Origin of the sequence: Leptotrichia trevisanii DSM 22070, assembly GCF_000482505.1 — a bacterium.
GTDB lineage: Bacteria > Fusobacteriota > Fusobacteriia > Fusobacteriales > Leptotrichiaceae > Leptotrichia > Leptotrichia trevisanii.
Genome location: NZ_AXVL01000023.1, coordinates 1 through 57671, shown reverse-complemented (window position 1 = coordinate 57671; position 57671 = coordinate 1). Strand labels below are relative to the sequence as shown.

General features: G+C 31.0%; 43 protein-coding genes, 1 other RNA gene and 1 pseudogene (1 of these 45 running past the window's edge). 39 read left to right on the top strand and 6 right to left on the bottom strand.

The features are described from left to right. Positions 1-7402 carry the 3' portion of an autotransporter-associated N-terminal domain-containing protein gene (locus K324_RS0106275; protein ID WP_026748414.1) on the top strand. The gene continues 1034 nt to the left of window position 1, outside the view, so only the last 7402 of its 8436 coding nucleotides appear in the window; its start codon lies beyond the left edge, outside the window; its stop codon occupies positions 7400-7402. Between the two features lie 227 nt (positions 7403-7629). Here the strand turns inward: K324_RS0106275 and K324_RS0106270 are convergent, their stop codons facing one another. The 3 genes from K324_RS0106270 to mgtE (K324_RS0106260) all read right to left on the bottom strand — a co-directional run bounded on the left by K324_RS0106270 (position 7630) and on the right by mgtE (K324_RS0106260) (position 10939). Continuing rightward, positions 7630-8160, bottom strand: coding sequence for a hypothetical protein (locus K324_RS0106270; RefSeq protein WP_026748413.1), 531 nt, complete (start codon positions 8158-8160; stop codon positions 7630-7632). Between the two features lie 75 nt (positions 8161-8235). Next, complete coding sequence (mgtE, locus tag K324_RS0106265; protein ID WP_026748412.1) at positions 8236-9582, bottom strand: magnesium transporter; 1347 nt, start codon at positions 9580-9582, stop codon at positions 8236-8238. Positions 9583-9592: 10 nt separating this feature from the next. Continuing rightward, complete coding sequence (gene mgtE / locus K324_RS0106260; protein ID WP_026748411.1) at positions 9593-10939, bottom strand: magnesium transporter; 1347 nt, start codon at positions 10937-10939, stop codon at positions 9593-9595. A gap of 432 nt (positions 10940-11371) precedes the next feature. Here mgtE (K324_RS0106260) and K324_RS0106255 point away from each other — a divergent pair, with 432 nt between their 5' ends. The 3 genes from K324_RS0106255 (at position 11372) to K324_RS0106245 (ending at position 15236) form a co-directional block, all read left to right on the top strand. Next, entirely contained in the window at positions 11372-14014 is a 2643-nt protein-coding gene (locus K324_RS0106255) for an autotransporter domain-containing protein (RefSeq protein WP_026748410.1), read from the top strand. 41 nt (positions 14015-14055) lie between these two features. Beyond that, on the top strand, positions 14056-14655 hold the full coding sequence (locus tag K324_RS0106250) for a hypothetical protein (RefSeq protein ID WP_026748409.1): 600 nt from the start codon (positions 14056-14058) through the stop codon (positions 14653-14655). Positions 14656-14738: 83 nt separating this feature from the next. Beyond that, complete coding sequence (locus K324_RS0106245) at positions 14739-15236, top strand: GNAT family N-acetyltransferase (RefSeq protein WP_026748408.1); 498 nt, start codon at positions 14739-14741, stop codon at positions 15234-15236. 276 nt (positions 15237-15512) lie between these two features. On the opposite strand, the gene adhP is transcribed toward K324_RS0106245, so the two are convergent. Next, positions 15513-16556, bottom strand: a complete 1044-nt coding sequence (adhP, locus tag K324_RS0106240; protein WP_026748407.1) for an alcohol dehydrogenase AdhP — start codon at positions 16554-16556, stop codon at positions 15513-15515. 1081 nt (positions 16557-17637) lie between these two features. On the opposite strand from adhP, the gene K324_RS16630 reads away from it, so the two are divergent. Then, complete coding sequence (locus K324_RS16630) at positions 17638-18465, top strand: hypothetical protein (protein WP_169720568.1); 828 nt, start codon at positions 17638-17640, stop codon at positions 18463-18465. A gap of 153 nt (positions 18466-18618) precedes the next feature. Here K324_RS16630 and K324_RS0106230 read toward each other — a convergent pair whose 3' ends face one another. After that, positions 18619-19134, bottom strand: a complete 516-nt coding sequence (locus tag K324_RS0106230; RefSeq protein ID WP_026748405.1) for a hypothetical protein — start codon at positions 19132-19134, stop codon at positions 18619-18621. 302 nt (positions 19135-19436) lie between these two features. Here K324_RS0106230 and rapZ point away from each other — a divergent pair, with 302 nt between their 5' ends. The 34 genes from rapZ to K324_RS0106060 all read left to right on the top strand — a co-directional run bounded on the left by rapZ (position 19437) and on the right by K324_RS0106060 (position 57116). Continuing rightward, positions 19437-20318: an RNase adapter RapZ gene (gene rapZ, locus K324_RS0106225; protein WP_036095252.1), complete on the top strand. Its 882-nt coding sequence runs from the start codon at positions 19437-19439 to the stop codon at positions 20316-20318. A gap of 9 nt (positions 20319-20327) precedes the next feature. After that, positions 20328-22112: an excinuclease ABC subunit UvrC gene (gene uvrC / locus K324_RS0106220; RefSeq protein ID WP_036095250.1), complete on the top strand. Its 1785-nt coding sequence runs from the start codon at positions 20328-20330 to the stop codon at positions 22110-22112. Positions 22113-22268: 156 nt separating this feature from the next. After that, complete coding sequence (locus tag K324_RS0106215) at positions 22269-23285, top strand: hypothetical protein (protein WP_026748402.1); 1017 nt, start codon at positions 22269-22271, stop codon at positions 23283-23285. Between the two features lie 157 nt (positions 23286-23442). Continuing rightward, a complete protein-coding gene (locus K324_RS0106210; protein ID WP_026748401.1) occupies positions 23443-24960 on the top strand; it encodes an ABC transporter ATP-binding protein in 1518 nt (505 codons plus the stop codon). Further along, positions 24953-26020: an ABC transporter permease gene (locus K324_RS0106205; RefSeq protein ID WP_026748400.1), complete on the top strand. Its 1068-nt coding sequence runs from the start codon at positions 24953-24955 to the stop codon at positions 26018-26020. Before K324_RS0106210 ends, K324_RS0106205 begins: the two co-directional genes overlap by 8 nt. Positions 26021-26066: 46 nt before the next feature. Next, positions 26067-26936, top strand: coding sequence for an ABC transporter permease (locus K324_RS0106200; RefSeq protein WP_026748399.1), 870 nt, complete (start codon positions 26067-26069; stop codon positions 26934-26936). Between the two features lie 28 nt (positions 26937-26964). Next, entirely contained in the window at positions 26965-27720 is a 756-nt protein-coding gene (locus K324_RS0106195; RefSeq protein WP_026748398.1) for a class I SAM-dependent methyltransferase, read from the top strand. 778 nt (positions 27721-28498) lie between these two features. Next, positions 28499-31327, top strand: a complete 2829-nt coding sequence (gene uvrA, locus K324_RS0106190) for an excinuclease ABC subunit UvrA (RefSeq protein ID WP_026748397.1) — start codon at positions 28499-28501, stop codon at positions 31325-31327. Positions 31328-31474: 147 nt separating this feature from the next. Then, complete coding sequence (locus K324_RS0106185; protein ID WP_026748396.1) at positions 31475-31996, top strand: DUF1439 domain-containing protein; 522 nt, start codon at positions 31475-31477, stop codon at positions 31994-31996. 132 nt (positions 31997-32128) lie between these two features. Next, the gene (locus K324_RS0106180) at positions 32129-35452 is read left to right on the top strand and encodes a DEAD/DEAH box helicase (RefSeq protein ID WP_026748395.1); all 3324 of its coding nucleotides are present in this window, start codon (positions 32129-32131) and stop codon (positions 35450-35452) included. A gap of 115 nt (positions 35453-35567) precedes the next feature. Continuing rightward, an RNA gene (gene ffs, locus K324_RS15480) (signal recognition particle sRNA large type) lies at positions 35568-35833 on the top strand. 44 nt (positions 35834-35877) lie between these two features. Next, entirely contained in the window at positions 35878-37125 is a 1248-nt protein-coding gene (locus K324_RS0106175; RefSeq protein ID WP_026748394.1) for a GNAT family N-acetyltransferase, read from the top strand. A 63-nt stretch (positions 37126-37188) separates the two neighbouring features. Beyond that, positions 37189-38487 carry a TIGR00341 family protein gene (locus K324_RS0106170; protein WP_026748393.1) on the top strand — a complete coding sequence of 433 codons (1299 nt, stop codon included), beginning with the start codon at positions 37189-37191 and terminating at the stop codon, positions 38485-38487. A 220-nt stretch (positions 38488-38707) separates the two neighbouring features. Further along, complete coding sequence (rpmF, locus tag K324_RS0106165; protein ID WP_026748392.1) at positions 38708-38899, top strand: 50S ribosomal protein L32; 192 nt, start codon at positions 38708-38710, stop codon at positions 38897-38899. Between the two features lie 188 nt (positions 38900-39087). Continuing rightward, positions 39088-40065: a beta-ketoacyl-ACP synthase III gene (locus K324_RS0106160; RefSeq protein WP_026748391.1), complete on the top strand. Its 978-nt coding sequence runs from the start codon at positions 39088-39090 to the stop codon at positions 40063-40065. Between the two features lie 108 nt (positions 40066-40173). Then, a complete protein-coding gene (locus K324_RS0106155; RefSeq protein WP_026748390.1) occupies positions 40174-40539 on the top strand; it encodes a hypothetical protein in 366 nt (121 codons plus the stop codon). Positions 40540-40704: 165 nt separating this feature from the next. Beyond that, complete coding sequence (fabD, locus tag K324_RS0106150; protein ID WP_026748389.1) at positions 40705-41616, top strand: ACP S-malonyltransferase; 912 nt, start codon at positions 40705-40707, stop codon at positions 41614-41616. Positions 41617-41865: 249 nt separating this feature from the next. After that, on the top strand, positions 41866-42093 hold the full coding sequence (locus K324_RS14410; RefSeq protein ID WP_051354405.1) for a hypothetical protein: 228 nt from the start codon (positions 41866-41868) through the stop codon (positions 42091-42093). Positions 42094-42473: 380 nt separating this feature from the next. After that, positions 42474-42923, top strand: coding sequence for a prepilin-type N-terminal cleavage/methylation domain-containing protein (locus K324_RS0106135; RefSeq protein WP_026748388.1), 450 nt, complete (start codon positions 42474-42476; stop codon positions 42921-42923). Continuing rightward, positions 42923-43369, top strand: a complete 447-nt coding sequence (locus tag K324_RS0106130) for a prepilin peptidase (protein WP_026748387.1) — start codon at positions 42923-42925, stop codon at positions 43367-43369. Before K324_RS0106135 ends, K324_RS0106130 begins: the two co-directional genes overlap by 1 nt. 14 nt (positions 43370-43383) lie before the next feature. After that, complete coding sequence (locus K324_RS0106125) at positions 43384-43842, top strand: type IV pilus modification PilV family protein (RefSeq protein ID WP_026748386.1); 459 nt, start codon at positions 43384-43386, stop codon at positions 43840-43842. 26 nt (positions 43843-43868) lie between these two features. Continuing rightward, entirely contained in the window at positions 43869-44327 is a 459-nt protein-coding gene (locus K324_RS0106120; RefSeq protein WP_026748385.1) for a prepilin-type N-terminal cleavage/methylation domain-containing protein, read from the top strand. Between the two features lie 16 nt (positions 44328-44343). Then, the gene (locus tag K324_RS0106115; RefSeq protein ID WP_026748384.1) at positions 44344-44943 is read left to right on the top strand and encodes a hypothetical protein; all 600 of its coding nucleotides are present in this window, start codon (positions 44344-44346) and stop codon (positions 44941-44943) included. Positions 44944-44995: 52 nt separating this feature from the next. Next, positions 44996-46417: a hypothetical protein gene (locus tag K324_RS0106110; protein ID WP_026748383.1), complete on the top strand. Its 1422-nt coding sequence runs from the start codon at positions 44996-44998 to the stop codon at positions 46415-46417. A gap of 97 nt (positions 46418-46514) precedes the next feature. Further along, positions 46515-47081: a hypothetical protein gene (locus K324_RS0106105; protein WP_026748382.1), complete on the top strand. Its 567-nt coding sequence runs from the start codon at positions 46515-46517 to the stop codon at positions 47079-47081. A gap of 29 nt (positions 47082-47110) precedes the next feature. Next, positions 47111-48295: a type II secretion system protein GspD gene (locus K324_RS0106100; RefSeq protein ID WP_156906972.1), complete on the top strand. Its 1185-nt coding sequence runs from the start codon at positions 47111-47113 to the stop codon at positions 48293-48295. Between the two features lie 164 nt (positions 48296-48459). Beyond that, a complete protein-coding gene (gene rfaE1 / locus K324_RS0106095; RefSeq protein ID WP_026748380.1) occupies positions 48460-49461 on the top strand; it encodes a D-glycero-beta-D-manno-heptose-7-phosphate kinase in 1002 nt (333 codons plus the stop codon). Positions 49462-49537: 76 nt separating this feature from the next. Further along, complete coding sequence (locus K324_RS0106090; protein ID WP_026748379.1) at positions 49538-50425, top strand: ROK family protein; 888 nt, start codon at positions 49538-49540, stop codon at positions 50423-50425. A gap of 55 nt (positions 50426-50480) precedes the next feature. Then, the gene (locus K324_RS0106085; RefSeq protein WP_026748378.1) at positions 50481-51524 is read left to right on the top strand and encodes a type II secretion system F family protein; all 1044 of its coding nucleotides are present in this window, start codon (positions 50481-50483) and stop codon (positions 51522-51524) included. A gap of 455 nt (positions 51525-51979) precedes the next feature. Next, positions 51980-52624: an O-methyltransferase gene (locus tag K324_RS0106080; protein WP_026748377.1), complete on the top strand. Its 645-nt coding sequence runs from the start codon at positions 51980-51982 to the stop codon at positions 52622-52624. A gap of 150 nt (positions 52625-52774) precedes the next feature. Beyond that, positions 52775-53533 (top strand): endonuclease/exonuclease/phosphatase family protein, encoded by a 759-nt coding sequence (locus K324_RS0106075; RefSeq protein WP_026748376.1) that lies wholly within the window; start codon positions 52775-52777, stop codon positions 53531-53533. Positions 53534-53879: 346 nt separating this feature from the next. Beyond that, on the top strand, positions 53880-55115 hold the full coding sequence (locus tag K324_RS0106070) for a BaiN/RdsA family NAD(P)/FAD-dependent oxidoreductase (protein ID WP_026748375.1): 1236 nt from the start codon (positions 53880-53882) through the stop codon (positions 55113-55115). 155 nt (positions 55116-55270) lie between these two features. Further along, positions 55271-56914, top strand: coding sequence for an NAD(P)/FAD-dependent oxidoreductase (locus K324_RS0106065; RefSeq protein WP_026748374.1), 1644 nt, complete (start codon positions 55271-55273; stop codon positions 56912-56914). 16 nt (positions 56915-56930) lie between these two features. Further along, positions 56931-57116: a DNA cytosine methyltransferase gene (locus K324_RS0106060; RefSeq protein ID WP_026748373.1), complete on the top strand. Its 186-nt coding sequence runs from the start codon at positions 56931-56933 to the stop codon at positions 57114-57116. A gap of 54 nt (positions 57117-57170) precedes the next feature. Here K324_RS0106060 and K324_RS0106055 read toward each other — a convergent pair. Then, positions 57171-57671 (bottom strand): annotated as a pseudogene (locus K324_RS0106055) (ISLre2 family transposase); the annotation flags it as partial.

The following is a 57671-nucleotide window of genomic DNA, read 5'->3' as shown; positions in this document are numbered from 1 at the left end:
TTATATTTCAACTTGGGGGAGAGTAAAAGGTTTGGATGGTGTAGATACAAGTGTAAATGTAAATGGAGAAGATACTAGAGCTTTTATGATAGATGAAGGGATTAGAGATGATGATACTGAAATAAAACCATTTAGATATACAGGAACTATAAACTTAAATAAATCTAAAAATGTGGGAATAGATGTACAAGGTACACATACAGATTATAGTGTAAACAGTGCTGTAAATCCTGGATATAGCTCTGTATCAAGTGTAGCAAATATAAAAGTTATTAACCAAGGAACTATAATAGGAAATAGCGGTGCTGGAATAAAAAATCAAGTTGCATTTGGATTTAATAATTTTGATACTTCCAGTAATAATACAAGAACGCAAATGATAAACGATGGAGGAACTATCACACTAAATGCTCCTGAAAGTGCAGGTATTCAATTACGTCCTGAAGATCCAGAATCATCAGGTAATTCAAGTGAAAAACAAGGATTAAATATGATGACTGGAGAAAATAGTGGAACAATTACTTTAAATGGTTCTGGAAGTTTTGGAATTTTAACAGTTAAAAATAAAAATTTAACAGTATATGAAACAAATCCTAACTCTAAAGCCTTAGCTAATTCAAGAAATTACAGCAGTGAGTATAAAATAACTTCATTAGAAGGTGGACAGATTGCAAGTAGGGCTCAAAAAGAATATATGAGCAAAATAGAAAATAGTGGAACCATAACTATGACTGGAGATAATTCAGTTGGTGTCGGATTACTTAATTCTATTCAATCTGTTGTAGTTAATGGAAATGTAAATATTAAAAGTAAAGGTTCGGTTGGGGTTTATACGGAAGTTGCTACAAGGCCTGTGGAGGCTGGAAAATTTGATGATCACGCTTTAGAAAATACAACTGGAGGTATAGTTGGAACTAAAACAGTTGAAGTGGGAGCAAATGTAACGTTGGATAACTCTTCACAAGGAAGCTATGGATTAAGAAATGCAGCAAGTGAAATAAAATTTATAAATCCAGCAACTGGACAAAGCGAATCTCATAAAACAAGTGGTAGTATTACTTTAAAAAGTGGTGGAAAAGTAAATGTTGGTGGAAAGAACAATTACGGAGTTGTTGCTAATGGTGAAAAATATGATAAATATGTAAAGGAAAGTGCAGGAGCTTATCCGGTAGCAAAAAATAAAGAAAAAGGAACACTTGTAAATCTTGAAACTGGAGAAAAAACTGTAGGTGATGTAGATGTAGTTGGAAAAGTAGTAATTGATGAAGGGGCAGAAGTTAAAGTTACAGGTGAGCAGTCGATTGGGTATGCGTTGTTATCTGGGGAAGGTAGCAATGCAGGAACTATTTCAGTAGAAGGAAATGCAAAAAATAATGTAAATCCTGCAAATTTTGAGGGAAGTATTGGATTTTATGGAAAAAAAGGGGCTTTCTTGAATACTGGAACTATTTCTGCCAGTGGGAAAGTGGCTCATGGTGTTGTAGTAAAAACATCGGATATGACATTTAATAATGCTGGGAAAATTACAGTAGATTCTCCTGCTACAGCAACAGGAAATATTGGGATATATTCAGATGGTGATGCCACTGTAAATATTGGAAAAGGTTCTACTTTGGAAATAAAGGATAATTCAGTTGGTTTGTATTCTGCGGTTGCTGGTAGATTTAATAATACATTTGTAAATAAAGGGCGAATGAATGTAAGTTTAGGTAAAAAATCAACATTTGCGTATTTAGATGGTGATTCAACTGATGTTACAGTTAATATGGGAAGTTTCCTTAATAATGGAATAAAAGGAATAAATTTGACTGCAATGGGGGAAAGTTCGAGCTTAGTTTATGCTAGAAACAAAGCAAAAGCTGTATTGAATGAAGATTTTGACATTACAAAAGGTGGTGCGAATTCTACGATTGCATTATTAGGTTCTGATGATTCGGAAGTAAGTGTTTCGAGCGGGAAAACATTGAAAACGAATACAAATGTAGCTTTGGCGGCTGTTGGAGGTTCAACTGCAACAAATGAGGGAAATATTATATCAACTAGAGAACCAGTGGCTGCAACGGATAAAGGCGGAATTGGAATATATGCGGCTGATAACAATAGTAAGGCGATTAATGCAGGAAATGCAGCTATTACAATGAAAGGTAAAGAAGCTGTTGGAATGTTTGGAAAAAATATTTCTAATTTTGAAAATAGCGGTACTATTACAATGGAAAAAGAAAAATCGGCTGGAATGTATGGGGAAATTGATGGAACAAATACTTTGAACATTGAAAATAAAAAAGATATTAATACAAAAGGAAAAGGTTCAGTTGGAATTTTTGCTAAAAACGGAACATCAGCAGCTAGTAACTTGAAAGTTAAAAATGAAGGTGGAACGATAACATTGGAAGGAGAAGAATCGATTGGGATTTATGCTCCAAAATCGACTGTTGAAAAAGTAGGAACTGTTACAATTGGGGATTCTGTGAATAAATCTGTCGGTGTTTATGTTTCAAAAGGTGGAAAAGTGAGCGATACTTCTACTGGAACGATTAATTTGGGGACATCGGGAGCTAATATTGCTTATTATGTTAAAAATAAGGATACTTCTCTGGAAGGAGCCAATATTGGAACTGTATCAGGTTATGGAGTTGGAGTATATCTGGAAGGAGATACAAAAGTTTCTGGAGATACTGCAAAATTGACTGGAACTTCACCTAAACTTGATTTTACAACTGGAAGTACAAAAGGAAACGGTATAGTTGGACTTTATTTAAAAGGTACGACTGATATTTCAGCATACAGTAATGATATTAAAGTCGGAGATACAGTAGAGGGAGCAAATCCTAAATATGCAATAGGAATTTATGCTGATGGACAAGGTACAACAGATTCACCTGCAACAGTATACGACATTGCTGCAAATGTTACTGCCGGTAAAAAGGGAGTTGGAATTTTTGTAGATAACAAAAGTAATATAAAATATACTGGTAATATGAACATGGGCGAAGAAGGTACAGGATTTTTCATTGCTGAAAATGGAAAAGTGGAATTGACAAATAATACTATTTCCATGAATGGTGGAGTTGTTGCCTATGCTGCTGAAAATTCTGAATTTAATGGAGGAACATCTACTATTGAAATGACTAAATCAGGAATTGGGGTATTTGGTAAAAAAGGTTCCAAAGTTAATGTGGATAGCTGGACTTTTAACAATCACGGAAATGAAGCCGAAGAAGTGAGATTGGAAGAAGGACAGTCTGTAATTTCTGGTGATAAGGATTTAAAACCTAAAATGGTGTTAAGTCATGTAATAAATGGAGAAACTTATTTAACGGCTGGAAAAACTGTAAAATCAGTAGCGGATGGTGCAATTCAGCCTGAACAGAATATTGGACTTATGGCAGAAGGGATGAAAAATCCAACAGCTCCAGGCACACTTACTTGGAAGAATGTTAATTTTGAAATAGAAAATTATGGAACACTTGATTTATCGGCAGCAAAAAAATCAACTGGAATTTATGCAAACTCGGCAAGAGTTCTGAATGATGGAGAAATTAAAGTTGGGGAAAATTCAACTGGAATTTATGGATTCTATGATGCAAATACGAGAAAATTTGATGGAGTTACTTTGAATAAAGTGGAAGTGGAAACAACTGCCAACTCAAAAATAAGTTTGAATAAAAATTCAGTTGGAATGTATCTTAAAGATGCTGAAAAAGTTACTAATCTTGGTGGAAGCATCGAAAGTGCCGCTGGTTCAGAAAAAAATGTTGGTATTTATACAACAAATGCTGATAAGAAGTTAGTAATGGATAGCAAGGCGAATATCACATTGGGAGATGGCTCGGTTGGAATTTACAGCAAAGGTAAGGGGACTGTGGCAGGTGATAGAAACATAGTAACAAATACAGGAAATATAACTGTCGAGAAAAAATTAACCGGTTCTCCATCAGTTGGAATTTACGCAGAAAATACAAACTTGGAAAATGATTCAAACGTTACTGTCGGAGAAGACGGAATCGCATTTTATGGTAAGCATGCCAATATTACTGCAAAAGGGATTGCTAATTTCAATAATAAGGGAGTATTGGCTTATCTGGAAAGTTCTGAATTTACTTCATATTTAGGAAATTTAGGTGCTACTCAAAATACGATGCTTTATTTGAAGGACAGTAAGGCTAATCTGGCTGGAGCAGGAACGAAAGTGGATATGACTGTGGCAGATGACTATACTGGAGCATATGTTGAAGGGAATTCTGAAATAAGTGGATTAAAGACAGTTCGTCTAGGTAGAAATTCCAATGGATTCTATTTGAAAAATGCTATTTTTACAATGACGGCTGAGGAAATTTTAAGCACAAGGGAAAATGCAAGAGGAATTTTGGCTATGAATACAGATTTAACAAATAATAGTAAAATTTCTTTAAGCGGAAATAATTCTATCGGAATTTATTCTAATGCAACATCACCCAAAAATATAATTAATAATGCACCTATGACATTATCAGGATCAAAAACTCTAGGAGTATTTTTAAAAGGAGATCAGACATTTACGAATAACGCCGATTTAACATTGGGAGATTCTGCAAATTCACTTGAGCCAACAATTGGAGTTTATACGACTGAAGGGCTTTCTACAATCAATCATAACAGCGGAAATATTGAAGTTGGGAAAAAATCGCTTGGAATATACTCGGTAAATGATTCAGGCGTGTCTATAAATGGTGGAAAAATTCATGTAAAAGATGAAGCAATTGGAATTTATAAAAAAGGTGGAACGGTAACAGTCAATGGTGAACTTGCTGTGGATAGCCACGTTTCAACAGTTAAAGATACAGAGCCGGTAGCGGTATACGGAGTTAATGGGACAACTGTAAATGATTATGCTTCAAAAGTTTCAATTGGAGAAAAATCATATGGATTTATTTTAAGTAACAGTGATCCATCAAAAGTAAATACGTACACTAATACAAATGCCGGTACAGTAAGTCTTGCCAGCGACAGCACATATTTATATTCGACAGGAAGGGCAAATGTTGTTAATAACCGTAGCATTAATTCAAATAATGCCGATCATTTAATAGGATTTTACATAAAAGGCAATAACAGCGGAAGAGGAAATTTTGTAAATAATGGAATACTTGATTTTTCAACTGGAAAGGGGAACATTGGAATTTATGCACCTAATTCAGTGGCAGTAAACTCAGGTACTGGAAAAATTATGGTAGGAGCAACAGATGATAGAGATTCTGCCGGAAATCTATATTCTGATTTTTCAAAAGTTGTTTATGGAATTGGAATGGCTGCTGATAATGGTGGAAGTATAAAAAATGATGGGGAAATAAGACTATATGGAAATAAATCCATCGGAATGTATGGTTCAGGCAATGGTACAGTTGTAGAAAATAACGGAAAAATACTGTTAGATGGAAGCCGTGCGACAGATACTAATAAAATTCAGGGAATGACAGGAGTTTATGTGGATAATGGTGCCAAATTTGTTAATAGAGGTACAATACAGACTACAGACTCTTATGCAGGAAGAGATGGTAAAGTAAATCCAAATGTCAGCGGACTTACTGGAGTAGCTGTTATGAACGGTTCTACATTGATTAATGAGGCAAGCGGAAAAATACTGATAGATGCAGATAATAGTTATGGAGTCATCATTCGTGGAAAAGTAAATTCTGATGGAACTGTAAATTATGCAGTTATTAAAAACTATGGAGAAATAAAAGTTCGTGGTACAGGAACTTATGGAATCAGCTGGAAAGATGTAACGCCAGAACAGATAAAGGAATTGGAAAATCAAATTAACAGTAAACTTACTTCGGATCCACAAGGACAGGAATTAAGAGGATCAACAGGAACAGATAAAGGTATCGGTGGAGTAAATATTGCAATAAAAGACGGAAAACCTGTGTTTATGAGAAATGGGGTTCCTGTATCGGATAGTGAAGTTGAGCAGATAAGTAAAATTATTGGAAAAGGTTCTAATTTAGGTTTATCTGATATAGGTTTCTACATAGATACTCTAGGTAGAACAAAACCAATAAATATTGATGGAGCAGTTCCTCCAATAAACAGTCAGTTAATCATAGGAACTGAATATTCTGAACGTACAAACTCAAAATATTGGTTTGTAAAAGACGATGTAATAAAGCCGTTCCTGAATCAAGTTCAAGGAAGTAATTATAAATTAAAATCTATTGCGGGTTCTTTAACTTGGATGGCAACACCAGTATTAGACTCTAATGATCAAATAGTTGGAGTAGCAATGGCAAAAATACCATATACTTCATTTACAACAAAATCTGATAATGCTTATAATTTCTTGGATGGGCTGGAACAAAGATATGATAAAAATACTCTTAATTCAAGGGAAAAACAAGTATTTAACAAGTTAAACAGCATTGGTAAAAATGAACAGGTATTATTTTATCAGGCAATTGACGAAATGATGGGACATCAATATGGAAATACTCAGCAAAGAATTAATTCAACAGGAAATATACTTGATAAGGAATTCTCATATTTAAGAAATGAATGGAGAAACCCTACTAAGCAAAACAATAAAATTAAAGTTTTTGGTTCAAAAGATGAATATAGAACTGATACAGCTGGAATCATTGATTATACAAGTAATTCCTATGGTGTGGCATATGTTCACGAAGATGAAAAAATTAAACTTGGAAATTCAAGCGGATGGTACACAGGAATTGTAACAAATAGATTCAAATTTAAAGATATTGGTAAATCAATAGAAAATCAAAATATGATAAAGGCAGGTATCTTTAAAACAATGGCACCAGCTAATGATCATAATGGTTCATTGAGATGGACAATCGCAGGAGATGTATTTGCTGGAATTAATAATATGAAACGTAGATATTTGGTGGTAGATGACATATTCGAGGCAAAATCAGATTATCATTCTTATGGAGCTGCACTAAAAACAAATTTAAGCTATGATATCAGAATGAGTGAAAGAACACACTTACGTCCTTATGGAGCATTAAAAATGGAATACGGAAGATTTAATGACATAAAAGAGGACAGAGGACAGGTAAGACTTGAAGTTGATGGAAACAACTATTATTCAATAAAACCTGAAGTTGGAATAGAATTTAAGTATGTTCAGCCAGTAGCAGAAAAGGCAAACTTCTCAGTAGGATTGGCAGCCGCTTATGAAAATGAACTAGGAAAAGTTGGAGATACTAATAACAGAGGAAGAGTGGGATATACAACAGCAAACTGGTTTGGTATAAGAGGTGAAAAAGACGATAGACATGGAAATGGTAAATTTGACTTGAATATTGGCTTAGATAATACAAAATTTGGAATAACTGTAAATGGCGGATATGACACTAAAGGTAAGAATGCAAGAGGTGGAATCGGATTTAGAGTCATTTACTAACAATAAAAATATTTAAAATTTTTTCAACCCCTTTAAAATTAAATAAAAAATTGGGGTTTGAGTATATTTTAAGTAAAAAAATCATAAGTAGATAAAAAGGAAGTTATATCACTATAGATAATAGCTTCTTTTTTAGGTTAATTGAGAAATGTATTTAAAGAAAATAATAAAAAAATACTCCAATTAATTAAAATTAGAGTATTTATAATTATAAGAAAATCGATATTTTAGTTGGAAAGTCCGAAAGTAATCATTTTGAAAAACTCTTCATTTTCATCACTTATTACCCAGTCTTTACCATTTTTCACATATTTTACATCCAATGTTTTTTCTGAATATTTTAAGTCTTTACTGTTAAATTTTTCGTTAAAGAATTCTTTTCCGACTTGCATAACTTCCTTTTGTAGATCTTCATTGTTTTTTGGCATAGATTTAGACATTTTTTCAGAAAGCCTAGTTTGAAGTTCACCGACATATGAAGTTAAATTAGGGGCTTTTACAGTAACATTTATTGTAGCAGCGTTTCCTTTTGACTCAACTTTATTAACTTTATAAGTTATTTTTTTCATTCCTTCGCCATATACTTTACTGAAGTTTTCTAAAATTACATTAATATTTCCTTCAGCCTTACCAAATTTTGACATATCTCCTGATTGGATTATTTTCATTTTTTCCTCAAAATCCTTTTGTGCAGGATGAGTTCCACAGCTTACTACAAATAAAAGTATGCTTAATAAAATTAAAATTTTTGCCTTCATAAATTTCTCCTTCAATTTTTTCTAAATTATACTATAGTTGCATAATTTTATAGACAGTATTTCATTAGATTTGTATTATTTAAGACTATTTAAAAGCGTTGTTGCAAAAGTAAAGTAAATAACAAGTGTTACAGCATCTGAAATTGTTGTTATCAGAGGAGTTGCCATAACAGCTGGATCGGCTTTTACGATTTTTGCTCCTAGTGGCAGTAATGCTCCTACCAGCTTTGAAATTATTATTGTGAATACAAGGGTTAATGAAACAATAAGGGCGATTGTCGGATCAGTTTTTTCCAGTGTAATCAATCTTATAAAATTTAAGACTGATAAGACAATGGAAACCATTGTACCAATAAAAAATTCTTTTTTTATAACTTTGAAAGCATCCTTTGGAGAAATTTCACCTAGTGCTAAGGAACGAATTACAACTGTTGATGATTGGGAACCGACGTTTCCTCCACTTGACATCAGCATTGGGATGAAAGCTGTCAAAATGATGGATTTAGCCAGCACTTTTTCATAACCCTGAATAATATTTCCAGAAATTGTATCAGAAATCATAAGTACGGCAAGCCATCCAATTCTCTGTTTTGCCATTGTAAAGACATTTGTCTTTAAGTAGGAGTCATCAGTGGGAGAAGTAATCCCTGCCATTTTATGAAAATCTTCCGTAACTTCCTGATCCACTACATCCATCACATCATCTACTGTAATTATTCCTAAAATTCTATTTTCGTGATCAACAACGGGCATAACGATAAAATCATATTTTTTGAACAAATCAGCTACAATTTCCTGATCGTCGTTCGTATTGACACTTACAAAGTTTTTGTTCATAATATCTTCAATTTCGGTACTATCCTTTTTGGCGATTAATTCCTTGAGTGAAAGCACCCCTTCTAATTTTCCATTTTTTTCTGTAACGTAACAAGTATAGATATTTTCCTTATCTTTTCCAGTTTTTCTAATTTCTTCGATAGCTTCCGATACTTTCATATTTTTTTGTAAATCCACATACTCAGTTGTCATAATACTTCCAGCTGAATTATCAGGATATTTTAACAACTGATTTATCAGATGTCTATCTTTTTTGTCAGTATTTTTCAATATTTTTTTTACAATATTTGAAGGCATTTCTTCAATAATATCGACAATATCGTCAAAGTACAGCTCATCAAAAATTTCACGTGTTTCAATATCTGTTGAAGCGTGAATAATCATTTCCTGATGTTCCGAGTCCAAATATGGAAATACATCTGCCGCCTTATCTTTTTTCAGCAGTCTAAAAATCATTATTACAAGTTCAGGCAACTTAAACTGATTTAATACATCAGAAATTTCGACTGCATTCAATTCATTTAATTCACTTTTTATTTCAAAATATTTTTTTTCTTTTAAAAGAGTTTCAATTAGTTCTTTCATCATTCCCTCCCTACTTTATAATATTACTCAAAAATATAGTTGCAAATTTAAAATAGATAGAAAGAGTCAAAGCATCTAAAATTGTAGTTATTAGAGGCCCTGCCATAATTGCGGGATCCATTTTAAATGTTTTTGCAACAACAGGTAAAAATGCACCTATTATTTTGGAAATCATAACTACGAAAATAAGGGTAATCGAAACAGTCAAAGCAACATTTAAAGGCGTTTTTGTCAAAGTTATAAGCCGTAAATAATTAATTCCCGCCAGAACGACTGCCACGATAAATGAAATAGAAAATTCTTTTTTTAATATTTTAAAAGTATCTTTTGGATTTACCTCACCTAGTGCCAAGGCACGGATAACAATTGTAGAAGATTGAGCTCCTGCATTTCCTCCAGTATCCATTAGCATTGGGATGAATGAAGATAAAATAACTACCGATTGTAGCACATCTTCATAACTTTTTATAATTCTTCCTGTAAAAGTTGCAGAAATCATAAGTACAACAAGCCAGCTGATTCTCTGTCTTGCCATAGTAAAAGCACTTGTCTTTAGGTAAGATTCTTCAACTGGTGAAATTCCCGCCATTTTGTGGAAATCCTCTGTCGCTTCCTGTTCTACAACGTCCATTATATCGTCAATTGTAATTATCCCAAGAAGCCTGTTCTCTATATCTGTAACTGGAAGCACAATCAAATTATACTTTTTAATTATTTCAGCAACATGTTCCTGATCGTCATTTGTGTGAACGCTTACAAAATTACGGTTCATTATATTTTTCACAACCGTGTCATCTTCATTTGTAATTAATTCCTTTAGTGAAATAACACCTTCCAGCTTTCTGTCCTCACTAATGACATAACAAGTATAGACATTTTCCATATCTTCCACAGTGTTCCTGATTTTAGCGATTGCCTGGGATACCTTCATATCCTTTTTCAAATCCATATATTCAGTTGTCATAATGCTTCCGGCTGAATTGTCAGGATACTTCAGCAAAAGATTTATTGTATGCCTGTCTTTAGCATCAGTATTTTTTAAAATCTTTTTTACTACATTTGATGGCATTTCCTCAATAATATCGACAATATCATCAAAATAAAGCTCATCAAATATATTTTTCGTTTCCACATCAGTCATAGTGTTAATAATCATTTCCTGATGCTCTGTATCCAGATATGAAAATACATCCGCTGCCCTATTTTTGGAAAGCAGCCTAAAAATCATTATTAATTCCGAAGCCTCAAACTGATTTAGCAGTTCCGAAACTTCAATGGTATTTAAGTCATTTAAATATTTTCTAATTTCAAAATATTTTTTTTCATTTATAAGTGTTTGAATAGTGTTATTTTCCACTGTTATCTCCTTCCTCTTGTACTTTTTTTATGCAATTTCAAAATAAGAAGAATAACAGTAACGAAGAGATTCCCCCTTATCCATTGCATATATTTGTAAAATCTAAATTATTCAGTTTCTTACTCGGGACTTCCTCGTTCAAAACATTCACCTCCACAAAGTATAAAATTAACATAAATAAAAAATTTATTTCAAAGTTAAAACACCTTTATAATACCTAACTTAAAAATAACTTTATGTCCATAAAATTTTATCAGACAAAGCAGTTATTGTCAATAAATTTCTTAGAATAGACTTTTTAAAATTTGTGTAAAAATATTTTGAATATACTTAAAATTAATAAGGTTTTCTCATTTTTCTTTAATGTTAAGGTATTATAATTGAATTAAATCAAATCAATGTCAAATCAAATTATAACAGGAGTTGGTTAAAATGAAAAGAAAAATTAAAAATATGTATGTTTGTACTTTACTATTGGTTTTATTAAGCTGTGGAAGCGGTGGCTCAAAATCAGGCGGTTCATCAACATCACCAACACCAAGCCGTCCAAAGCCATCAACGCCACCTACACCATTAATACCATCAGAGCCGATAATAGGCAATAATGATGTTTATTATGATAATGCTATTGTAATTAGAGAAAAGTATTTTCAGTATTTGCCTGAAAATCCCAACAGAATAAATAATTCTATAACATCAGATGCAGTGAAAAAAATTCCAAGTACAGCTGGAACACCAATAACAAAACAGGATTATGAGGTTTCAGCGGGAGTTCCTATGAGCAGAAAAATATTTGTGCATAATTCCGGGACAGCGCAGCAAGTTACAGATTTTAGTTCAGATTTAGCTGACTCAAACAGCTATAGAGCGGCAATCGGCGCAGAGTTAATGGATGAATACATTGCAAGGGTAAATTCATATGTAGGAGATAATTTATATATCTGGCCAGCAGGTGACGCTAAGGGGAACAAGAATCCATCGCTTCAGGGAGGATTGCCATATTTTGAAAATAGTTTAGAAAAATCCTGGATAAATGTTGTTGCACTTGCAAATAAACCAGGAACAACAGGATTGGAATGGAAGAATCTGGAACCGCTTTCAAATGCGGGAGTGGCGAAATCTTGGACAATAACGGCGGTAAGTGAGAATGGGACATCGGCTAAAGCGGCAGAAAATGTTGCAACAGTTGCAGGACAATTGTATGAAAAATTTCCTGGAATGAAAATGGAAATGATTAGACAAATAATACTTTCAACAGCTACTGACATTGGAGCAACGGGTACGGATGATATATTTGGAACAGGATTATTAAATGGTGCAAAAGCATTGGGAGGGCCAGTTTATATAAATGACAAAATTTTTGTTCCTGCTTTTACGACTTGGGAGTTTAGTAATTATATTCGAGGTGGCAGATTAGAAAAAGAAGGAGCTGGAAAATTAATTTTAAAAGGTGATGCTGGTTTTTATTCTTGGCAGAATACAGAGATTAATGGAGGAATACTTGATATTAGAGGACGCCATTCATCTGGTATTAAAATAGGAAGTGCTGGAACATTAATAACAAATTCAAATACAAAAATAGGAAAAGATGTAATTAATAAAGGAATACTTAAAAATGTTGGAAAAGGTGCTATTATAGAAGGAAATTACACAGCAGAATACGGTTCGGTAACAGAAGCTGAAATTGGAACGAAATTGATAGTAAAGGGAACTGTAAAAATTGATGGAAGAGAGAGAAATCAGACTTTGGGCAGCACTTTGAGAGTCCTGAATAATAATTATATTACAGCAGCGCCAACAACAGCGACAGTTATTGAAGCTGAAAAAGGAATAGAAGGAAAATTTGAAAAAGTGGAAACAGATGAACTGATTAATGGAAAAGTGGAAAATACTGAAAATTCAATTAAAGCTACAATTAGCAGAAAAAATGTGGAAGACTACGTTAATAATTTAAGTGATAGTGATGAAATGCAAAAAAATACAGCTAAAAATGTGGAAGTTTCCTTTAAGGAACTGGATAAAAAAATTGAAGAAGGAAATGCAGATGTTTCTAAGTTTGCTTTAAGTGCGGCAAAACTGCAAAAAAATTCATTATCTTCGAGTTCAAGTGCACTGGACAGTTTGTCAGGGCAAATTTATGCTTTAGCTCAGGCTTTGACATTTCAGCAGTCACAAACTGTAAATAAGGATTTGTCGAATAGACTTGTAATGCTTGGAACACTCGACAACGTTGGAGATAAGTTCGGATTGTGGATTTCTGGAATTGGCGCAAGTGGAAAGTTGAAACAAGACGGGTATGCCGAAGGAAAGACTAAAGTTTATGGCGGGCAAGTTGGAATTGATAAGAAATTTGGAGAAAGCTTGATTTTAGGAACGGTGTTGTCCTATTCAAAAGGAAATGTGAAATTTAATAGACATGGCGGGAAATCAGATTCAGACAATTTTGGAATTTCACTTTATGGAAGAGCTGGAAATAATGATAATCCATTGTATGTGCAAGGAAGAATTGGAATTGGTTTTGTAAACAGTGAAGTCAAAAGAGATATTATTTTGTCTGCAAATGATATTTCAAGAGCCAAAATTGAGCATAATGATAAAGTAATTTCAGGATACTTGGAAACAGGTTATGATGTTAAAAAAGGAGATTTTGTGTTTACACCATTTGTTGGAATTTCACACGATACAGTTCAAAGAGGTGCATTTAATGAAGAAAGTAGTCAATTTGGATTAAAAGCAGACAAAAAAACTTATAATCAGACAAGCGGGCTTGCTGGAATTAGAGTTAGCCAAAGTTTTAACTTTAAAAATGGCTCAAAAGCTACAGTGCAAGGATATGTAACTCATCAAAGAGCATTAAATAACGAAGATTTAAGTTTTGAAGCGTCATATTCGGGATTGCCAAATGCGAAATTTAAAGTGAAAGGAATTGGGCTTTCAAAAAATCAGACTTGGGTAGGAGCTGGAGTTTTAAATGAAGTTACGCCAAATTTTGCGTGGTACTTGAATTATGATGGAAAAATTGATAAAAAAGCAAGAAATAATGTGTTTACTACAGGAATTAGAGTAAATTTTTAACATTTTGCAAAGAAGCAAGAAATTTTAGGAGATGATTTTTTATGAAAAGAAAAAAAGTTCTTTTACTGGTTCTATTGGTATTTACAGTAATAACACAACAAGTGAAAGCCGATTTTTGGTCTAAATTAAGAGATGCTTTTATAGGCGGTAACAGTTACTCAAGTTCGAGTTCAAGCTCAAGAGATGAAAATATTGTAGATGGAAAAGTGATAAATCCGAAAGATAAAAGAGAATACAGATTAGTAGAAAAAATGAATGATGAAAAAGCATATTCGGAAAGTTTATATAGAAATTTTGAAAGTTCAACGAGCAAAACTTTTTATTATGAATGTACGATAAATTCAAGAGATTTTTTGTCAATAATAGGATTTAGAACATTTTATGGATACGCTAAATTTCCTGTGTATGAAATTGGTTCAGGAGTGGAAGAGTGTTATAAAAAGAGAGAAAATGAATATAAAAGAAAAGTTTCTGGAAGAAAAATTTATTTAGACGACAAATTAGCAAAATATATTTGGAAAAATGAAATTAATGTGCAAAAAATAGCGGTATATGATGCAAGATTGAATAATAAGGGTTACCCCTTGTTTAGTTCAGCAAATCCAAGAATTTTTATAAATGATAGACAGGTGTCCTATTAATCGAAAATAATAAATTAATAACTAGATTTGTGTTCTATGAAATGTTATAATTTAATAACAAAAAGTTGAAGGGAAAATAAATTATGAACATTAGAAAGGCAAAAATAGAAGATTTGGATGAGATAACGGCAATAGAAGCGACGTGTTTTCCAGCAAGTGAAGCTGCAACTAGGGAATCTTTTGAAGGAAGATTGGCTGTTTATCCTGATTATTTCTGGATTCTTGAAGATGAAGGAAAAGATGGAAATAAAAAAATTGTAAGTTTTGTGAATGGAATGGCAACAGATAGTCCAAATTTGTCAGATGAAATGTATGAAAATCCTAATTTACATAACGAAAAAGGAAATTGGCAAATAATTTTTGGAGTGAATACGCTGCCTGAATATAGAAAGAGAGGATATGCTGAAAAATTAATCAATGAGCTTATTTTTGAGGCAAAAAGTAAAGGCAGAAAAGGGGTAGTCTTAACTTGTAAAGATAAACTTGTTTCATATTATTCAAAATTTGGTTTTGAAAATGAAGGAGTTTCAGAGTCTGTTCATGGCGGTGCTGTCTGGTATGAAATGAGATTGAAATTTTAAATTTAATTTTTCAAAATTAATACTAAATCCCATTAAAATAACAAATTTATTATAAACTTTTTTAACAAAAGATAAAAAGTTAGTGTTTCCAAATAGTTAAATATAATTTTACTGTTATTAAACAAAATAATCTAATACTAAATCTTATTTAGAAAATAGAAATTATGTTAAGTTTTAATTTCTCGCTAAATAAAATTTAAGTATAAATAATAAAAAATGTAACTAACAATCAAGTTAATTACATTTTTTTATTTATTTAGATGAATTTAAATGAAATTAGTGTTTGTGTCCACAACCACAAGAATGTGAGTGCATATCGATTACCATACGTCCCTGAATTGTTCCTTCTTCCATTTCTTTAAAAATTTCAGGAGCTTCGTCGATATTTCTTGTTTGAACTACTGGAACAACCAATCCTTCTGCTCCAAATTGGAATGCTTCTCTTAAGTCTTCCCTTGTTCCAACAAGCGATCCGATTACTTCGATACCATCTAATACTGTTTTTACGATTGGCAAGTCCATAGTTTCTGATGGAAGTCCAACTGCAACAACTTTTCCAGCGGCTCTTACTGAATCAATACCTTGATTAAATGCAACTTTTGATACAGCAGTAACTACAGCAATATGAGCTCCAAGCCCACTTAATTCCTTAATTTTTGCAACAGGATCTTCTTTTGCACCATTTATTATATAGTCAGCTCCAACTTCTTTAGCAAGTGCTAATTTATCATCGTTTATATCAACAGCGATTACATGAGTATTAAATACTTTTTTAGCATATTGAACTGCCAAGTTTCCTAATCCTCCAGCACCGTAAATTACTACCCATTGTCCTGGTTGAGGTTTTCCAACTTTTATTGCCTTATAAGTTGTAACTCCTGCACAAGTGATACTGCTGGCTTGAGCTGGATCCAATTCTTCTGGAACTTTTACCGCATAATCAGCTGTAACGATACATTGTTCAGCCATTCCTCCATCAGCAGAATATCCTGCATTTATTACATCTCTACACAATGTTTCCTGTCCATTGATACAGTATTCACATTTTCCACATCCTTCAAAGAACCAGGCAATACTTACTCTATCTCCAGGTTTCAAAGATGTCACACCATCAGCAACTTCTCTTACAATTCCAATTCCTTCATGTCCCAAAACTCTTCCTGGAACTTTTCCAAAATCTCCATGAGCCACATGTAAATCAGTATGGCAAACACCGCAATATTCCACATCAACTAACGCTTCTCCCGCTTTTAACCCTCTTAATTCTTTTTCTACAACTTCTATTCCAGTTCCTTCTTTATTAACTACTACTGCTTTCATTATATTATTTCCTTTCTACATTTAAATTTTTATATTCCATTATGTGAATAACTGTTCACATAATAATGTATACCCCATAAAATTAAAAAAGTCAAATATTTTTTAATAATTTTTTTATAATTTGAGATAATCTTATGTAAGAAAATTGATTTTTGTTAATTTATAAGGTATACTCATAACGAAAACATTTTAAAATAAAAGTTAAAAGAAAGAATTTTATATTAATTGTTTAGAAAAAAATTATTTTTAATTTGAAAATATTGTTTTTTTTAAAATTAATCTAAGAAAATATAAAATGAATAATTAACTATGTAGTTATAAGAAAATGATGATTGATGTTTAAAAATAAAAAAAGTTTAGTAAATTTTATGAAAGGATTTTAAAGATGGAAAGTTTAAAAAATTTAATTAATCTCTTTAATTCTGAAAAGTTTTTTTTTATGACAACTTTTCTTCCTGTTATGTTGTATAAAGATTTTTCTGAAACACAGAGAATCTCAATTTTTTATATTATGTTTTGGTTTTCTGCCATATATCAAAAATATATGTTAAATGAAAAGATTTCAGTTGTATATATTCTTGGTTTACTTGTCATTGTAACTTTTCTTTCTTTAGAAATTTTGACCTTTGATGTTCCTAAATTATCATTAATTACAAACATTTTATATAAAATAATAGATTATATTTTTATAATGTTGTCGCAGTATGGAGTTATTTATATAATATTTTCTGTAGTTATTCTAGAAATTAGAAATGAAATTATCATGATTTTTTCAATTTTTTTTATTTTAAATGGTTTAATTAAAGTATTTAACCTAAAACTGAAAGATGTTATATCGTATGTTTTTCCATTTGATTGTTTAAAAAAAATATTTGGATTATTTGGTTCAAAATTAAACAATTATACTTTTTTTAAATATTATTTATGGGATTTGTTTATTTGTTATGCTGTAGTTTTTCTTTATTCGTCGTTAATATATTATTATTGTATAATAAAAGACAAAAATGTTTTAGTTAGTATTTCTCTTCTTTTTATTGGAATTTTGATAATTTTTAGTGGAGATTTTAAAATAAGAAAAATTATGGAACTTTTTAAATATTTACCTTCTCCAGTAAAAACGAATGAATATATTTTTCCTTCAGAATGTATATACGATATTAGCTTTTTTGAATGGATGGATAAATTTGATAAAGAAAAAAATTATGAATATTATGAGATTATTTATAAATTTTTATGTAAAAAGAAATTAAAAGACTCTAAAACAAGAAACAATTTTTATAAATTTTTAAATAGACAATTAAAAGAATGGTTAGAAATTAGTCATATGGAAATTAGTTTAATTAGATCTTTAGGAATTTTGTATGGAAGAGAAAATTTTATTAGAGTATATTTTTTTTCTGTTATTTATACGATATGTTATACAAGAAGCTTAAGAAAATTTTTTGAAAAAAAATATGGAAATTTTTATTCAGATATCTATTTTTTTAGAAATTATTTGCTAAAAATATGTATGAAACGTTTTACTTTAAATTTTTCTCAAAAAGTAAAATATTCTTCTATTTGCAATTACATGGGAGAAAGGAAAGAGAATTGGTCAAAAGAAAAATTTTTTGTTGGATGTATAGGTTTTGAATTTAATGAAATAAAAAGACGTCTTAATCAAATTGAGAAAAGATTAAAAAATGAGGTTTTTACTGCTGAAATATTTAATGAGCCAAAATATAGTCAGATTGTAAAAAAATATAACTTGTCTAGAAGTAAAATAAAAAAATATTTACACAAAATAAAAAAAGATATTCTGGTTATTGAGATAATTAATGATTCTAATTATAGCAAAATTATAAAAAAATATAATTTATCTGAAAGTAAAATAGAAACACATCTTCGTAAGATTGTCAGTAATGAGTAAAAAAATAGATAAAATTAAAAACTTTAATTTTGATAAATTCTTATTGAAATTAGGAAGTAAAATAAAAAATAAACAAATATATAAGACTTCTTAAAAATACAAAATTTAGGCAGTCTTATTTTTATTTGCTACAAAAAAAGAGAAACAGATTTTCTATTTCTCTCCTAAAACCTTATTATTTTTAATTTTAACACTTTTTATGGATTTAAATTTTTTATTATTGCCTAGATAGAATAAAGACTTTTTGTATTGCAGTTCGTAGGATATAGTGCCTATAATAGTAATAGCATATTTATCTGGTTCAATATTTTGCCCGTCCTTTGTTGTTAATTTTTTTAGATTGAAATTCCAAAGATAGAGGTTTGAGTTTTTATAGTCTAAATCACTTTCAAATCTTGCTTTTCCAGTGATTAGTTTGGTAGCACCTATACCTAGAAATTCATAATCCGAGTCAATTACGAGTTTGTCGTTTTCAAAGTAGACTGTTGGATTGGAAAGTTTCATATCTCCGAGTGTGTACATTGATTTTTCAATAGGAAAATATGTTTTGACAGCAGAAATTATCATTTTTTGTGGAATCTCTGCTTTGTTTTGTGTAAATATGCAGGTGCTGATGGCAATTATGGAAAGAATGGCTCCTAAAATTATAAAATTGATAGATTTTTTCATGTTATTTCCTCCGTTTTTAGATTATATTTGAATCCTTTAAATTTGAACTAATGAAGATTAGGCAAATTTTAGATTTGAGTAGAATAGTCGTAACTTTTGAGTTCAATTTTAAGTAATTTTATTATAAATAATGTATCATAGAAGGCTTTTAAAGGACTTAGAATAGGCATTTAAAAAATATAATAATTGTTGCTAAAATATTTTAAAAATAATTTATCTAAATGAGAAATTTATGGTATAATTAACAAAGGAAAATATTAAAAAAATGGGATAATAATAAAATGAGAGGGAGCAAGACAATAATGGAAGATGAAGGAGAAAAAAAAGAGCTTGTTATAATAACAGGGATGAGTGGTGCAGGAAAATCAGAAACAATGAATTTTTTTGAGGACAGGGAATATTTCTGTATTGATAATTTTCCAATAAGTTTGTTTCAATATCTGAATGAAATATTTCTAAGTAACAAAAAAAGAAATAAAGTTGCAGTTGCAATAGATATAAGAAATCAGGAATTTATAGAGCAGTTTTTAAAGCAGCTTGAATTTCTGGATAAAAACAGAATAGACTATGAGATTATATATCTTGATGCCAGAACCAACGTACTTCTTAGTAGATATGAGCTTTCCAGAAGAAAACACCCTTTAAATTTATATGATACGCTGCTTGAAAATATAGAGGCTGAAAGGAAAATAATTAAGGACTTTATGTTAAAGGCGGATTTGGTTATAGACACGACTAAAACGTCTGTAAAGGAACTTCAGAAAATACTGGAAAAGGAATATTCAGGGAAAAAAGCAAAATTAAGTGTAAATCTAACTTCTTTTGGTTTTAAGAACGGAATCCCGCTGGATTTGCATTTGATGTTTGACTTGAGATTTTTGCCAAATCCTTATTACATCGAAGATTTAAAGCATAAAACAGGAAATCATAAGGACGTTATGGATTATGTAATGGGGCTTGAAGAAAGCAGGGAATTTTATAAAATGCTTCTTGATATGCTTGAATATCTGATACCAAAGTATGAGAAAGACGGGAAGTCACATTTGCGTATAGGAATAGGATGTTCAGGAGGGCAGCACAGATCTGCAACTTTTGTAAATATGCTGCATAAAGATTTGTCCGAAAGGCTGGAATACAAGATAACAAAATTCCATAGGGAAATAGGTGATAAAACGGAGGTATAAAAAGGCAAAATGGAAGAAGAAATAAAGTCACCAATTAAATACAAGGATATTCCCACCCATCCAGGAGTTTATCTGATGAAAAATGAGCGTGGAAAGATTATTTATGTGGGAAAGGCGAAAAATTTGCAAAATAGGGTAAAGTCTTATTTTATGAATGTAAATTCGCATAATCAGAAAACGCTGGAATTGGTTAAAAACATTAGGGATATTGAATTTTTTATCTGTAAATCGGAAGTTGAGGCGCTTATTCTGGAAAATAATCTTATAAAGAAGAATAAGCCAAAATACAATATTTTATTAAAAGATGAAAAAACTTATCCATATATAAAATTTACAAAGGAAAAATTTCCTAAAGTGGAAATTGTGAGAAGCACGAAAAAATTAAATGAAGATGCGGAATATTTCGGGCCTTATCCGATGGGGATATTTTTTGCAATGAAATCGCTTATTAAGATATTTCCCGTGCGGGACTGCAATCGAAATATGGACAAAATTACAAAACCTTGTTTAAAATATTATATGAAAACTTGTCCTGCTCCCTGTAAATACAAGGATATTGAAGATGAGTACAGTACAAATGTAAAAAATTTCAAAAATTTTTTGAAGGGACATTCTGACAGGGTTATTGAAATGCTGGAAAGCCGAATGAAAAAGTTTAGTGATGAAATGGAATTTGAGCGTGCAATTAACGAGCGAGAAAAGCTGGCTGTGATGAAAAAAATGCTGGAAACACAGATTATTGAATATAGCAAGGAAATTGATGAAGACGTGTTTGTGTTTGAGGAAAAAAGGGAAAATGTGTTTTTGTGCGTGCTGAATATTCGGGAAGGGAAAGTTATTAATAAAAATCATATAATAATCTCGCTGGAGAGAAGTCAGGAGGAAAACCTGTTCGAGCGGCTAATTACTTCATATTATGAAAAGAGGAATATTCCAAAGCATATTATTTGTGATGAACGATTTGCGCAAAGCGAACTTTTGATAAAAGAATGGGCAAAAATTGAAAAGCATAAGGAAATAAAATTTCATTTTCCAAAAATAAACAGCCGAAGATTGCAGCTTCTGGAAATGGGATATTTAAACCTGCGTGAAGAAGTGGATAAATATTACAGAAAACGTCGTATGGTTCAGGAAGGGCTGCATAACTTGAAAAAAGAACTGCGATTAAAAAGCCTGCCTTACAGAATTGAATGTTTTGATATTTCGAATATTCAGGGAAAAGATGCGGTTGCAGCGATGACGGTGGCACTCGATGGAGAAACAACGCCAAAGGAATATAGACATTTTAAGATTACTGTAAAAGATACGCCAGATGACTTTTTAATGATGAGGGAAGCATTGACACGAAGATATTCAAAAATAGAAAATGATAAAATGCCTAATTTAATTTTAATTGACGGTGGAAAAGGGCAGCTTGGAGTGGCTGTGGATGTACTGGAAAAACTTGGAAAAATAGAGCATACCGATGTGATTGGAATTGCAAAAAGGGAAGAGGAAATTTTCAAAAGTTATGAAAGTGAGCCGTATTTATTTGAAAAAACGGATGAAACATTGAAAATTTTGCAAAGATTACGGGATGAAGCCCACAGATTTGGAATTACACATCATAGAAAGTTAAGAAGTAAACGGAATGTAAAAAGTGCATTGGATGATATTGCAGGAATTGGGCCAAAACGTAAAAAGGAATTAATAAAAAAATTTGGATTGATAAAAAATATACGGAATGCAACATTGGAGGAACTGATGGAAATCGTTCCAGAAAATATTGCTATTTCAATAAAAGAAAATTTGTAATTAAATATTTAAAATAAGCTTTTTTTTATAAAATTTAATTAAAAAAAACAATTTGAAGTTAAGGAAAAAATATTTATCAGTTAAAATAAATTGTAATAAAAAATCGTTAATTTAAATACTGAAAATTGAAGATAAAGATTATACAGGAGGAAAAACTTGAAAAAATTAATAATTTTGATGTTGCTTGGATGCAGTATGACGAGTTTTGCTCTTTTTGATAAAATAAAAAAGGAGATAAAATGGAAGGAAGAAGAAAAGCCACGATTTAATCAGGTAAAAGTGATGATTGATGGGGAAGAGAAAATGCGAAAGGTTATACCAGGGCGATATGAGATAAAATTGTTTGAAATTACGTATCCAACTGATTTATTTGGGAAAAATAGATTTTATAATGAATTTAATACTTTTTTGAAAAATATAAAAAAAGGGAAGAAGTATTCATTGCTTCTGGAAAATAGATTTTATCAGGAAATGCAGGATATAAAAATTGATCAGCTTTCAGAAGAGGAAAAAATATTAGAACTACCTGCATCTTCTTTGGATGAATATTATAGACAGCAGATGGTTGCAATGTCAAGTGGTGCTAATTTGACAGAATACATTGGGACGGATCAGGAATATTTAAATAGACAGATTTATGTACTTTATGAACTTCTGAATAAGTCTAATTTCAAACCAACAAATGTTTATTCTGAATTAGATAAGGAATTTTTAATTGAAGAATTGAGAAATCATCGAAAGGAAGTTGTGGAAAACTTTGAAAAATCAAATGTAGAATTTTTTATAAAGGAAACTTATGAAAATTCAGGATTAAATAAATTTAAAGATGATTCTGTATATAAATTTGACAGGGATATTGTGATTTCCGATAAGTTGGAGGATCAGGCGGTATTGCCGGAACTTCAGAGAAATGTTTATTTAACAGGTTTTCCTGATGAAATTATTGAAAAACTTGCTAAAAATCAGTTAAAATTGAAAAGAACACCATTATTGCTTGAAAATAGCGAATATCACGGCTATACTTATAATGAAAACAATACAGTGGTGTTTATAGGAGGAGAAAATCCTAAGTATTATTACAAGGATTATAAGATAAATGTAGTTAAAAAACCGATAGAAGTGCTTAATTTGTTAAAAACAAGCTCTAATTATTATGTGTCAGATTTTTTTTAGATAAATATTAGTTAATTATTTGTCTTGTATATCAAGACTTGCTATGGTACAATAAAAATAAGGGAGAAATATTAAATAAAAGGTGGAGTATAATTTGAAATATCTGTAATTTAGTGAATTAAAAAATGAAAAAATAAAATCAGAAAGGGAAAGTCGAATGAGTGAATATATTTTGGAAATGAAAAATATACGAAAAGAATTTTTGGGTGGAAAAATTGTCGCAAATGATGATATTACGCTGAAGGTGAAAAAAGGGGAGATTCATGCGATTGTTGGAGAAAATGGAGCTGGAAAATCTACACTTATGAAGATTTTGAACGGACTATATTCTCCGACTTCTGGCGAGATTTTTTACAAGGGGGAGAAAATTGACATTGACAGTCCTACAACTGCGGCAAATTTGGGAATTGGGATGGTTTATCAGCATTTTATGCTAATTGATACCTTGACGGTTGCTGAAAATATGGTTCTGGGATTTGAACCTAAAAAGGGTGGAGTTTTTTTTGACTTGAATACTGCGAGAAAGCAAGTTAGGGAAGTTTCTGAAAAGTATGGGCTGAATATTGATCCAGATGCAAAAGTATCGGATTTGTCAGTTGGGATCCATCAAAGAATTGAAATTTTGAAAATATTGTTTAAAGGTGCTGAATTACTGGTATTTGATGAGCCGAGTGCGGTGCTTACACCACAGGAAGTAAAGGAACTTTATGAGATTATGAGAAATCTTATAAAAGAGGGAAAAACGATTATTTTTATTTCACATAAATTACAGGAAGTGCTTGATTTATCAGATAATATTACAGTTATTCGTCGTGGAAGCGACGTTGGGGAACTAAAAACTGTGGAAGCTACAAAGGAAAAAATTGCCAATCTTATGGTTGGACGTGTTGTGCTGTTCGAAGTGAAACGTCCAGATGTAAAACTTGGGGATGTAGTTGTAAAAGTTGAGAATTTGACAATAAAAAGTGGAGGCATTGAGAAAGTTAAGGATGTTTCATTTGAAATCCGTGAAGGTGAAGTGCTGGGAATAGCCGGAGTACAGGGAAATGGACAGACTGAACTTATTGAGGCTTTGGCAGGACTTGCAAAAGTTGATAGTGGAACATATTTTATAGATAACGATGAGCTGGAAAACAAGACACCAAAACTTATTAAGGAAAAAGGACTTTCCCACATACCTGAAGACAGACATAAAAGGGCGACTATTGATGATTTTACAATGGAAGAAAATATGGCTTTGGGACTTCAGGATCAGTATTCTAAGGGAGTATTGCTGGATTATAACGAAATTGAGAAAAAAACTGATGAATACATAGAAAAATATGATATTAGGCCAACGGATGGAAAAATCAAGTTTGGCGGACTGTCTGGTGGAAATCAGCAGAAAGTTGTTGTAGCAAGGGAGCTGGAGCGTGAAAATAAATTTATTATTGCGGCACAGCCTACAAGGGGAGTCGATATTGGTGCAATTGAGATGATACACAATACGATTTTGAATGAAAAAACTCAGAAAAAGGCGATAATGCTTGTTTCGGCAGAGTTATCAGAAATAATGGCGTTAAGTGACAGAATTGCGGTAATGTATTCAGGAAGAATTGTAGGAATTTTGGATAGAAAAGACGCAACAACAGAAAAATTAGGAATATTAATGGCAGGAGGGAAAATAGATGATTAAAAATAAGATAAAGGATTTTCTACCATCTATAATTGCAGTATTAATCGCATTAATTATTGGTGGAATGATAATGATAACAAAAGGCGTAAATCCATTTACAGCCTACATTGATATGATGCGAGCAGCTTTTTATCAAACTTCTCCGAGATCTCCGTTATTCAGCGGACTTGCAAAGACATTATTTATTGCGACACCATTAATATTTTCGGCACTTGCCACAATGGTAGCCTTTAAAGCGGGATTATTTAACATAGGAATGCAGGGGCAAATGATTGCAGGAGGGCTTGCTGCTACTTTCTGGGCAATCACATTTAGAAATTATGTTTTTGGGAATGTATTTGTTGTAATAGCTGTGGCTATAATTGCAGGGTTTTTGTGGGCTGGAATAGCTGGACTGTTACGTGCAAAATTTGGAGTAAGTGAAGTAATCAGTACGATTATGTTAAACTACATTATAATTGAAGTACAAAATTTCTTGTTAAATGGGCCTTTAAAGGATCCTACTTCACAAAATACACAATCTCCACGTGTTTTTGAAGGGGCAAGATTGCCATTACTTTTTGCAAAGATTACAAAACAGAACTTAAATTTCGGTTTTATAATAGCAATTCTTCTGACAATAGGAGTTTATTTCTTTTTCAAATATTTCAAAAAAGGATATGAAATAAAAGCAGTTGGGCAAAGTGATACAGTTGCTGAAAATGCAGGAATCAATCCAAGACATATTATGTTTTTGGCAATGGGAATTGCTGGAGCGTGTGCTGGACTTGGAGGAGCTGAACGTGTTTTAGGTGGAGCTTCTCAATACACATATACAGAACTTATAATGGGAGATTATGGATTTACAGGACTTGCAGTAGCACTTCTTGGAAAAAATAACCCATTTGGAATATTAGTTGCGGCTATATTTTATGCGGCACTTGAAGTTGGGGGACAAATGTTACAACAAAGATATCAGATTGACAAGGATATTGTATTTATTGTACAAGCGTTAATCATAATTTTTGTAGCATCAGAAAATTTATTTAAATTTATGCTTAATAAAAAGAAAGCAGCATAAATTTAATTATTAAATAAAAAATATTGAGTCAGAAAGGAAAAATAAAATGAATATATTACAACAAATATTTAATTTATTGCAGCAGACAATAATAATCGCACCTCCAATTCTTATAACAGCCGTAGGAGCATGTATTTCTGAAAGAAGTGGAATTGTTAATATTGGACTTGAAGGAATTATGCTAAGTTCAGCATTTGCAACAGCAGTTGCTAATATAACTACAGGGAATCCATATTTAGGAATAATTTCTGGAATGATAGTGGGAGTTTTAATTTCACTAATTCATGCAGTAATAAGTATTAATCTTAAAGGAAATCAAATTATAAGTGGAGTTGCAATAAATTTATTTGCAGCTGCGATAACTTCATATTCTATAAAAGCCATCTATAAAACTGCTGGAAGTACTCCATTGGCAAAGTCATTGGCAAATCGTCCATTAATGATAATCATAATCTATGCAATTGCCATAGCAATGTATTTCTTCTTATATAAAACAGTTTTAGGATTGAGAATTCGTTCCGTTGGAGAACATCCGTTAGCGGCCGATACAGTTGGAATAAGTGTTTATAAGACAAGGTACATTGCTGTGCTTATATCAGGTGCATTAGCAGGACTTGGTGGGGCTTATCTTACAGCTGTACTGCTTCCGTCTTTTTCAAACAACATGTCAGCAGGGCGTGGATATATCGCCTTGGCAGCAATGATTTTTGGGAAATGGAATCCGATAGGAGCAATTTTAGCAAGTTTATTATTCGCTTTTGGACAAGCATTCGCCGACATTTCCAAAACAATAGGACTCCCAATATCTCAGCAATTTTTGACAATGATACCATATATTTTGACATTGTTGGCCTTAGTTGGATTTGTAGGAAAATCGAAAGCACCGAAGGCATCAGGATTGCCATATGAAAAATAAAATTTGATAATTAAAAAAAGGAATAAAAATGACAAAATCTTATCAGGAAATAAATGCAGAAACAATTAATCGCTGGATTGAAGAAGGCTGGGAATGGGGACAGCCAATTAGCCACGAAACTTATTTGAATGCTAAGAATGGCGATTGGAATGTTCTCTTGACACCAGTCAATCCTGTACCGCACGAATGGTTTGGAAACTTAAAAGATAAAAAAATATTAGGACTGGCTTCTGGTGGTGGACAGCAAATGCCTATATTTGTTGCTTTGGGTGCAAACTGCACTATTTTGGATTATTCAGATAAACAGCTGGAAGCTGAAAAAATGGTTGCAGAACGTGAAAAATATGAAATAGAAATTATCAAAGCTGATATGACAAAAAAATTACCATTTGCAGATAACAGTTTTGACATAATTTTTCATCCAGTAAGCAACTCCTATATCGAAAAAGTTGAACCGGTATTTAAAGAATGCTACCGAATCTTGAAAAAAGGTGGAATTTTATTGTGCGGACTGGATATTGGAACAAATTATACTGTAGATGAAAAGGAAGAAAAAATCATCAATAGTCTTCCATTCAACCCATTAGTCAATGAAGAGCAAAGAAAACAGCTGGAAGAACAGGACTGTGGAGTTCAATTTTCTCACACAATATCAGAACAGATAGGCGGACAGTTAAAAGCTGGATTTAGACTAACAGATATTTACGATGATACAAATGGATTTGGAAGGTTGCATGAACTTAATATTGCAAGTTTTGTGGCGACAAGAGCAATAAAAGAATAAAAATGAAAAAGCTGTTTTATAAGTTTTTCAAAAATAACTGACTTATGAAGCAGTCTTTTTTTTTGTAAAAATTTTTGTAGACTGGAGTATAAAAAAATGGTAATATTAGATGATGAAGAATATAATAAAGTTTGGGATATATAGTAAAATTGCTTTAAAACTGAACTCAAACTCTAAATTTATACTATTTTAATAGTTTTTTTTAATGGAGTCGAGTCTATTTATATTAAGTTATTTTAACGCAGAGGCATCAGACGCCATGCCTCTGCACTCCCGCTTTACGCAAAACTTTCTTATAAGAAAAAAAGAAAACTCGCTTTTGAATAAAAATTTATTTATTTCAAATAGGCAAATATTATTTAAAAGTTTTTCAAAAGCTCAGACAGTTCTTTTTCTCTTAACGAAATTTTGCTTGATTTTTGTTTTAGTTAAATAATTTTATTGTAGCTAAATGAAAGTTGTCGTGATTTTTTTGGGAATGAAAACGATTGTTTGAGCGAAGTTTTACGTAGCGAGTTTCCTTTTTATTTCAAAAAAATGCTTAGACGAGCCAGGATTGTAAAGGGGATGGCGATTGATCCCCTTTACGTAAAAAAGTAAAAAACATATAAGATATACAAAAATATTGATTTAATATAATTTACTTAAAAAAATTTAAGTGAAAGCATTATTATAAATTTTTAAAAGTAAAACTTGAGTTATTAATTATTTTGAGTAAAAAATAAAAAAATGATTGGTTTATTGAGGGGAATTTTAGGAGAGAGGAACATCGAAAAGAATGAAAGACAACAAGATAAAAATTATTGGAGCAAGAGAGCATAATTTGAAGAATATTGATATTGAGATTCCTAAGAATGAGCTTGTAGTAATTACAGGTGTTTCGGGGAGTGGGAAGTCTTCGCTTGCGTTTGATACGATATATTCGGAAGGGCAGAGAAGGTATGTGGAGAGTTTGTCTGCTTATGCGAGAATGTTCATTGGGCAAATGCAGAAGCCTGAACTGGATAGTATTGAGGGGCTTTCGCCTGCGATTTCGATTGAGCAGAAAAGTGTTTCTAAGAATCCACGTTCAACTGTTGGGACAACTACGGAAATTTATGATTATATGAGGCTTTTATGGGCACACATTGGAGAGGCGCATTGTCCGATTTGTCATCAGAAGGTGGAAAAGCAGTCGATTCAGGAAATTGTAGATAATCTTGTGAATGGACGGAATGAAAAGGACAAATTGATAGTGTTATCGCCTGTTGTTATTGATAAAAAGGGGACTCATAAAAATCTGTTTTTGAATTTGCAAAAAAGAGGGTTTCAGAGAGTTCGGGTAAATGGTGATATTTTGGATTTGAATGATACAATTGACTTAGATAAGAATAAAAGACATAATATTGAAGTTGTTGTGGATAGACTTGTTGTAAAAAAAGATGACAAGGAATTTTTGAGCAGAATGACAGAAGCTATCGAAACGGCAAGTGAGCTTTCCAATGGAAAAATTATTGCAAATGTGAATGGAGAAGATAACAAGTATAGTGAAAATTTTTCCTGTCCAAATCATCCTGATGTGATTTTTCCAGATGTTGTGCCAAGACTGTTTTCGTTTAATGCACCTTATGGGGCTTGTGAAGTTTGTAACGGGCTTGGTTCAAGGCTGGAAGTGGATGAGAACAAATTGATTGTAGATGAAAATTTGTCAATTAATGAAGGTGGAATTGTTTTTCCAGGAGCGACTACAAAAAAGGGGTGGAACTGGGATTTATTTACGGCAATGGCAAAAGCACATAAAATCGACTTGGATAAAAAGGTGTCTGAATTGACTCGAAAAGAGAAGGATATAATTTTTTACGGAAGTAATAAGAAGTTTAAGTTTTCTTGGAGCGGAGATAGCTTTAGTTATAATGGAAATAGGGATTTTGAAGGAATTGTGAATGGTATTGAGCGTCGGTATAGGGAAACTGCTTCTGAGTCTGCAAAGGAAGAAATTGAAGCAAAATATATGACGGAAAGAACTTGTAAGACTTGTAAGGGGAAAAGGCTGAAAGACGTTGTATTGGCGATAACTGTAAACGATAAAAGCATCATTGACTTGACGGAAGTAAGTGTTGTTGATGCATTGAAATTTTATGAAAATATTACGCTTACTGAAAAGCAGATGCAAATTGCAGCTGAAATACTGAAGGAAATAAAAGAGCGGCTGAAATTTATGATAAATGTGGGGCTTGATTATTTGAGCCTTTCTAGAATGACAAAAACCCTATCTGGTGGGGAATCGCAGAGAATAAGGCTGGCAACTCAGATTGGAAGTAGGCTTACGGGCGTAATTTATGTGCTGGATGAGCCTAGTATTGGACTTCATCAGAGGGATAATGATAAATTGCTTGCAACATTGAAGGATTTACGTGACATTGGGAATAGCCTGATTGTGGTTGAGCATGATGAGGATACGATGAGGGAAGCTGATTATCTGATTGATATAGGGCCGGGAGCTGGAATTAATGGTGGAGAAATCGTTGCAGAAGGGACTCCGAAGCAAGTTATGAAAAATAAAAAATCATTGACTGCACAATATTTGAATGGAAAAATAAAAATAGAAGTACCTGAAAATAGAAGAAAAGCCACTAAGGAAATCGTTTTAAAAAATGCGAAGGGAAATAATCTGAAAAATGTTACAGTACACATTCCTTTGGAAGTATTTACCGTAGTTACAGGAGTTTCTGGAAGTGGAAAATCGACATTGATAAATCAGACACTTTATCCAGAACTTCACAACAGGCTGAATAAAGGAAAATTGTATCCACTGGAAAATGGCGGAATAGACGGGCTTGAACATTTGGAAAAGGTTATTGACATAAATCAGTCGCCGATTGGAAGAACACCTCGTTCAAATACTGCAACTTATACAAAATTATTTGACGATATAAGAGATTTATTTGCTCAGACAAATGATGCAAAAGTGAGAGGGTATAACAAAGGAAGATTTTCGTTCAATGTAAAAGGTGGGCGATGTGAAGCCTGTGGTGGTGCTGGAATTAATAAAATTGAGATGAATTTCTTGCCAGATGTTTATGTGGAATGTGAAGTTTGTAAGGGAAAACGTTATAACAGGGAAACGCTGGAAGTGCATTACAAGGGAAAAAGTATCTCAGATGTGCTGGATATGACGGTTGAGGAAGCATACGAATTTTTCAAGAATATTCCGACGCTTGAGAGAAAATTGCAGACATTGATTGACGTGGGAATGAACTATATTCAGCTAGGACAGCCTGCTACAACTCTTTCTGGAGGGGAAGCCCAAAGAATAAAACTTGCTACAGAACTTTCTAAAATTTCACGAGGGAAAACGATTTACGTGCTGGATGAACCGACGACGGGACTTCATTTTGAAGATATTAGAAAACTGCTGGAAGTGTTAAATCGGCTTGTGGAAAAAGGGAATACAGTGCTTGTAATCGAGCATAACCTTGATGTTATAAAATATGCTGACTATATAATAGATATAGGGCCTGAAGGCGGGCATAAGGGCGGACAGATTATTGCAAAGGGAACTCCAGAGGAAATAATAAAATCTCGAAAATCACACACGGCGAAATTTTTGAAAAAATATCTGAAGTAAAATTTTACATTGAAAGACAAAACTAACTTTAAAAATATGAAATAATAAATAATATTTTGTATTATTAGGGCAAGCAAATACCTGATAAAACTATTTTAAAATAAAATCAGGTAAGTTGTAGCAAAGAAAAGGAGAATAAGATTGGTTATGAAAAGTAAAAATTCATTTTTAAAAACGGCGTTATTAATGCTGATAATGATGTTTGGAGTAATTTCCTGCGATTTTTTGGCAAATAAGACAATTCGTGTGCCAAAGTCGGTAATTGAGGCAAAGACTAAGGAAAAATTTCCGATTACAAAAAACTTTCTGGTAGGAAAAATTACTGTAAAAAATCCTAAGATTTCATTTAAGGATAACAGAATTTACCTTACAACTGATTATGATGCTTCATTGCTGGCGGACAGATCAGAGGGAGTTATTGAACTAAATAGTGAAATTAAGTTTGATGAAAAAACGGAGCAGCTTTATCTGGTGGATATGCAAGTGGAAAGAATTCTGGATAAAAATGGAAAAGATGTTGTGGCAACACCTGCTGCAAGATCAATGAAGGCAATAATAACAAATTATCTGGAAACAAATCCAGTTTATAAATATGAACAGGATGACAAGAAGAAAGTTAAAGTAAAAAATATGTTTATAAAAAATGGGAAGTTATTTGTTCAGACTTAATTGAATAACAGAATAAGTTAAAATTACAGTGGAATTTAGATTTCGCTGTATTTTTTTGAAATAAAGTTGTAATTTTCAGATTTCTTTGATAAGATTAAATATGAGATACTTTTTAGGAAGGAAAATACAAAATTGGAGAAATTATTTGATAAATTAAAAAAATTGACAAGTTTATCTATCGTGGATAGAGGAAGTAGATATTTTAATAAGAAAAAAGTGGAGTTGACTACACTTATAAAAACAGGAGATAAGATAACTGTTGAATCGAGAGTTGTGGGAAGTTATGGGAACAGTTATTATGTGGATATAACTTATTTTGCAGGTAATAGAAAACAGGATGAAAACATAGTGTATGAATGCAACTGTCCAAATTTTTCTGATACTGGAAAACCGTGTAAACATATTATTGCAACAGGGATGGCGGCTGACAAGGAAATTGAGGCTGGAAATATTTATTTTAAGGAAAATAGGGAATTTAAAAGGGAAGAAGAAGAGGCTTTAGAAACGCTTCAAAGAGATTTGGAAATAAAAAAAGCATTTACTAAAAAAGATGCACATGTAGATATTGAAAAAGAGGCGATTGAAAAGTTTAAGGAAAAACTGCTGGATTTGAAAAATAGGATTGACAAAGATAAAATTCCAGATTCAGAAAAAAATGAGTACAAGCTGGAACTTGAAATAAGTCAAGTGGTATCCACATTATCAGCTCTGAGGGTAAAGGCAGGGGAAAAGAGTTTAAATTATGTAAAGGATTTGGAATCTTTCATCTATTCAATAGAAAAAGGGCAGTCTTATGAAGTTACATCAAGAAATGTTTATAATCCAGATTTGCATTATTTCAATGAAACAGATAAAAAAATAATAAAAAATTTGGACGATTATTTTAAGAAAAAACAGGGATTTGGAATGCATTTTAGCAATTATTATGGAAAGCCGCAGGGCGAGCCAATGAATCCGTTGCTGGCAGAACAGATATTTTCAGCCATAGAAAATAAAAAGACAATAAAATCTGAAGGCAAGACACTTTATGTTACAGGGGAATACGAGCCAATATTCGCATTTCAAAAGGATAAACGAGGAAAAGAAAAAATAATTCTAAGAGATTTTATAGTTTTATCATCTACAAGCCGTTATTTTAGCTTGAGAAACGGCATATCAAACATTGAAAAATTTCATAAAATGAGAGATGTGGAATGGGAGATAATGGATACTCTTACAGATGGAACTAAGAAAGGAACAGAATATCTAAACGAAATATCTGGAAAATTGATTAATGAAATAAAAGAAGTGCTTTCAAAATACGAAATTCCAGTTGCCAAAATTATAGAAGAATATGGGAAGGTAAATATTTTTGTGGAAGAAGGGTATGGTAAAAATAAACTTCAGGTAACGATTTCTTGCCTTGAGGAAAGTATTAGAACAAATGATGGTTATTTTATTCCGAAAAAAAATGAAAAGTTACAAAAAGAAATTTCTGAAAATTTTCAAAAATATGCAGATGCAAAGATTATTGATAACTATTTGGGATATGGATTTTATAATATGCCAAAACATCTTAAATCAACTGACATTGTACTGGAAATTGACAAAAACGAGTTTCTTGCGATGGCGGATATTATTGATGAAAAATATTCTGAAAATGTCAATATTAATGTGAGTGATAAAATAAAAAAAATTCGTAGAGTTGGTGTGGAAATAAATATAAAGTCTGTTGGAAATGAACTTTTTAGCGTAAATTTCAATATTGAGGGAATTGATGAAAAAGATGTGGAAACAGTTTTGGAATCAGTAAGGAATGAGGAGAAATTTATTACGCTGTCAAGTGGAGAACTTGTAAAAATTGCCAATAGAAGTTCAGAAGAGATGGTTGGAATTGTCGATATAATGACTGATTTACGAATTGGAGAAAATAAAATTTCCAAAATAAAGGCTTTGCAGCTGGCACAAATTTCTGGCAGTATCAATGAGGAACTAAATGAAATGGAGGAATTTAAGCAGCTTTTCCAAAAAATAAAAAAACGTGAAAGTAAGGAGCCGTCAAATATAAAGGTAAAACTGTTTCCTTATCAGCAAATTGGCTTCAACTGGTTAAAAAATATGTATGACATTGGCTTTGGAGGAATTTTGGCGGATGATATGGGGCTTGGAAAAACTTTGCAGGCAATTTCGCTTATTTCGGAAATTCAGCTGGAAAATAAGGATTTGTTTGGAATAATTATTGTTCCAACTTCGCTTTTGCACAATTGGAAGGAGGAATTTTATAAATTTTCGGATATAAAGCCAATTCTTGTAGAAGGGACAGCTGATGTAAGAAAAGAATTGATTGAAAAAGCTGAAAAAGGGATTTTGATAACAACTTATCAAACTTTCAGAAACGATGTGAAAAATTATAAAAATAAAAAATTCGATGTGGCAATATTGGATGAGGCACAAAATATTAAAAATGTATCATCGCTTGTAAAAAAGGCAACAAATAAATTAAATAGTTCTGTAAATTTTGCCCTTACAGGAACTCCAATCGAAAACAGCCTCATGGAACTCTGGTCAATCTTTGATTTTATTCTGCCAAGCTATCTTGACAACATAACAAAATTCAGAAAAAAATACAAAAATTCATTAAACAATCCAGATTCTAAAAAAATATTTAACCTGAAAAATATAGTTTCTCCATTCATTTTACGAAGAACAAAAGGTGAAGTGCTGACGGAACTGCCTGAAAAAGTGGAAAACAACATGATTGTCGAATTAAGTGAAGAGCAGAAAAAATTATACATGGCATATGTGAAACAGGCAAAAAAGGAACTTAGAGGATTTAAAAAGGAAGAAAATAATAATTTGAAAGTGTTGGCAATTTTGACAAAGTTACGTCAAATCTGTAATTCTCCACAGTTATTTGATGAAAATTACACAGGTGAAGTTGCCAAAATTGAATTATTAAAGGAACTAATGCCTGATATTTTGAGAAATAACCATAGAATGCTTATATTTTCACAATTTCTAGGAACGCTGGAAGAAATAAAAGCAGAGTTGGAAAAGGAAAATGTCAAATATTTTTACATAGATGGAAGCATAAAGTCAAAGGAACGTATGGAAATTTCCAAAAAATTCAATTCAGGAGAAGGGCAAGTTGTGTTAATTTCATTAAAAGCTGGAGGAACGGGGCTAAATCTAGTCGGAGCAGATGTCGTAATCCACTACGATCCATGGTGGAATTTTGCTGTGGAAACTCAGGCAAGTGACAGAGCTCACAGAATTGGACAGAAAAAAAGCGTCCAAGTTATAAAATTAATAACAGAAGGCACAATTGAGGAAAAAATAATAAAAATTCAGGAAAAGAAACGAACTTTGAGCGAAAATATTTTGGAAAAAAATAATAAAAATGGTGATAAAGAAGCGAAAGAAATTTTTGAGATGGATGAAAAGGAATTGATGAAGCTTTTGAGTTTTGATAAATAGAATATTGCTTTAATAAAAGATTTTAAAAATTTCAGGAATTTGGATTATAATACTTACAAAAAAAGAAATTTTTATAACATTGACAACCTTTGGAAAAAGTGATATACTAATCTAGTCATACTAGCCGGGGAGTTAGCGGTGCCCTGTATCTACAACCCGCTTTAGTAGAGGTGATGTCAAATTTGAGGGAAATTTTAGTGTCAACGTCTTATTTTTAAAAGTGTTGAGAAAATAGTCCTGTATTGTAGAGAGTTAGCGAAATGTGTCAGGTTGGGAACGAAGCAGCACTAAGTTAGTTTCTTTAGGTTTACGGGGTAGCTATTTTTGAGCTTTTGTCTTAAGAAACGGATGGTAGAATATTTTCGAGAATTTGATGTATGACTTTTTATTTTTAGTTTCTTTTGCTACGAATGGAGGTTTCACAATTGAGAGTAGTCGAATGGGATAGAAAAGAGAACATCAGTAAAATTTTAATAGATGTATTGGAGTTAGATCCAAAATTTTCTTTTGATAAGGAAAAGGATGATATATTTTTTTTATATAATGATGAAGAATTGTATGGTTATGCAATTCTAGTTTTAAATGATATTGCAGAATTAAAAAAAATATTTATTTTGCCAAAATTGAGAAATAATGGATATGGAACGTTTTTTTTAAAGCATATGATTAATTGGCTTACAAATAAAAATTTTGACTCACTAATCCTAACTAATCACAAAAAAATGAACAATTTTCTTGAAAAACAGCGATTTATAAAAACAGAGGATGGATACATATTAAATAATCTGGCAGAAGCTAAAAGGCAGAAAAAAAATATGCTATCTATTTCCAAGTTTGCAATTTGTGTAAATATTGTCCTTGCTTTATTAAAAATTATAGCTGGGAAAATTTTTTACAGCATGTCGCTACTTTCTGACGGATTAAATTCACTTTCGGATTTGATTACAAATGTGCTGGTTATTGTGGGGCTAAAGGTTGGAAGTAATCCTGAGGATAAGGAGCATCCGTTTGGGCATGGAAAGATAGAATCGGTTTTTAGTGTGATAATAGGGACGTTTATAATGATAACGGCTTTTGAGCTGATAAAAGATAATTTTTCAAAATTAACTTCTTTTAGTAATGAAAATAATGTGAATATTACACTTATTCCAATAGTTATAACTGTTTTGGCAATATTGATAAAAATTTTTCAATTGACTTTTATGAAGGAAAAGGCAAAGAAATATAATAATGCCTTGATAAATTCCCTACTTGCAGATTACAATACTGATATTGTTATTTCCAGTTCTGTTTTGTTTGGGTTGCTTTTATCAAGGATTCATCCTATATTTGATACGATTGTAGGATTTATTGTGTCAATTTACATTATAAAGAGCGGTTATGAACTGATAAAGGAAAATTCGTTAATATTGATGGATTCACAAGATGATGAGCTAATTGAGAAAATACGTTCAGAAATACTGCAATTTGAAGAAATTGAAAATGCACATGATTTTCGCATGACAACTTCTGGAAAAGACATTTATATGTTCGTAGATGTGAGAATGGATAAGAATAAAACGATTGAAGAGGCACACGATATTACGAATAAAATTTCTAAAAAGATTAAACATAAATATAAAAATATAAAAAGACTTTTGATTCATATAGAGCCTGTTTATGAAGATGATTAAATTTTTTGAAATAGAAATTAAATAAGTTACTAATTTATAAAAATATAAAGGAGATATAGTAAAATGATAGAAAAAATAAAACATGAGAAATACAAGATTTTAAAAAGAAATATTATGGAAGATTCTGATTTTACGAAGGAAACAATGTTTATTCTGATTTGTGCAATGATTATAGCGTCAATAGGATTAAATACAAACTCTGTTGCAGTAATTATTGGAGCAATGTTGATTTCGCCACTAATGTCACCAATTCAGTCGCTAGGATTGGGATTATCAAATGGAAATTTAAAAAGAGTTTATGTATCACTTTTTAGATTGGGAATTTTTATATTAATAAGTGTAGTAAGTTCCACTTTTTATTTTTTAGTAAGCCCTATAAATGATGCAACACCACAGATACTAGCAAGAACTTATCCTACTTTATGGGACGTTTTAATCGCAATTTTTGGTGGAATTGCAGGAGTAATTGGAAAAACTAAAGAAGATGGTGGAAATGTAGTTCCTGGAGTAGCTATTGCAACAGCATTAATGCCGCCTTTATGTGTAGTAGGATTTGGGATTGCTCATGGGAATCTGAAAATTTTTCTTGGAGCAGGATATTTGTTTATAATAAATGTATTTTTTATAATGATAGCAACATTAGTTGGCTTGATAGTTTATTCTGGAAATATTTTTGAAGCAAGAAATAAAATTTCAATAAAAAAACAAATAATATTTTATATAGGAAGTTTAATCATAATTATTCCAAGTATATATACAGCAACAACTTTAGTTCAAGATATAGCGAGAGAAAATTCATTAAAAAAATTTATTTCAAGGGAATTAAAAACTCATTATGTTTTTGATAATTCTATTAATAAAAAAGATAAAACTGTTACTTTAAAAATTGTAGGAGATGCCTTTAAAAAACAGGATATTGAGAAATTAGAAAAAAAACTGGAAAAATATAAATTGAAAAACTATAAATTAAAAATACAGCAGTTATCCAATGAAAAGTATTTAACAGCACAGGACTTATCAAAATATCTGAACGAAGAAAAAATAAAAGAAAATGCGGAAGATATTACATTACCACTAAAAAATGAAAATCAAACAATTTTGGAGAATGATTTAAAAACTGTTGAAAATATTTTATATAAAAATTTTTCAAATAATATTAGAGAAGTTAAAATTGGAAAATTAATAGATGCAAATAATAATGAAAACTTTGTTGTTTTAGTTGTTGGGAATGAAACAATGACAGATGAAGTTTCTGAAAAGATAAAAAATATTGAATTTGATACTGAGAAAAAATATCAAATTATTATTGAAAAAAATAAGCAAGAAAAAGTTAATACATTATCTGAAGAGAATCAAAAATAAATTTTTGAAAAATTAAAGTAACAGAAATTCAATAAAAGTTAGAAAAAAAATAAAAAATCTTGTGAATAAATGGAAAAAATAGATTAAAGCCTTGACAAATGGCTTTATATTTATTATAATAGTTTGTATAAATGTGAAAAAATTATGATTTTTTATAATTATTTTACAACATTGAATTAAAAAATTAATGATATAAAAATTAGAAAGGAGTCGATAAATAATGGCAGTACCTAAGAAAAGAACCTCTAAAGCAAAAAGAAATATGAGAAGATCACACGATTCTATCAAAGCTCCAAACATTGTTGTAGAAGCTGATGGATCAATAAGAAGACCACACAGATTAAACTTGGAAACAGGAGTTTACAGAGGTAGACAAGTGTTGGCAGGTAATGAAGCAACTGATGCTGAATAGTTTGTCAAAGCAGGATTTATGTCTTGCTTTTTTTTTACTTTTATTATTTTTCAATTTGAATGTTTTTAGTTGTATTTTTAATAGAATTATGATAGACTTTAGTAGATAATTTTTAAACTGGAATTGGTATAAAATTATAAGGAAATAAATAAAGATGAGAGAATAAAAAATAAAATCTGAGGTGAGATATGAAAGTTGGAATTTTAGGAACAGGATCTTATGTGCCTGAAAAGATAATGACAAATGATGATTTGGCAAAAATTGTGGATACAAATGATGAGTGGATAACAGTTAGAACTGGTATCAAGGAAAGAAGAATTATAGATGAGAATGAAGGAACATCAGATTTGGCATTTAGGGCTGCACAAAAAGCAATTGAGGATGCAGGAATTGATAAAAATGAAATTGACTTAATTATTGTTGCAACTATGACATCTGATTATGGAACTCCATCGACTGCAGCACTTGTTCAGGATAAATTGGGGATAAACACAGCAGCGTTTGACTTAAGTGCAGCTTGTACTGGGTTTGTTTACGCTTACTCTGCTGGACATAGTTTTGTTAAGGCTGGAATTTATAAGAAAGTATTGGTTATCGGTGCAGAAGCAATGTCAAGAGTAGTTGACTGGACTGACAGGGGAACTTGTATTCTATTTGGAGATGGTGCAGGAGCTGTTGTGATTGGAGAAGTAGAAACTGGAGGATACTTAGCAAGCCATCTTGTAGCTGACGGTTCTGGAGCATGTGAATTATTAGTGCCTGCAGGAGGTACTAAAGAGCCTGTATCTAAAGAAAAAATTGATAATAAGGATATTTATCTGAAAATGAATGGGAGAGAAATTTTTAAATTTGCAGTAAGAGTGTTCCCAGAAACTGTAGAAGATGTATTGGCTCAGGCTGGAATAACTGCTGATGATGTTGATTTATTTATTCCGCATCAGGCAAATATCAGAATTATTGAGTCAATTGCAAAAAGATTTAAGCAGCCGCTAGATAAATTTTTCGTAAATTTGGATAAGTACGGAAATACTTCGGCGGGATCAATTCCGATAGCACTTGATGAGGCGATAAAGGAAGGAAAACTTAAAAAAGGCGATAAGTTTGTTGCTACTGGATTTGGTGGTGGACTGACTTATGGATCAATTTTGGTGGAATTGTCTAAATAGTTGTAAAATTAAATTTGTATAGCTGAAAGTTAAAATTTTTTGTAAAAAAAATTGAGAAAGGCAAGAAGAATAAAAAAATTAAAAATATAAAATTATAGGAGGAAAATTATGAATTCAAAAATATTTTGGGGACTGGTAATAGTTGTTTTAAGTTTATTTAAATTTATACCTGAGGATATTATGAAATATATTGTTAATTATCAGGTTGTAATGATTCTTGTGGGAGCTTATTTTCTTGTTAAGAAGAAAAAACATGGTTGGATTTTTCTTTGCGTAGGAGTTTATCTGTATGTTACAAGTTATGTGTGGGAAGGATTACCATTATTTGTACTTCCATTAATTTTTGGACTGGCTGTTGTTGGACTTGGAATAAAGGAAGTTGTTGATAAGAAGCAATTAACTAAATTTAACAGTAAAAAAACTAAAGAATCAAAAGATGAAGAAATAGTAGATGCCGAAGAAATAAAAAAATAAATATTTTAGAATTTGAAATTATAGATTTTAATTAAAATTTTGATACAAAATTTTGAGATTACTTGAATTTTTTCAAAATTAAAATAAGTTAATTTTAAGGATTAAGTAAAATTGGAATGAATGATTTTATTATATTAAAAAATATGAAAATAAGAGGAGAATTTTATGTCAAAAATTGCTTTTGTATTCCCAGGGCAAGGGACTCAATATGCTGGAATGGGGAAAAAATTATATGATGAATTGACTGATGAGAATAAAAAATTAATTGACGAGATTTTTAAAAATAATGAAGATGTGAAAAAAGTTATTTTTGAAGGAACTGATGAGGAACTGAAAAATACGAAATATGCACAGCCTGCGATTGCACTATTTTCAGTTGTTTTAACAAAATTATTGAAAGAAAAAGGTATAAATGCTGATTTTGTGGCTGGACACAGTTTGGGAGAATACAGCTCTTTATATGCAGCTGGAGTTTTAAGTGAAATTGACACATTAAAATTGATTTCAAAAAGAGGGGAAATAATGAGCAGTGCCAATATTGACGGTGGAATGGCTGCAATATTGGGGCTTAGTGCAGAAGATGTGGAAAATATATGTGGTGAAATTGATGGAATTGTGGAAGCAGTAAATTATAATGAGCCAAAACAGACTGTTATTGCCGGAGAGAAAGAAGTAATTGAAAAAAATCTTGAACTGTTTAAGGAAAAAGGAGCAAGAAGAGCATTGCCTCTAGCAGTTTCAGGGCCTTTTCATTCATCATTGATGAAACCTGTTGCAGAAATTTTGAAAAAAGAATTTGAAAATTACACTTGGAATAATCCAGTAACTCCGATTGTTGCAAATACCACATCAAACATTTTAAATTCTGCTGATGAAATTCAAAATGAACTGTATAATCAGACATTTGGACCAGTAAAATGGGTTGACACGATAAATAAACTAGCTGAAAATGGGGTTACAAAAATTTATGAAATCGGACCTGGAAAAGTATTAGCAGGACTAATTAAGAAAATTAATAAAGAAATTGAAGTTATTAATATTGAAAATGTTGAAAATTTATCAGATTTAATAGATTAATAAATACTTTTTCTTTTAGAAAAACTTTGTTTTGTAAATATAAAAAAATTAAAATTTTAAAAATAAGAAAAGGGTGAAAAAGACTGACTTGGAAGTAAATTTCTAGGTACAGTCTTTTTTTATAATGAACTTCTAATCAAAAAAAAAAAAAAAATAGATAAGGAAATTAAAATCAGAATATCAAAAATATAAGTTACACTATAATAAAAGAAAAATATAAAAATTTTATAAACTTTAGGAGGAATTGGTATGAAAAATTTACTCAAAGTGTTGTTCTTAGGTTCTTTAATGTTGAGTGTGGCTTCGTGTGAACTTTTTAGTCCAAAGGAATGGGCAAAATATAATAGAGGTAGGGAGTTAAGAGGGCGTACTTGTGATTACGATAGATACGGTAATTATAAATGTTATGATAAAAGACCACATTGTATAAGAGATTCAAGTGGAGAAATTGTAGAATGTAGTGAAAAACCTTATTAATTATATTACAAATAAAAAAGGAGAATTTTATGAAAAATATTATTAAATTTTTAATTATCACAGTAATATTTCTATTATTTATTGTCGGGTGCGTTGAGTTATCAAATACTGTAGGGAATAGAAAAATTTGCGATGAAAGAAATCATTGTGAATATTCAGGTTATCATTATAATAGGTAAAGATTAAAAAATATAGTATGTGAATGTGAAAAGGCTGGCTTGGAAGTAAATTTCTAAATACAGTCTTTTTTTATGCAAAAAAACTATAACTTATAAAAAATTTAATATTTTTTTAAAATAATTTAATTTATGTATTGACTTTTATTTAAAAATATAGTATAAATTATTAAATAAAAATTAAATAAAAAGAGGTGGGTAATTATGGATAAGGTTTCAAAAAAAGAAAAAAGTAAAATTGAAAAAATGAAAAGAAAGGAGAAAATCAAAGAATTAAAGGATAGGGAAAAAGGGTTTACGCTCGTAGAGGTGATACTGGTAGTAGCAATTATTACAATAATATCGGCAATTGCAGTGCCACAAGTTGGGAAGTATTTAAATAAGGCGAATAGAAGCAAGGTAATTGGAGCAGTTGCGGAACTTAATAATACTACAACTTCTTGGAGCATTGATCATGGCGGAGATGCACCTAAGAATTTACAGGATATTTTAACAGAGCATGGAAATCTCAATAAACTTGGAATAGGGTTGGACAGCAACGGGAAATTTAAGATTGGAAATATTGAAGGAAATGTAGTTTATCAGGATGGAGAGGTTTTTGCCAAAGTATCTGCAGGAAGTAAGGCATTTGCGGGGGAAGAAATTAGGAAATAATGAATATTGTGCTTGAAATTGTGAAATATTGTATTTTTTTTAGAATTATCTGGATTGATTTGAAAAAAAGGATTATTCCTGAAGAAAGTTTTGTTATTTTACTTGTATTAGGATTAATATCAGCAATTGAAAATACCAATTTAGAAGGTTATTATTTGGGAATTTGTGCTTATTCAATGCCAATGATAGTGCTTTATATTCTGGAAGATTATTTTGGAAAAACGCTGATAGGCTTTGGGGATGTGAAGCTGATGATGGGGATTGGTGGTATTTTGGGATATTTTGGAGTGGAGAAGATTGTAAATTTTTATATGATTTTGTATATCTTTTCTGGAATAGTTGCTTTTTTATTTTTATTTTTGAAAAAGTGGAAAAAGTACGAATATATACCATTTGCACCGTTTATCATCGTAAGTTATGTTGTTTTTGAGATTTTTGGCAAATAAAAGTTGGGGAAAAAATGAGAAGGAATAGTGGAGAAACATTAATTGAGAGTTTGATTTCGATGTTTTTTGTAACAGTTATCATTGTGTCAGTTGCAAATTTATTTTTACAGACATTTAAAACAGATATTAAAGTCGATAATTTAAATGAAAAGAATGTAAATATTGAAAATATGGCTGAAATATTAAAGGCAAAAAAATATATTGAAATTGTAAATTTTATTGGGAAATATGAGATTTCAAAAGTGGAGGATTTTTATAATAGATTTGCAGTTGAGAAAAAATATCAAGTTTTAAAAAATTTGGAACAAAAACGAGATAAAAGGGGAAAGTTTCAGGAAGATAAAATAAATGTGGAAATAAAGAGGACGGATGGGTATTTTATGAATGAGTTTGGACAGAAAGAATATATTTTTGAAATAAATATTGATAAAATAAAGGATTATTATTTTCCAAATATTGATGAAAGCAGTTAAAAAATTAGTTTGTAGGAGGAAAATAAATGAAAAAAAGAGAAGGATATTTATTAGTCGAAATATTAATAAGTATGTTTATATTTTCTGTTCTTGTATTCATAGTTTCTGTGTTCTTAAAACGTGCAGTTATTGTGGAAAAGGCAAAGAAGGATAATCAGAAAATGTATGAGAAAATATATTTTTCAATGGATAAAATTGTTTTGGATATAAAGAATAGAGATATTCAGGGATTTTCTTATGAGGGAGAGAATAATAACATTTTTGTTAAAGAAAATAAAATAGTTTTTAAATTGAATGAGATTTTTTACAAAATTGAATTTGATAAAGGAAAATTATATATTTCAGATGCTGAAAATTTAAGAAAGTTTGGAAGCAGGGTTGAAGTTGGGAAATTTCGTGAGGCAAGGTTTGAGAAAGTGGGGGAATTACTGATTATTAAGTTAAATAGTAATAGAAATGATAGTGTTAGGGCTGTGAGAATTTAAATTGAGGTTTTGGATAATGAGAAATAGATATTTTAGGTTATTGAAAAATATAAAACTTGGAGGAAAAAATAAGAATATAAAAAAAAGAAATGAGGGAGCTAGCCTTGTTTATGTTTTGGTAATTTTGTCAATAATTTCAGCATTTTCAATTAATTTTGCTTACTATGTGCGACAAAAAAAGGAAATGGTGTTTTTGAAAAGCCAAAAGGAAAATAATGTTGAGAAGAAATTTTTGATACAGAAGGAAAATCAGAATGTAGAACGAATTTTGAATAAAGGGATTTTATTTGATGGGAATACGGTTTCGTTAGATAGGAGAGAGCGATATTTTGATAGTGCTTTAAAAAAAAATGGGCAAGCTGTTGAGATAAAAAATTTGATTTTTTTAGCAAAAGATACTGAAAGTGTTGGGAATTACAAGGTTAAGTTAATAAGGGATAGCAGTGATAATGAATATTCATTACCACTTGAAGAAAATAAGGTTTATAGTGAATTGAAAGTTATTTTTGCAAGGAAAATTTTGAATGAAGAGATATTGTTTCAGGAAAAGATAGAGTTTGGGAGATTGAGTCCGCTGGAAATAGAAATGAGGGTTTTGGAATCAGGTTTTTTATAAAACTGTTCAAAATGGAATATTAGAAATAAAATAAAATAATAAAGGGGGAGTGATGGGAGAAAAAATAAAAATATATATAAGAAGTAAAAATAAAATTTATATATATTTTAACGAAGAAATATATTTTTTTGAAAATCAGGAACTGGAAATGGCTTTAGAGTCGTTTTTTGAGGAAAATCAGTTTGAAAAAAATATGAAAGCGGCTGTGATTTTACATTTTTCATATTTTTTATTTGGTAATTTTGGAGAAAATGTGGAAAAATCTGATAAAAAGGAAAATGATGTTGAAAATTTAGGAAAAAAATCTATAAAATTGGAAGATATTTCGGAAATTTTTAAGAAAAAGATTAGTTTTGTGAATAGAAAATTGGTTATAAATCATTTGGAAAATCAGTTTTTGGATATTTATTTGGATAAAAGGGAAATTACTAAAGTAAAGAATTGTTTAAAAAAATATCAGATGGTTATTTCGGAATTAAAAATAGATTTTGATGCTGTTTACAGTTATTATAGGGATAGAACTTTTGAAATTAGTCAGAATGAAAACTTTGATAAAAATTTTGAAAATAACGATGATTTTTTTAAACATCAAGAAAATTTTCAGAATGCGACAGGAGCTGTGGAAGGTGTTCAGGAAACAGGAATTATAAAAAATTCAAATATAGATAGAAATTTTGGTGAAATAGAGGAAATTGATATAAATGAGAAGAGTAGCGATAATTGGGGATTTTTTGACAATGGTGTAAAATCAGGGAATAAAGGCGATAGAATTGAGATTTTGCAGATTGGGGAAGAAAGTAGCCTTAGAATCTTGATTGCGGATGAGAAAATTGTCGAGCTGGAAAAAATTGAACTGAAAATTGAGGATGTGGATGATGTTGAAAACTTTGATTTTGGAGATATGACGGTTGTTGGAAGTGGGGAAAATGATGTAAAAGTTGTATTTGCAGGGGCGGAGCTTTCGGATAATCCTGATTTTATGAAGAAAATGGCGATTTTTGATAAGGAGAGTGTAAAAAATATAAAACTTTCGGATGTTGTTATTGTTGGAATTTTTATCATTGCATATTTTTTGATTTATAATTCGATTCCGCTTCAGAAAAAAACTGTGGAAAATGAGATTATTCAGAAGGAGATAAAAACGCTGGAAAAGGATTATTTGAAGAAAAAGGCTGAGGAAATTCCAGATTATTCGAAGGAGCTTGTCACACTTCGTGAAATTGATGGAGCGATAAAAAGGAGAGAATATTATTCGGTTATAAAATTTTTAGTTGAAAATAGTAAAAATGGTATTGATTATACAAAAATTAATTATGAGAATGCAAAGTGGACTGTGCAAGGGGAGATGGAGAATTTTAATAATTTTGAGAGATTTGAGAATAATATTTTGAGAAAATATCCAAGTTCTGAATTGGGGTATTTGAAGGATAATGATACAGCGACTGTTTTTGAATATGTGGTTGAATCTTTTTAAAATGAAATGTGTAAAAATTAAGTAGATTTAGGATTTTAGATAAATAATCGAAACTTGAAGTTTTTTTGATTGAATAAAAAAAATAGGAAGAAATAAAATGATAAAATTGAATTTAAAAATATTAATACTTTTGGCTGGGATTGTTTTTATGATGGTGAATATTAATAAAAAGTATGGAAAGTATAAGGAAGTTTTGAATAACAGGAAAATTTTGATTGAGAGTAAAAGGAATCTGGAAAGTAAGATTGTGGATGTGGTTGAGGAGAAAAATTCAGAGAAAGAAAGAATTATGGGGGAGTATAATCAAATATTGGCATTGACGCAAAGATTATCGTTTTTGTCGATAAAAAATGAATCTGAATTTAAAAAGATGATTTATGTGTTTTCGCATGACAGTGGACTGAAAATGAAGGAAATTTCAAAGTCGGAAAATGTCTGGGAACGGAATGGGTACAGACTTAAATATATTCATTTTACAATGTACGGAAGCCTTAATGATTTTGGGAAATTTATTTATTTTGTGAATAAAAGCAGGAAATATATTGATACTTCTAAAATGTTTATGGAGCTTACGAGTGATGGATTTAAAATTTCACTTGGCTTTATAGAAAAGGTTTCAGATAAAAGGAAGATTAGTGTTGAAAATAGGAAGAAAATTGTATAGATTAATGTTTGAAAGGGGGAATTGCGGTTTTGGGAAAAAAGAGAGGTTTTAGATTGTCGATTATTTTGTTTTTAGTTATTTTGTTTGCTTGGAGCAATATTTTTGGAGCGAAAACGGCTGATTATGTAAATAAGAGTGATGTGGAAAACGCTAAAAAAATATTTATTTATGAAGTCCCAAAGAAAGTGCAGACGGAAAAAAAGGAAAATAGTGATAATAAAGGAAAAAGCAATAATAAGCAGGATAATAAAAATAATAATTCTGCAAATAGAAAAGAGGAAAATAAGAACCAGGGGCAGAATAAGAATAATGTACAGCAGACTGTAAAGGAAGTTAAAAAGAAAACTGGGGAAGTTGACTTGGAATACAGGAATGTGAAGGATATTACGGAGGCACTTAATGGATTTTTTGGATTTGAAGTGATTGGAATTGATAATAAGGTAATTTTTAGTGGAGATGAGAGCAAAGTTGAGGAAATGAGGAGAATCATAAAGTCGCTGGATAAGGAAAAGGAGCAAGTTATAATAAAGGGCACTATAATTGACACAAGTTCAAATCTGTTTGAGCGTCTTGGAATCGACTGGAGCATAAATAGCAATAACTCTAATGCGACTAAGGATAATCTGGTGGCAAAATTTTTGAATGGAGAAGTTTCGGTTGCATCAATTTTTTCAAAAGGAGGACGATTTTTAGGAATAGATTTTAACTTGCTGAAGGAAAATGGAGATATACGGATTGAAGCTATGCCGACACTTATGATTATGGAAAATGAGGAAGGGGAACTGAAGGTTACAGAGGAAGTATTGGTTGGGGAAAAGAAGACAACAAAAAATGATACTGAATATGTGGAGCCAATTTTTTCGGAAGCCGGAATTGTCTTTAGGATAAACCCTGAAATCAGGAAAATTAACGGAGTAAAGAAAATATTGCTTAAAATTGATACAGAAATAAGCAACTTTAAGCTGACTTCAAGCTATAATGCCTCTTCTGGAGCTAAACAGAAGAATCAGACTAAGACAACAATTACATTGAATAATGGCGGCTCGACATTTATTGGAGGATTAAAGCAGGATGTGAGCAAGGAAACTGTAAGAAGGATTCCAATTTTATCAAAAATCCCTATAATTGGGCCACTGTTTAAGTATCGCCGTACTAATAGGGAAATGCGGGATATTTATATTGAAATTGAAGCGGTTATTCAAGATAAAACTTAATTGAAAAACAATCATTCTAAACTTTTTACACTTCAAATGAAAAAATTTATAAATTATACTGCAAATTTCAAAAATATGTAGTATAATATCAAATAAAGACTTAAAATTAAAAAATATAATTGAAAATTGTAAATTAATGAATTTGAATTAAGGAAAGGAAAAAAATGATTTCAATTCAAAGGCTTGAAGAAATAATAAAAAAGTTTAATAGTGTTAGAATTGCTGTAATTGGCGATATGATGCTAGATGAGTATCTAATCGGGAAAGTTAATAGAATTTCTCCAGAGGCACCAGTTCCGATTGTGAATATTGAGGAGGAAAGGTTTGTGCTGGGAGGAGCTTCAAATGTGGCAAATAACTTAACTTCACTTGAAGGGAAAGTTTTTGTTTACGGAGTAATTGGAAATGATGCGAATGGAGAGAAATTTATAAAGGAGCTTGAGAATAAGAATGTGAATCCTGCTGGAATTGTGAAAGATGAAACACGTCCAACGATTATTAAGAGCAGGGTTTTATCGCAAGGGCAGCAGCTGCTTAGGCTGGACTGGGAAAAGGATACTGATATTTCAGAAGATATTCAGAAACAGCTTTTAGAAAATTTTGAAAAAAATATTGAAAATATTGATGCGGTGCTGCTTTCTGATTATAACAAGGGACTCCTTACAAAATATTTGTCAGAAAAAGTGATTGAAATAGCCAAAAAGCATAATAAAAAAGTAATGGTTGATCCAAAGCCACAAAACTTTAAAAATTATATTGGGGCAACTTCAATGACTCCAAATAGAAAAGAAATTTTGGATTATTTTGGAATGAAAAAATTTACGAGTGAGGAAGAAATCGCTGAAAAAATGGCACAATTAAAGAAAGAGCTTGAACTGGACAACGTTGTGCTTACTCGAAGTGAAGAGGGAGTTTCGTTATTTAGGACTAAACATAAGAGAATACCGACTGTGGCAAGGGAAGTGTATGATGTGACAGGTGCCGGGGACACATTTATATCGACATTTTTACTTTCGATATGTGCTGGAGCAGATTTATATGAGGCTGGGGTAATTGCAAATATGGCATCTGGAATTGTAGTGGCAAAAATAGGGACTGCTACTGCAACACAAGATGAAATACTGGAATTTTACAAAGATAATGACAATGTGTTGAAAAATATATAAAAATTGTTTATTATCAAATTTAAAGAATTTATAAAATAAAAATAAATAAGATTTTAAAGGAAAGGGAAGTGAAATTATGGCAATTATTGCGGCAGTTGAAGCTGGGGGAACGAAATTTATCTGTGGATTGGGGACTGAAGATGGGAAAATCATTGACAGGGTAAGTATTCCAACTACAACTCCTGAGGAAACAATGGCACAAGTTATTGAATATTTCAAAGACAAGGAATTCGATGTAATGGGTGTTGGGAGCTTCGGGCCAATTGATCCTGTGAAAGGCTCTAAAACTTATGGATATATCACAAAAACTCCAAAACCTTATTGGAGCGATTATGACTTAATTGGAGAATTGAAAAAACATTATGATGTTCCGATGGAATTTGATACAGATGTAAATGGTGCGGCTCTTGCTGAAAGCTGGTGGGGTGCTGGAGAAAATCTTAAAAATGTCATGTATATTACTGTTGGGACTGGAATTGGAGCTGGAGCAGTTGTTGATGGAAAAATGCTTCAAGGATTGACTCATCCTGAAATGGGACACATATTTCTGAAAAGACATAAAGATGATAAATTTGAAGGAAGATGCCCTTTCCATGGGGATTGTATGGAAGGAATGGCAGCAGGGCCTGCGATAGAAGACAGATGGGGTAAAAAGGGATATGAACTTGCTGACAGAGCTGAAGTTTGGGATATGGAGGCATATTACTTGGCTCAAGCTGTGGTAAACTATACTTTGATTTTATCACCTCAAAAAATAATTATGGGTGGAGGAGTTATGAAGCAAAAACAACTATTCCCATTAATTAGAAAATATACATTGGAATTTTTAAATGGTTATGTTCAAAAAGAGGAAATCTTAGAAAAAATTGATAATTACATTGTTTACCCAGGACTTGGAGATGAAGCGGGATTTGTTGGTGCGATTGCATTGGGAAAAATTGCGTTGGAAAACAGTAAAAGGTAACAATTAAAGAAAAAAAGTATCTGACAGTTAATCAAAAAGGGGGAGATTAATTAAAATGAGAAGCATTGTAAAAGATGGAAAAAATGAAATTAATGAAAAGGATTTATTATCATTTACCAAGAGTGTGTATTATTTATTAAATGGTAAAATTTCGCTAATTGATACACTTGAAATTGTTGCACAGAATTATGATGAGGAGTTAAAAAATAAAATAATTCACACAAAACAGCAGATTGAAAAGGGAGTTTCGCTTCACAGGGCTTTTTCAAAGATTACTGCAAATAAAGAATTTATGGAAATGGTTAAGATTGGAGAAGAAACAGGGAATCTGGAAATAGTTTTTAAAAATCTGTATGAGAAATATGAGTTTAATCAGAAAATAAAAAAAGATGTGAAAAATTTGAGTATTTATCCATTAACAGTTATAATTACGGCATTAGTCATTGTATTTATACTGCTAAAATTTGTTGTGCCTAAATTTGTACTGATTTATTCTGACATTGGACAGGAATTGCCAAAAGTTACACAAATTGTGATAAATGTCAGTAAAATAACTGATAAATATGGTATTTTTGTTTTAATTGCCATAATTTTTTTATTTTTTGGGCTAAAGAACTGGAAAAGACAGAATGAAAAGAATTTTGAAAAAATTTTTTTAAAAACAAAAATGACTGGACAAATGTACAAAAATATTTGCATATTGAATTTTACTAGAAATATGTATTCTCTGACAGATGCCAATGTTCCATTGATTCAATCTCTAAAAATGTGTACAAATTCCAAAAGTTATATTTTAAATGAGGAACTGAAAAAAATTATTTTAAAAATAGAAAAAGGGGAAAGCATTCAAAAATCTTTTAAAAACACAACTTTCTTTGATAATGAATACATTAGTTTTCTCACAGTTGGAGAAAAAACAGGAGAAATGAAAATATCTTTTTTTAATTTGAATGAAATTTATTATGAAAAAGTGAGTGAAAAAATAAAATGGTTTTTGAAAATGTTTGAGCCGATTTCAATAATTTTTATTGGAGTAATTATTGGACTTATTGTATTTTCAGTTATGTTGCCGATTTTTAAAATGGGAGAAATGCTGTAAATATTAAATGGAAAATATAAGAAATTAAAGTTGGAAATTAGAATTTTAGATTTAACACAAATAATTCTATTCTTAGTAAAAGGGAGGCCTACCTATAAGCGAATAAATAAAATATAATATATGTTTTTTAGGTAATTGTAAAAGTAATAATATAAAAACTTAATAAATACAGAGTTTTTATCTAAAATATTAAAGTTTTACAGTAGAAAGTACTGGAGACAAATGGTAAAAATTAAAACTGTAAAAACATTGTAATTATTAGAAATTTCAAACTTTTACAAATGGCCAATATGTTTTTAAAAAGGAAAATAAATTGTTTAGTTTGTCTAAAATAATTTGAATTATATCAAAAATAGTTTAAAATTGGACTTAGAAGTTATGAGTATGCTATTCAAATTTTATAGATTTAATTTTAAATGGATGTTAATATACAATAAAAGAAAAAAGGGAAATTTATGATAGAAAATTTTATAGAATCATCAAAATATACGCAAAATTTGTTTAAAATAGAGAATGAAATTATACAGAATATAAAAAAAGAAAGTTTAGATGAAAATGTGCCAATTATTACTGATGAAGTGCTAAATTATATGATTTTTACAGCTAGAAATATGAAAGCAGGGAACATTTTGGAAATTGGGACTGCAACAGGATATTCAGGGCTATTTTTGGCACAGATTGCTAATGAAAATGGTGGATTTTTAACAACTATGGAAATTGATGAAAAACGTTATAATAAAGCTGTAGAAAATTTTAAAAAATTAGGATTATTTGAAAAAAATAAAATGATTTTAGGAGATGCTTTGGAGCAGATTCCGAAACTTGATAAAAATCTAAAATATGATTTTATTTTTATTGATGCGTCGAAAGGGCAATATTTGAAGTTTTTTGAAATGAGTTATGAACTTCTCAGTGAAAATGGAATTATTTTTATTGATAATTTAATGTTTCGTGGATTAGTTGCTGTGCAAGAGGAAGAAGTTCCGAAAAGATATAAGACGATTGTAAAAAGACTTGGAGAATTTATAGAAAAATTAAACGAAGAATATAATTTTGTGTTATTACCGTTTGGAGATGGCGTTGGAATAGTAAAAAAATAAATTCTTACGATTTTTTATTTGACATTCAAAAATCATAGTAAAATGGTTAAATATTGAAAAATTTAGAATTATCTAATTTTTGTCAATTTGATAAAAATTGATTTAAATAAATAATTTTATAATGATGATAGGAAAGAGAAGTGAGAAAAAATGAAATTTCTTTTGTATAATATTCGATATGGGACTGGAAAATATTTGAATCAGCCGTTTAAGCATATAAGAGGATATTTAGGGCGTTCGGTAAGGCATATTTATCGGATTGGGAAATTTATTAACAAATATAAGCCTGATATTGTGGGACTTGTAGAAGTTGATCTTGGCTCTTTTAGAATGTACAGTAGAAATCAGGCTACACTTCTTGGAAGAATTACTAGAAATAATAATGTTTATCAGTACAAATATGAAGAAGATTCTAATTATATGAAATTTCCAATGGTTAGAAAACAAGGGAATGCCCTACTTTGTAAAAATCCAATTGTAAGAGAGGAATTTCACTATCTGGATGTTGGAATGAAAAAATTGATTATTGAGGTGGAAACAAAGGATGTGATTGTATTTCTTGTGCATTTGGCACTTGTAGGAAAAACACGGCAAAAACAAATTGTGCAGCTTTATAATCTAGTGAAAAATTGTAAGAAACCAGTTATAGTAGCTGGTGATTTTAACGTTTTTTGGGGCGAAGAGGAAATTGAGATGTTTTTGCAGGCTTCAAATCTAAAAAATGTAAATACAAGAAAAGATCCGACTTTTCCGAGCTGGAATCCTAAACGTGAACTTGACTTCATACTTTGTTCCCAAGAAATAAAAGTAAATAGTTATAAAGTTATACAAACTCAGTTATCGGATCATTTACCGATATTAGTTGATTTTGAAATTGTACCTGATTTCTCAAAAAATAAAACTTTGTAAATTAGGATTTAAAGATTACAAGACTATAAAAAAATTAAAAATATGGATTTATTTTTTGAATTTTTTTAGAATATTGACAAATAATGCGATATGTGATATAAATAACTGTCTAATAGAGACGCCCCATCTCTACATTTAGACTTCTTTCATACAAAAAAACGAGCACACGGCTCGTTTTTGTTTTATAAACAAGCTTTTGAACGGGGAATTAATAATATAGCAATTCTAGTTTAAAACGGGAGTAGAAGCTATCCATTGCTTTTTACATGTTTTTACTCCAATTTTTAAGTGGATTGATTATAGTTTTGAAATTTATGATAAATATTTAGGAGAACAGGATTACAGGATGAAAAAAGAAATAGCGATAATTGGTGGCGGTGCATCGGGTTTTCTAACAGCGATTACTGCAAAGAAAAATAATAAAGATGTTGTCATTCTGGAGAGAAAGGACAGAGTTTTGAAAAAGGTGCTGACTACTGGAAATGGGCGATGTAATTTGACAAATGTGAATGCTTCAAATCGGAACTATTTTGGGATTGAGAAGATGAAACAGCCGATTGAAGAAATTTTGGAAAGTTTTACTTCACAGGATGCGATGAGATTTTTTGAAGATGAAGTTGGGATTATTTGCAATGAGGAAAATCGTGGGAAAGTTTATCCGCTTAGCGGACAGGCGGCTTCAATTGTGGATGGGCTTAGGTTTTATGCACAGAGTCTTGGGATAGAGATAATTACAAACTTTTATGTTACAAAAATTGAGAAGGAAATGTTTGAATTTAAGATAATTTCCGAAGATAAAAGGCAGATAATTGCCAAAAAGGTAGTGCTTGCAACTGGTGGAAAGTCATATCCTGAACTTGGCTCAAATGGAAGTGGCTATGAACTTGCAAAGAGCTTTGGGCATACAGTTACGAAATTAACGCCTGTTATTGTGCAGCTGAAGGCAGAAAAAGAAAAAATAAAGGGATTAAAAGGAATTAAGTTGGATGTGGAAATTACAGCTTTGGGAGAAAATGGAAGTGGAGAGAAAATAAAAATTTGCACTTATGATGGAGAATTATTGTTTACAGATTTTGGGATTTCTGGAAATGTGGTTTTTAATATTTCATATGTTTTTCCAATTTATAAAAATGTGGAATTTGAAATTGACTTTATGCCAAAATTTACTTATAATGAAATTTTTGAAATTTTGAAAAAACGTCGGACAATATTAAAGGATTTTACAATGGAACAATTTTCTAATGGAGTTGTCAATAAGAAACTTGGACAATTTTTGACAAAAACGGCAGGAATAGAAAAGTTGTCAAAAAGTATAAATGAACTTACAGACAATGAAATTCGTAAAATCTGTACAACTTTAAAAAAATACAAAATAAAAATTATCGATACAAATGGCTTTAAGGCAGCTCAAGTTACCGCTGGAGGAATTCCATTAAGCGAAATAAATTTGGAAAATTTGGAATCAAAAAAAGTTAAAAATCTGTATTTTGCTGGGGAAATACTGGATGTTTACGGTGAATGCGGAGGATTTAACTTGCAATGGGCTTGGACATCGGGATATTTTTTAGGAAAAAATATTTAAAAAATTATAAAATTGGAGTTAAGAAGTTGTAAAATAATAACCATAATATTTTTTTCACAGTAGATAGAAATATTTTCAGAAAGGGTTAAATCCTGTATTAACTAAGATTTTATTAACTTTTACAAATAACTAAAATTATAACTCAAAGGAGAAAAATGATTAGAATAAATAATATAAAAATGCCTGTAAAACACAACGAAAATGATTTAAAAAAAACGGTTTACAAACTTTATAAAATCAACGAAAATGAAGTAAAGTCATTTGAGATTGCAGGACAGTCAATTGATGCGAGAAAAAAGGATAATGTCTTATTTGTTTATGCGGTGGATATTTCTTTTAAGTTTGACGAGGAAACGGAAAAGAAAAGATTTGAAAATGTGAAAAATGTGCGAAAAATTGAAAAAAAACCTTATTCTACGGAAAAAATTGAGAACTTTACAGAAAATGAAAATGTGAAACGCCCTGTTATTGTCGGAAGCGGTCCTGCTGGAATTTTTGCTGGACTTGTGCTTGCTGAAGCTGGATTAAAGCCAATTATCATTGAGCAAGGAAAAAATGTGGATGAGCGTGAAAAGGATGTTTATAATTTTTTCAAAACTGGAAAACTCGATAAATATTCAAATGTGCAGTTTGGAGAAGGGGGAGCTGGAACATTTTCAGATGGGAAATTAAATACGAATACAAATAATTTTCGGATTCAGAAAGTTTATGATGAATTAATTCTCGCTGGGGCTGATCCCAAAATAAATTATATGTCAAAACCCCACATTGGAACTGATAAATTAATTGAAATAATGCGTAAAATTAGGCATAAAATCGAAAGTCTTGGGGGAGAATACAGATTTAGCACAAAATTAACAAAAATAAATTATGAAAAATCTGATTCTGAAAATAATAAAATAAAAAGCATCTTAGTCGAAAATGTTGAAAATTCTGATGAAAATAAAATTTATGAAATTCCAGTTAATATTCTGGTTATGGCAATTGGGCATAGTGCAAGGGACACTTTCTTTATGTTAAATGAAGAAAATGTTGCAATGGAACGAAAAACTTTTTCTGTCGGAGTTAGGATTGAACATCTTCAAAGTATGATAAATTACTCGCAATACGGGAAATTTGCTGATAAATTGCCAGCTGCAGAATATAAATTAAATGTAAAAACAAGCAATGGACGTGGAGTCTACACGTTTTGTATGTGTCCTGGCGGTGTTGTTGTGCCATCTTCAAGTGAAGTTAGGAGGCTTGTTGTAAACGGAATGAGCTATTCACAAAGAGATTTGGAAAATGCAAACTCTGCAATTTTAGTAAATGTCTTTCCAGAAGATTTTCCAGGCGAAAGCGTTCTGGCTGGAGTAGAGTTTCAAAGAAAACTGGAAGAAAAAGCATTTGAACTTGGCGGAAAAGATTACAAAGCCCCTATTCAGTTATTTGGCGACTTTTTAAATAATAAAACTTCAACAAAATTAGGAAAAGTGAAACCAAGCTATCTGGCAGGCTACAAATTTGCAAACTTAAATGAAATTTTTCCGCAATTCATAAATGATTCCATAAAAGAAGGAATAACTTTAATGGATAAGAAAATAAAAGGATTTGCCAGCTATGATGCAATTCTTTCAGGTGTGGAAAGCCGTAGTTCCTCTCCAGTAAAAATTCCTAGAAATGAAAGATTTTTCTCAAATATCGAAGGACTTATGCCTTGCGGGGAAGGTGCAGGATATGCTGGGGGAATTATGTCGGCGGCAGTTGATGGGATAAAGTGTGCGGAGTATGTGATTGAGTATTATCAAAATAGTTTATAAGCTAAAGGGGGTAAAAATGAAAGAAAAATTAACATTTTTTGATTTTTGTTCTGGAATTGGTGGAGGAAGGATCGGAATGGAATCAGCAGGATTGGAATGTATTGGACATAGTGAAATAGATAAAAAAACTTCTGAAACGTATGAAAAGTTTTTTAAAGATAATAGAAATTATGGAGATTTAACAAAAATTGAGACAGAGTAAAAAATATAGGGGCAGTCATTAAATACCGCAACAAATCTTTTTTGACTGCTTTTTTTAAAATATTTTGCTTTGTGATATTTCTTTCAAAACTTCCCTAATCGGACATTCTCCTCCTCTCAAATATGGCAGATTTGTGCTTTTTCCTGTTTCATTAACAATTTCTGGCAAGCATTCCATCTCTATTACCTTTTCTAGTGAACTCGTTCTTTTGCCGCTAAAGTACAATTCATACGCCTTTTCCCTGTTTTTTCCATAGTTTGCAAAAAAGGTGTGATATAACGCTCTTGCCTTTATCTTCCTTCTTGAAAACGCTTTCGGCCTGCTTGATAGAAATCTTGAGCATTCGTGGGATACTAGGGCTTCCGTCCTTGAGCCTATGTAATCCTCTTCAGTATATATCCTTCTTATCTTCTCATACTGGTTAAGCAGCATCTTCGTCTGGTCTTTTCTTCTCTGACTTACATTCTCCTTTTCCTTGAAATTTTCATAAAAGTTTTCAAGTTCTGCAAAGTTATCTTTCTCAAGCCACCTGTAAAGATTTTTTGATATTTCCTT

What these genes read in the sequence shown, in the direction of transcription:
- K324_RS0106270 (WP_026748413.1), bottom strand. Translation starts at nt 8,160, where the DNA reads ATGAAGGCAAAAATTTTAATTTTATTAAGCATACTTTTATTTGTAGTA.
- mgtE (WP_026748412.1), bottom strand. Translation starts at nt 9,582, where the DNA reads ATGAAAGAACTAATTGAAACTCTTTTAAAAGAAAAAAAATATTTTGAA.
- K324_RS0106255 (WP_026748410.1), top strand. Translation starts at nt 11,372, where the DNA reads ATGAAAAGAAAAATTAAAAATATGTATGTTTGTACTTTACTATTGGTT.
- K324_RS0106250 (WP_026748409.1), top strand. Translation starts at nt 14,056, where the DNA reads ATGAAAAGAAAAAAAGTTCTTTTACTGGTTCTATTGGTATTTACAGTA.
- K324_RS0106245 (WP_026748408.1), top strand. Translation starts at nt 14,739, where the DNA reads ATGAACATTAGAAAGGCAAAAATAGAAGATTTGGATGAGATAACGGCA.
- adhP (WP_026748407.1), bottom strand. Translation starts at nt 16,556, where the DNA reads ATGAAAGCAGTAGTAGTTAATAAAGAAGGAACTGGAATAGAAGTTGTA.
- K324_RS16630 (WP_169720568.1), top strand. Translation starts at nt 17,638, where the DNA reads ATGGAACTTTTTAAATATTTACCTTCTCCAGTAAAAACGAATGAATAT.
- K324_RS0106230 (WP_026748405.1), bottom strand. Translation starts at nt 19,134, where the DNA reads ATGAAAAAATCTATCAATTTTATAATTTTAGGAGCCATTCTTTCCATA.
- rapZ (WP_036095252.1), top strand. Translation starts at nt 19,437, where the DNA reads ATGGAAGATGAAGGAGAAAAAAAAGAGCTTGTTATAATAACAGGGATG.
- uvrC (WP_036095250.1), top strand. Translation starts at nt 20,328, where the DNA reads ATGGAAGAAGAAATAAAGTCACCAATTAAATACAAGGATATTCCCACC.
- K324_RS0106210 (WP_026748401.1), top strand. Translation starts at nt 23,443, where the DNA reads ATGAGTGAATATATTTTGGAAATGAAAAATATACGAAAAGAATTTTTG.
- K324_RS0106205 (WP_026748400.1), top strand. Translation starts at nt 24,953, where the DNA reads ATGATTAAAAATAAGATAAAGGATTTTCTACCATCTATAATTGCAGTA.
- K324_RS0106200 (WP_026748399.1), top strand. Translation starts at nt 26,067, where the DNA reads ATGAATATATTACAACAAATATTTAATTTATTGCAGCAGACAATAATA.
- K324_RS0106195 (WP_026748398.1), top strand. Translation starts at nt 26,965, where the DNA reads ATGACAAAATCTTATCAGGAAATAAATGCAGAAACAATTAATCGCTGG.
- uvrA (WP_026748397.1), top strand. Translation starts at nt 28,499, where the DNA reads ATGAAAGACAACAAGATAAAAATTATTGGAGCAAGAGAGCATAATTTG.
- K324_RS0106185 (WP_026748396.1), top strand. Translation starts at nt 31,475, where the DNA reads ATGAAAAGTAAAAATTCATTTTTAAAAACGGCGTTATTAATGCTGATA.
- K324_RS0106170 (WP_026748393.1), top strand. Translation starts at nt 37,189, where the DNA reads ATGATAGAAAAAATAAAACATGAGAAATACAAGATTTTAAAAAGAAAT.
- rpmF (WP_026748392.1), top strand. Translation starts at nt 38,708, where the DNA reads ATGGCAGTACCTAAGAAAAGAACCTCTAAAGCAAAAAGAAATATGAGA.
- K324_RS0106160 (WP_026748391.1), top strand. Translation starts at nt 39,088, where the DNA reads ATGAAAGTTGGAATTTTAGGAACAGGATCTTATGTGCCTGAAAAGATA.
- K324_RS0106155 (WP_026748390.1), top strand. Translation starts at nt 40,174, where the DNA reads ATGAATTCAAAAATATTTTGGGGACTGGTAATAGTTGTTTTAAGTTTA.
- fabD (WP_026748389.1), top strand. Translation starts at nt 40,705, where the DNA reads ATGTCAAAAATTGCTTTTGTATTCCCAGGGCAAGGGACTCAATATGCT.
- K324_RS14410 (WP_051354405.1), top strand. Translation starts at nt 41,866, where the DNA reads ATGAAAAATTTACTCAAAGTGTTGTTCTTAGGTTCTTTAATGTTGAGT.
- K324_RS0106135 (WP_026748388.1), top strand. Translation starts at nt 42,474, where the DNA reads ATGGATAAGGTTTCAAAAAAAGAAAAAAGTAAAATTGAAAAAATGAAA.
- K324_RS0106130 (WP_026748387.1), top strand. Translation starts at nt 42,923, where the DNA reads ATGAATATTGTGCTTGAAATTGTGAAATATTGTATTTTTTTTAGAATT.
- K324_RS0106125 (WP_026748386.1), top strand. Translation starts at nt 43,384, where the DNA reads ATGAGAAGGAATAGTGGAGAAACATTAATTGAGAGTTTGATTTCGATG.
- K324_RS0106120 (WP_026748385.1), top strand. Translation starts at nt 43,869, where the DNA reads ATGAAAAAAAGAGAAGGATATTTATTAGTCGAAATATTAATAAGTATG.
- K324_RS0106115 (WP_026748384.1), top strand. Translation starts at nt 44,344, where the DNA reads ATGAGAAATAGATATTTTAGGTTATTGAAAAATATAAAACTTGGAGGA.
- K324_RS0106110 (WP_026748383.1), top strand. Translation starts at nt 44,996, where the DNA reads ATGGGAGAAAAAATAAAAATATATATAAGAAGTAAAAATAAAATTTAT.
- K324_RS0106105 (WP_026748382.1), top strand. Translation starts at nt 46,515, where the DNA reads ATGATAAAATTGAATTTAAAAATATTAATACTTTTGGCTGGGATTGTT.
- rfaE1 (WP_026748380.1), top strand. Translation starts at nt 48,460, where the DNA reads ATGATTTCAATTCAAAGGCTTGAAGAAATAATAAAAAAGTTTAATAGT.
- K324_RS0106090 (WP_026748379.1), top strand. Translation starts at nt 49,538, where the DNA reads ATGGCAATTATTGCGGCAGTTGAAGCTGGGGGAACGAAATTTATCTGT.
- K324_RS0106085 (WP_026748378.1), top strand. Translation starts at nt 50,481, where the DNA reads ATGAGAAGCATTGTAAAAGATGGAAAAAATGAAATTAATGAAAAGGAT.
- K324_RS0106080 (WP_026748377.1), top strand. Translation starts at nt 51,980, where the DNA reads ATGATAGAAAATTTTATAGAATCATCAAAATATACGCAAAATTTGTTT.
- K324_RS0106075 (WP_026748376.1), top strand. Translation starts at nt 52,775, where the DNA reads ATGAAATTTCTTTTGTATAATATTCGATATGGGACTGGAAAATATTTG.
- K324_RS0106070 (WP_026748375.1), top strand. Translation starts at nt 53,880, where the DNA reads ATGAAAAAAGAAATAGCGATAATTGGTGGCGGTGCATCGGGTTTTCTA.
- K324_RS0106065 (WP_026748374.1), top strand. Translation starts at nt 55,271, where the DNA reads ATGATTAGAATAAATAATATAAAAATGCCTGTAAAACACAACGAAAAT.
- K324_RS0106060 (WP_026748373.1), top strand. Translation starts at nt 56,931, where the DNA reads ATGAAAGAAAAATTAACATTTTTTGATTTTTGTTCTGGAATTGGTGGA.